Source organism: Pseudoxanthomonas sp. (assembly GCF_051953815.1).
Lineage (GTDB): Bacteria > Pseudomonadota > Gammaproteobacteria > Xanthomonadales > Xanthomonadaceae > Pseudoxanthomonas_A.
Window position 1 is genome coordinate 57,672 of the sequence record NZ_JBQCIJ010000034.1, and the last position, 55,376, is coordinate 113,047.

Here is a 55,376-nt window from a genome sequence, read left to right on the forward strand (position 1 = left end):
AGGTGGCCACCGCCATCAGCGACGAGGCGCGCGCCAAGCACCACCAGTTCGTGCGCGAAGGCGCGCACGGCCGCTACCAGGGGCTGACCTTCTGGTCGCCGAACATCAACATCTTCCGCGATCCGCGCTGGGGCCGCGGCCAGGAAACCTACGGCGAGGATCCCTACCTGACCGCGCGCATGGGCGTGGCGTTCGTGCGCGGCCTGCAAGGCGACGATCCCGTCCATCGCAAGCTCGACGCCACCGCCAAGCACTTCGCGGTGCACAGCGGTCCGGAAGCCGACCGCCACCATTTCGACGCGCGCCCGGACCGGCGCGATCTGTACGACACCTACCTGCCGGCCTTCGAAGCGCTGGTGAAGGAGGGCCACGTCGACGCGGTGATGGGCGCATACAACCGCGTGTATGGCGAATCGGCCAGCGCCAGCCGGTTCCTGCTGCGGGACGTGCTGCGGCGCGACTGGGGTTTCACCGGCTACGTGGTGTCCGACTGCTGGGCCATCGTCGATATCTGGAAAAACCACAGGATCGTCGGCACCCGCGAGGAAGCGGCGGCGTTGGCGGTCAGGAACGGCACCGAACTGGAATGCGGCGAGGAATACGCCACGCTGCCGGCCGCGGTGCGCCAGGGCCTGATCAGCGAGGCGGACATCGACGACGCGGTGACCCGCCTGTTCGCGGCGCGGATGCGGCTGGGCATGTTCGATCCGCCTTCGCGCGTGCGCTGGGCGCGCATCCCGTACAGCGTCAACCAGGCGCCTGCCCACGATGCGCTGGCGCTGAAGGCCGCGCGCGAGTCGCTGGTGCTGCTGAAGAACGACGGCATCCTGCCGCTGCCGCGCACGCTCAAGCGCATCGCGGTGATCGGTCCGACCGCCGACGACACCATGGCGCTGCTGGGCAACTACTTCGGCACGCCGGCCGCGCCGGTGACCCTGTTGCAGGGCATCCGCAAGGCCGCGCCGGGCATCGAGGTGAGCTATGCGCGCGGCGTCGATCTGGTCGAGGGACGCGACGATCCGGCGGCCACGCCGCTGATCGAAGCCACCTATCTGCGGCCGTCGCCGGATTCGGCCGAACGCGGCCTGCACGGCGAATATTTCCGCAGTCGCGATCTGTCCGGCGCCCCGGCGCTGGTGCGCACCGACGCGCAGATCGGATTCCGCTGGGATCGCGGCTCGCCCACCGACAACCTGCTCGCGCGCGGCGAGGCCGCGCCGGGGCAGGGGATTCCCAACGACGGCTTCAGCATCCGCTGGAGCGGCCAGCTGTTGCCGCCGGTATCGGGCAGGTACCGCATCGAGGCGGCGGCCGACGATGGCTTCCGCCTGTACCTGGACGGCAAGCGGGTGCTGGATCACTGGACCGCCACCGATCGCCTGCGCAGCGACGGCGTGGATCTGGATCTGGAAGCCGGCCGCGCCTACGACCTGCGGCTGGAATACTACGATGGCGAACGCGACGCGGCGGTCCGGCTGGCCTGGCGCAAGCCGGGTGCCAAGCCGCCGTTCGAGGAGGCGCTGGACGCGGCGCGGAACGCGGACGTGGTGATTTTCGCCGGCGGGCTGACCGGCGACGTCGAAGGGGAGGAGATGACCGTCAACTATCCGGGTTTCGCCGGCGGCGATCGCACCGACCTGCGCCTGCCCGCGCCTCAGCGCGAACTGCTGGAAGCGCTGCACGCCACCGGCAAGCCGGTCGTGCTGGTGCTCACCGGGGGATCGGCGCTGGCGGTGGACTGGGCCGACGCGCATCTGCCGGCCATCCTGATGAGCTGGTATCCCGGGCAGCGTGGCGGCTCGGCCGTGGCCGAAGCCTTGTTCGGCGACGTGAGTCCGGCCGGTCGCCTGCCGGTCACCTTCTACCGCGCGGACGAGGTCCTGCCGGCGTTCGACGACTACGCGATGGAAGGCAGGACCTACCGCTATTTCCGCGGCACGCCCCTGTATCCGTTCGGGCACGGGCTTTCGTACACGCGCTTCGACTATGCGCGCCTTCGCGTGGACAGGCGCGCCGTGACCGCGGACGCCCGGCTGCGGGTCAAGGTGCGGGTGAAGAACACCGGCGAGCGCGCCGGCGACGAGGTCGTGCAATTGTATGTGCGCCCGGCCGACGCCCGTCCTGGCGATGCGGTGCAGGATCTGCGCGGCTTCCAGCGCGTGCACCTGCGGCCGGGCGAGCGGCGAACGCTGGAGTTCGAACTGGTGCCGCGCAGCGCCCTGCGCCGCTATGACGAAACCCGCCAGGCCTACACCGTCCCGCCGGGCCGCTACGAGGTGAGGGTGGGCGGTTCCAGCGCCGATGCGCGCGCCATCGCGCAGTTCGAAGTGAAGGCCGCCGATGACTGATTCCATCATGGGACCGGCATCGCCGGAAGCGCATGGCACCGATGCCAGGGGGAAAGCACGCATGTCCAGCAACGAGCAACCGCTGTCGATCCGGGAGAAGCTGGGCTACAGCCTGGGCGATCTGGCGGCCAACCTGATCTTCCAGACGCTCATCACCTACCTGGCGTTCTTCTACACGGATGTCTACCGGCTGCCGGCCGCGACCGCGGCCACCATCATCTTCGTGGTGGGGCTGCTGGGCGCCTTCGTGTTCACGCCGTTGATCGGCATCGCGGCCGACCGCACCCGCACCCGCTGGGGCAAGTTCAGGCCGTGGATCCTGTGGACGGCAGTGCCGTTCGGCGTGTTGTCGCTGCTGGCCTTCAGCACGCCGGAGCTGGGCGAGCGGGGCAAGGTCGTCTACGCGCTGGGCACCTATTCCCTGCTGGTGCTGGTGTACGCGGCCAACAACCTGCCGTACTCGGCGCTCAGCGGCGTGCTCACCGGCAGCATGGCCCAGCGCAACAGCCTGTCCTCGTACCGGTTCGTGGCGGTGATGATCGCCCAGTTCATCATCCAGGTGCTGCTGCTGCCGCTGGTGCTGATCCTGGGCGACGGCGACCGCGTCCGCGGCTTCGAGAGCGTGATGACGGTGTTCGCCGTCGTCGGCACGGTGTTCTTCCTGATCACCTTCCTCACCACGCGCGAGCGCATCGTCCCCACCCGCGAGCAATCGGCGGGCGTGCTGCAGGACCTGGCCGATCTGGCGCGCAACCGGCCGTGGCAGGTGATGCTGGCGCTGACGATCCTGGTGTTCACCAACCTGGCGCTGAAGGGCGGCACCTACATCTACTATTTCCAGTACTACATGAGCGAGGCCGCGCTTGCCGGCTTCCTGCGCGACTCCGGCTTCAACGGCCTGATCGCCGGCTTGAACGCCACCTTGACCGGCGCCGGCCTGGCCGGCTTCCAATGGCCCCAGGATCCGGCCACCTCGACCTTCAGCCTGTTCAACGGCGGCGGCATCGTCTGCATGATCCTGGGCATCGGGGTGTCGCGGCGCCTGGCCGACCGGTTCGGCAAGCGCGATGTCTTCGGCGTCGCGCTGCTGGTCTCGACGGTGTTCCTGCTGGCCTTCTATCTGTTTCCACCCACCGCGGTGGGATGGGTGTTCCTCGCCTTCATGCTGCACGGCTTCTGCTACGGCATCACGATTCCGTTGCTGTGGGCGATGATCGCGGACGTGGCCGACTATTCCGAATGGAAGAACCATCGCCGCGCCACCGCCATCATCTTCTCCGCCATGCTGTGCGGCCTGAAGATCGGCCTCAGCACCGGCGGCGCGCTGGTCGCCGGCATCCTGGCCCACTATGGCTACCAGGCCGGGGCGCAGGCGCAGCCCGCCGCCGTCGTGGACGGCATCCGCCTGACGGTCAGCGTCTACTGCTCGATTCCCTTCCTGATCGCGGTGGCGCTGCTTTTCATCTACGAAATCGACAAGCGGATGGAGGCGCGCATCGAGCGCGAACTCGGCCAGCGCCGCCATTCCGCCGCCCCCCCGCAAGCCGGGATTTCCGCGCCATGAACGACACCCCGACCCACGCAGAACCGACAATCCCGGCCACCGAACTGGAACGCCTGACCGCCCGCGCGATTTCCGCGCCGCTGATCACCGGCTTCTATACCGCCGACCCGTCCGCGCACGTGTTCGACGGGCGCCTGTACCTCTATCCGTCCCACGACATCGATGGCGACGCGGCCTTCGACGACGACGGCGGGCATTTCGTCATGGAGGACTACCACGTGCTGCGGATGGATTCGCCCGAGGGTCCGGCGATCGACTGCGGCGTCGCCCTGCATGTGCGCGACGTGCCCTGGGCGGACCGGCAGATGTGGGCGCCGGACGCCGCCTGCCGGGAAGGGCGCTACTACCTGTACTTCCCGGCCAAGCAGGCCGATGGCCTGTTCCGCATCGGCGTGGCGGTCTCCGACCACCCCGAAGGTCCGTTCATCGCCGAACCCGAGCCCATCGCGGGCGCCTATTCGATCGACCCGGCGGTGTTCAACGACGACGACGGCGAGCACTACCTCTACTTCGGCGGCATCTGGGGCGGGCAACTGCAGAAGTACCGCGACAACCGCCACGATCCGGCCAACGAGGAACCCGTCGGCGATGCACCCGCGCTCGGCCCGCGCGTGGCCCGGCTCGACGCCGGCATGACGACGCTGGCCGAACCCGCGCGCGAAATCGTCCTGCTGGACGAACACGGCCAGCCCCTGCGCGCGGACGATCACGCGCGGCGGTTTTTCGAAGGCGCCTGGATGCACAAGTACGGCGGCCGGTATTACTTCTCCTACTCCACTGGCAACACCCACCTGCTCTGCTATGCGGTGGGCGACAGTCCCTATGGACCCTTCATCTACCAGGGCGTGATCCTGACTCCGGTGGTCGGCTGGACCACCCACCACTCCATCTGCGCCTTCGCCGACAAGTGGTACCTGTTCTATCACGACGCGCTGCTGTCCGGCGGCGTCACCCATCTGCGCACCGTCAAGTGCACCGAGCTGCACCACGATGCGCATGGCCGCATCCGCACGATTCATCCCTATGGCGAGTGAGATCGAGCGCTCGCCCCGCGACGACGCCTCCGCCCCGATGCCGCCGGGCGGGACGATCCGTTTGCGCCGGGGCGCGATTGAAGTCGAACTGGCGCCCGCCGCCGGCGGCCGCATCGCGCAGATCCGGGTCGATGGCGTGGACTGGCTGATCGGCCCCGACGAGGGCTGGCCGCAAACCATCGGCTGGGGCTGCTACCCGATGGTGCCCTGGGCCGGCCGCGTGCGCCGAGGACACTTTCGGTTCGGCGGGCGCGGCTACCAGCTTCCCGCCAACTTCAGCGGGCACGCGATCCACGGCGTCGGCTTCTCCCGTCCCTGGCGAATCGACGCCAGTGGCGACCACGCCGCGGTCCTGTCGCTGCCGCTCCCACGGGACGACTACTGGCCCTTCGGCGGCCTGGCGCGGCAGGCGATGACCCTGCATGACCACGGCCTGCGGCTGGATCTGTCCGTGCAGGCCGGCGAGCAAGCGATGCCGGCCGTCCTCGGCTGGCACCCCTGGTTCCGCAAACCCGACCGCTTCATCTTCCATCCCGACAGGATGTATCCGCGCGACCAGGACGGCATCGCCACCCTGCCCACGATCCCACCCCGGCCAGGTCCGTGGGACGACGGCTTCATCGCCGAAGGCGCCGTGCTGGAACGCGGAGCGCAGCGGCTCCGGATCACCTCCGACTGCAACCATTGGGTCATCTACGACGCCGCGGCGCACGCCACCTGCGTGGAACCGCAGACCGGTCCGCCGGATGGATTCAATCTCGAACCCCGGACCGTCGAGGCCGGCCAGACGCTGGCGATGTGGACCGAGTTCCGGTGGTTATGAAGCGGTGCCGGTAATCAACGGACGGGGTGCTGGCGTTGTTTGTCTTCGGAAAGTCCGAATCAATCCATCTTCGGAACAGTAGAGGATCCGGACGATGGTCATTCGTCATGCAGGTATTCCGGCAGGGGCATGAGCTCCACAAGTCCTTCCCCATCCGGATCGGAAACCCGTCTGAAACAATGCGGACGCGGGCCACGGCGTTCGCGAACGGAATCGACCTCCGCCCCGGGGCTTCACGGGATGTTCGGAACGAACGCGTCTGGCCGGCGACTGTGTCCGGAACCGGAAAAACCATATCCAGTTCGTCATCCTCGAACTGCGCGCGGATGGCGGTCCGGCTCCCGGCTGTCGATTCGTGCGCCATGAAATCGACGGGTGATCCGCCGCACCACGCCGAAATGCCGTTGGCGCGGCGGGTTCTTCGCAAGGGATGCGGCGGCCCTGTCGCGCCGCCCCGGAACCGCAGTGACTCCGGCTACTTCTGGAAGGGGCCTGCCTTGACGGGCTCGCCCTTCCGGCCGCAGGTCGGCGGATTCGTCATGCCGAAGGACAACAGGTTTCCGCCATTGATCACGCAGGTGAACGCCGTGCCGTCCTTCGCCTTCAGGTTGGCGTAGGTATTGGTGCCTTCGGTCGTGCGACTGACCAGTGTCAGTTCGGAAGGGTCATAGCCCAGCACTCCCGCCGATTGAGCGATGACTCTTTCGTCGGTGAGGGTGTTGGTCTTGGCGGCGATCGTCGAGCAGCCCGCCGCCGTCAAGGCGACCGATGCAGCGATGGCCAAACGCAATGAGGTATTCAAGCTTGTGCTCCTTGTTCGGGAATCAGGGAAGTGAAGCAACGGAAACCATCGACGCCCGGGCACGCCGATGTTCAATTGAAGCGGCAATCCTTCAGCGCGAGCCGATCCGGCGCTCCGGGCAGATAGTCGTGGACGGTTCCGGTCATCGTGGCCCAATCCTTCTCATTGAGCTTCATCGCCCGCGCCGCATGCTCCGGCGCGACATCGCAGGTGACCACCGGCCAGACGATCGAATTGCGCTGATCACGGGTTTGTCCCAGCAACCAGCCGCCATCGCCCTGGTATACGGAGAACCAGATCTGCAAGCCGGCGCCGGTCTCGATCGGGGCGCTTACCTGACCATCGACCGTGTAGCGGCGCCCGCGGTAGCGCGCGGCCAGGATCTCCGGAGGCGTCCTTCGCCGGGCCTTGCCAAGTTCTTCGCCCAGCGCGACCGCGGTGATCGCCACCACCTGCCCGCGGTCGGACGCCTTGCGCGCCTGCGCCGCGAGCGCTTCGCCGGCGGCGCCCGGCTTGATGCGTGCAACCATTCCACACATACCGCTGCGGATGTCTTCCGCACGTGCCGTCGCGCCACGGTTCAACCGGGTATTGACCGCCACCTCGGTGGCGGTTCCGACACTTCGCGCAGACCAGTGGATCAGGAACGGTCGCACCCCCTTGGACTGCTCGATGGACAAGGTGCCCGCGCCAAGGTCCTCGTTCAAGACCCTGAATCCATCGGCGGCGGCGATGGCCTGAAGTTGCCCCAGCGCGCTCGCGGGGGTGGTGTCCGCCAATCGCGCCGAGGTCGCGTATTCGGCGCCGTTGCGCGGGTCGCCTTCGGTCCGGAAGTTGACGTCGCATTCTCCGGCGACCGCGAGCACCGGTGCCGAAATGAGCACGAGGATCGCGCCGGACGAACGGAAAACCGCATTCATGGGGAGCTCCATCAGGGACACCCAACTCTTGATCATGCCGGTCGCATGGTCACGCGGCCTGCGGCGAAGCGTGTGTGGCATGCGCCAGGCCGGTTGGCCGGAAAGCGCGGATTTGAACAGGGCGGATCCGCTAGGGTTGTACATTGCGCGACCAGACGACCGCGGCGATCTTCCAGCCCGCCTCCGTCTTGACCAGGAGCCAGTACTCCCGGCCTTCATTGCGGACCTCGCCGTCGCGAAGGAACCGGAAATCGAACGCGACGGATGCGGCGGTTCCATCCGTGTCGATGTGCAGGTTGTCGAAGGTCTCTTCGATATCGGCGGCCGAGCGCGCGATGCCCGCGATGAAGGTCGCCGGTGTTCTCCGGGGCTCGATGGCGGCCTTTTGTGCGCCGGGCGCATTGGCCTGGGAACGCCTGTGCTGCTCGTCGGAAAGCGCCTGTTGCCAGGTCACGCGGTCGTGAAGGAAAAGGCCCAGGAACCGTGATTCATCCTTCTCGATGATGGATGTCCTGAAGGACTCGACGACCGCCAGGATTTCCTGTTTTCCCGTATTGGCATCGCCGGCACGCGCGCTGGATGAAAGCAGCAGGACGGCGAGCGCAAGTAGATATCGATACATGAACGGTAACTCCTGTCCGAAAGAAGCCATGCCCGGCGTCACGGGATCGTCAGATCAAGCGCCTTGCCTGGGCTGAGCTGGACGGACCATTGGTTGGGATGGGTCGCGCGCAGGTCGTAGAGCCCAAATGGAGTGATCAATGCCGCACGCGAGAGGCCCCCGTCGGAGGAGAGCGATACCACCTTGAGGGCCTGTTCCGGCCACACATACGCGTCGTGGAAGTGGTCGCGCAGGGCGCCGGACGCCTCGATCGTTCCGACGCAGCGCCCCTGTTCCAGATGGAAGATTGCGCTTCCTTCCACCTTGGTGCGCTCCCACGTGCCTGCATAACGCCGCCCGACCGGGCAAGCCGCGGGAACGAGCCCCGAAGGCGCGGGCCGGAAAGGGGCGGCGAGGAGTTCGGCGGTGCTGTCCATCGTGGCGATCCAGCTTGCATTGGAAAGCACGGCGGACGCGACGCCATGGTCGGGCCACAGCATGAGCATGCTGCGGGCGCCGGTGGTCGTGCCGGCGTGATGGGCGATCCGCGCGCCATCGCGATCGGAGCCGACACGCCATCCGAAAGCGACATCGTAATTGGCGGCGTGTACCGGCGCTCCATTGGCGAAGCGGGTCGGTTGCAGCATCCAGGACCAGGTGTCGCGACGGATGGCCTGATGCGCGAGGATGCGTCCTGCGAAGGAAACCAACGCCTCGGGCGTGGCCGCCAGGCCTCCGCCCAGCAACGTGTAGCTCATATCGCTTCGCGCGACGCGCGAAGCGACGCCATGTTCTATGTCGTACAGCGCGGACGCCCGGCCGGCCGGATCGTCGGAGTCCGCGGCAATGGCGAGTCCCCCGGTCAGCGTGTCCGCGAGGTAGTCGATCGTATGCCGTCCCGACTTGGCCTCTATGACGGCGCCCAGCAGCGTGTATCCCCAGGACGAATAGCGGTATGCGGTGCCCGGCTTCGCCACGAGCGGACGGTGCGAGAAGATACCGGACGCCTCGCGCGAGTTGGGATAATGAACGTGCCCGAGGGTGTCCAGTTCGTGCTCGGAATAATGCGGCGTGCCGGAGATGTGCGCCGCCAGCTGCCGCGTCGTCATGCTCGACCATGGCGCCCGCAGCCACGGGAGCGTTTCCCCGATGGGCGCATCGATGTCGAGTTGGCCGTCCTGCGCCAATCGTCCCGCGGCGGTCGCGCCGATGAGCTTGGAAACGCTCGCCAGCCGGAAACGGGTATCGCGCTCGACCGGCTCGCGGGATTCGAGATCGCGCCAGCCCGTGCAGCCGACCCACGCGACCTGTCCGTCGTGCCACACTGACGCTCCCATCCCGGGAACGCCATTGATTGTTGCCAGCGTATCGAGGATTTTTTGGGCAGTGGTCGATGCGGCATCCTGACTTTCCCTGCCGCACGTGTCCGCGGCGGCCGCCTGCGCGCTCACGCCGCAGAGCAGCAGGGCAGCGACGGACAAGGCCGATCGGAACGCGTGGAAGTTGAATGTTCGACTGATCAAGGCGTGAGCTCCTGTCCTGGGGAGATCACCCTATCGTCCGTACCTGACGCAGTCCCGCTCCACGCTACGAGGCGTGCATCGCACGCGTCAGGCCGGTGGCGCAGACAGGTGTGGTCCGGATATCAGCCCAGGACATCCGCCTCGCGCAGTCTCGCCAGCAGATTTCCGATGTAGGTCCTGCTGGCCCTGATGGGGGTGCCATCGAGCAAGCGGATGACCGCGTCCCTGTTGGTCAGCGGTTGGAGTTCCGCTACCCGGTCGATGCGGACGATCGATGACCGATGCACGCGAACGAAAAGTTGCTCGTCCAGTTTCGCGGCCAGGGTCTGCAGCGATTCACGCACCATGTAACTCCTGGCGCCGACATGCAGCGTCGCGTAGTCGCCATCGGCGCTGATCCATTCAACCTCACGCGCTTGCACGTAGACCATCCTGTGGCCGATTCGCACCGAGAATTTCTCCGCCTTCGGTTTCCCGCGGGGCGCGATTGCGGGCGCTCCCTGCGTGCGCAGGCTTCGGAGATGGATCATCTCGCGCGCCCGCTCCAGGGATTCCAGGAACCGCTGGTCATCGACCGGCTTGAGCAGATAGTCGATTGCATTCAGATTGAATGCCTGCACGGCGAAGCTTTCATGCGCGGTGAGCAGGATCGACAAAGGGCGCTTTTCGAGGGGAATGGCGGCGAGTACGCTCAGACCGCTCATGCCCGGCATCTGGATGTCCATGAACACCAGATCCGGCGGCGATGTCCGCAGCGCCGTGAGCGCGGAAGGCCCATCACCATGCTCGCCCATGATTATCACGTCCGGATGGTGAGCCAGGCGCGCAATCACCCCTTTCCTGGCCATGGGCTCGTCATCGACGACGCGGACCCGGATCATGGTGGCGAGTCCGCCATGTCCCGCAAGGGGAGGATCACCTCCACGCCGAACCTGCCGTCCTCCCGGTATCCGGCGTGCAAGGCCGCGCCCTGGGGATAGAGTCGCGCCAGCCTCGCGCGAACATTCTCCAATCCGATCGATGTTCTTGCCGCGCCGGCCTCCGTTCCGGCCGGGCGCACGTCGGGTACGTCGTTGATCACGCCGACGACCAGTTTCCCGTCCCGGTGGTGGATCTGGATATCTACCCATCCGGGAGAGAGCCGGGCAGCGATGCCGTGGCGCAGTCCGTTTTCAACCAGCGGCTGAAGAAGCAGATAGGGCATCCTTTTCCCGAGCACATGGGGCCCGATGCTCCAGCGCAGCCGGAGGCGCTCAGCCAACCGGATCCGTTCGATTTCCAGATAGCCTTCGGTGACGGCGACTTCCTCGGCCACGGCCACTTCATGCCCGTTTCCGGGTTCGAGCATCGTGCGGAGGAAATCTCCGAGCCTTGAAACCATCCGCTGTGCGTCCTGGGCACGGCCCTCGGCGGAAAGCGCGGAAATGGCATTCAGGACATTGAACAGGAAATGCGGCTGAAGCTGATAGCGAAGCGCCCTGAGTTCCGCATCGCGCGCGAGCAGGTGCGTGGCCAGATGGTTCTCGCGTTCCCATCGCAGTTCCGCGTAGTGGGCCACCACCGCATGGATGGCACAGTGGGCGACCAGCACCAGCCATGCGCCCTCCAGCCCACGAAACATCACGCCGCCTTGATGCGTGAACTGGTCCATCGCCTTGGACAACGCTCCCTGCATCGCGTAGCTCAGGATGCGGGTGGCGAGCGCCATCGCATAGGTCGTCGCCAGCAGCGTCACGGCCAACGGCAAGCCCGGTCCCCATCGTTGCCAGAGCCAGCGCTGCAGCCATGTCAGCGGCACCACCCAGAAAGCGAAGGCGAGCAGGTAGAGCGTCCGCGACAGACTCGCGTTGCCATGACCCAGAATGGGCAGCGCCATGACCAGCAGACATGCCCCCACCGGGAGGCCGGCCAGTACGGGCAGCCAGAACGGCGGGAGGGAGCGGTTCGCGGGAGACGCGGGCATGGGTTCGAGCAGCTGGCGGGTTTGGCGCCTGGGCGACGCGAGCTCGACCATCTCAACACCCGGGCGAGCAGCCGTCATCGGGAAAGCGGTGAGGCGGTGTGCCGGTGCGCCGTACCGGTGACGAGCACCGCTCCGCATCGACGGCGGCCGACACGGACAGCGGCGTCACCGCCGGGCCTGCCGCGATGGCCTGGTCGATGGCCGCGGTGCGTTCGACCGGGCCCGTGGCGGACACGGGGTTCGGAGGCGTCCGCGGCGGTAATGGGCCTCATGACAGGCGGCGCGGGGAACCGCCATCGATGGGAGGTCCAAGCCCGGAGGGAGGCCGCGGGATCCGGTCCCCACATGCCCGACCTGGGCGTTTGGCGGCACTATGGCGGCCACGGGCCGACCGGTTGACGAAGCTGCGCCAACCGTTCTCCGCCACGTCGATTTCCAGCCTTCCGCTTCGTCGTCATACCCACACTCACCCAAAGGAACTCCCATGAAGTACCTCGGCCTGGCCTATTTCACCCCCGAAAAGTTCGCCGCGATGACGCCGGGCGAGGTTGAAGCGCTGGTGAGCCAGTGCCCGGCGCTGGACGAGAAGATGCGCGCCACCGGCAAGATGCTGGTGTCCGCGTCCCTGGGCGATGCCGATGGTTGGCGGACGCTGCGCCCGCGCAACGGCAGGACGCATGTCACCGACGGGCCCTACGCCGAGTCGAAGGAGGTGGTGGGCGGATTGTTCATCATCGAGGCGGACAGCCTTGATGAGGCGTTGCGCATCGCGTCGATGCACCCGGCCGCCCAGTTGGGAGAAGAAGGTGGATGGGCCGTCGAACTCATCCCCTTGGATTTCTATCTGGCGCCCTGAGGATTGAGCGGACGCGCGGGCGGGACGACGCATTTGACGCGATGGTGGCCGGCCGCCAGCGAATCGCATGCCGGGCCAGGACGGCCGCGGCGCGGATGCAGCAGGGCAACGGGCAAGTTCGCGGGTGCAGGATCGCGCCCCGCCCGGCCGCATGGGGGATCGGGGTGACTGGATCGTCTGGATCGTTGTCACCCCAACCCTGAGGTGTTCCATGCGCCGTCTGCTGGTGTTCCTGTTCGCATCCGTCCTGGCCACATCCGCCATGGCCGGCAAGGCCCCGCCCTATACCTATGTCCGTATCGGCAGCGCCAACGATGTATCGCCTTCCACCACCCCTGGCACCGTCCTGATGGGCGGTGGGGCCGATGTCGACGCCGCCTTCCAGTGGCTCTGCAACCGGGGCGGCAACGGGGATTTCCTGATCATCCGCGCCACCGGCGCCGACGCCTACAACCCGTACGTGCAGGGCCTGTGCCCGAACACGAATTCGGTCGCCACGCTGATCATTCCGGATGCAGCGGCGGCGAACCACGCGGACGTCGCGGCGATCATCGCCAAGGCGGAGGTGGTGTGGATCGCCGGTGGCGATCAGTCCAACTACATCAATTTCTGGAAAGGCACGCCCGTGCAGTCCACGCTCAACGCGCGCATCGCGCAGGGCGTCCCGGTGGGCGGCACCAGTGCCGGACTCAACGTGCTGACCCAGTTCGTCTACAGCGCCAACGCCAGCCAGGGCGCGACCAGCAGCCAGGCGCTGGCGGATCCGTTCAACCGCTATCTGACCTTCGATCGCGACTTCGCCGCCGTGCCGTCGCTGCAGGGCGTCATCGGCGATCCCCATTTCGCCGCGCGCGATCGCATGGGCCGCAACCTCGCTTTCCTGTGCCGCGTGGCGGCCAATGGCTGGAGTTCGGCGCCGCGCGGCATCGCCGTCGACGAAGCGACCGCCCTGCTGGTGGCCAACGGCGGCTACGCGAGCGTGGTCGGCGCGGGCAAGGTCTACTTCCTGCAAGCGCCGGGGCTGCCGCAGGTCTGCTCGGCCAAGCAACCGCTGACCTATCGCAACATCGGCGTCGCACGCATCGCCGCCGGCGACGGATTCGATCTCGTCAACTGGGCACCGGTGGGCGGAACGACCTACACGGTCACGGCCGAAGCCGGTGTGCTGAGCTCCACCCAGCCCGGCGGATCGGCTTACTGAAAACCGATCCGGAACAGGGGTCAGGGCAGCTTTCCTGGATGGGCAACCCATCCGGAAAAATGCTTTGACCCCCTGTTTTCCGTGGCCAGCGGCCTGAATCCGGACCCAGTTCGTCCGGCAGGGTGACCTCTGGCCCGCGACACAGGCGCCAGGCGTCCGTTCAATCATGTCCGTCCGCCATGAGGCCAGGACCATGAAGATCGCCCTGTACCTGATCGCCACGCCGCTGCTGATGGTGGCCACGACAACGAACGCGAACGGTGATGAAGCTGGAGAGGTCCGCGCGGCGGACGCCAGGTTCTGGCAGGCATACAACGCCTGCGACATGAAGGCGATGGGAAACCTGCTCACCGCCGATGTCGAGTTCTACCACGACAAGACGGGACTGACCGCTTCGCGCGAGGCGTTGATCGAGTCGTTGCGCAAAGGCCCTTGCGCCGATCCACGGATGCGGCTGCGGCGCGAGGCGGTCGATGAAAGCCTGGAATTCCATCCGCTCAAGGGCGGCTACGCCATCCTGTCCGGAAAGCACCGTTTCCATGTCCGGGAAGGGGACAAGCCCGAGCACCTTGATGGGCAGGCCGAATTCACCACGGTCTGGAAGTTCGACGACGGACAATGGCGCATGCATCGCGTGCTCAGCTACGACCATGGCCCGGTTCCCTACACGCCGCCGCCCGTCGCATTGACGCTTGCGCCATCGACACTGGCGACGTATGCCGGTCGCTATCGTTCCTCCCGTATCGGCGACATTCTCGTCGCCGTCGAAGGCGACCACCTGAAGCTCACGGCCGGCAGCTTCGTCGCAACGCTCCATCCGGAAACGCAGACCCGTTTCTTCGCCCTGGAGCGCGACCTGCGTTTCGAATTCGAGCGTGGGGAAAACGGTGGCGTGCAGGCATTGGCCGTGTACGAGAACGGCGCCGTCAGCGAACGCGCCGCGCGCGTCGGATCGGATTAACGCGGTTTTATTTGACAGCCAGCGGGGCTTCGGACACGGATCGGGTCCCCGTCTTGCACTTTCCGGCGAGGCGCGAGCGCGGATGGCCTGTCGAGTTCATGCCCCGGACTTCCCTTCGGCCCCATGGGAATGGAACCCGCGCGCTGAAGGTCCGGGCGTCCGGCCCTGCCGGGTCGTCACGCGGCGGCTGACGTCAACGGAAGCGCGATCTGGACCTGGGTTCCGCCCGTGGGCGGGCATTCGATGCTGATCCCGCCGCCCGCGTCCACCACGATGTCGCGTACCACGGACAGGCCCAGCCCGGTGCCTTCGCCTTTGGGCTTGGTGGTGAAGAAAGGCGTGAATACGCTGGCACGTATCGATTCCGGTATCCCGGGGCCGTCGTCGCTCAGGGTCAGCGCGAGCGAACGGGTGATGTCGTCCCGCGCGGCGGCCAGCCGGAACGGCCCTCCGTCCGGGAGCGCATCCCGGGCATTGCCGGCGATGTCGAGCAGGGTCAGCTCGAATGGACTGTCCGAGTGCCGCACGCGCCGGCGATGACCGGCAGGCAAACCCGTATCGCTATCGTCATGGCCCAGCGCCCATCCGAAACGAAATCCATCGCATCGCGCCTGACTTCCTCCGGAACCTTGACGCGCGGAAGAAGAACACGCCGAATCTTCAGTCCAGCTTCTTCCACACCGAAATCGGAATCGCGCCGTCCGGCCGTGGAGGGACGCGATAGGTCAGGACGCCGTTGTCCAGGGTGTATTCGCGCTGCTGGGTGGTGCCTTCCCAGTTGGGGAACGAGGCGCCTTCGATGCGGAAGGTGAGGGTGTGGTGCTCGGCGTCGACCGTGATGGTGCCGTAGTGGGTGCTGGAGCCCAGCGCGGCCGACGCGTATTCGTCGGCGCTGCCGCGCGCCTTGTCGGCGGAAGCGAAGCGCAGCCGTTCGGACTTGAAAATCTGCAGGGAATAGCGTCCCTGCGCATCGACAATCAAGCGGCCCAGGGGCGACTTGCCATAGTCCCGGACCTGTTCGCCGCCCGGCAGGCGCCTGTCCGCCGCCACCAGTTCCCAGGTGCCGCGCAGGGGCGATTCCGGTGAGGCTGCCCGGGCGTCGCGCGCGGCCAGGCCGGCGAGGATGGCGAAGGTCGTGCCGAGGATTGGATTCATGGCAGGCAGGGGAGTCAGGAATTGAGGCTCACCCTAGCCAGTCGCTGGCATTTGATAAATGCATCCATGATGATATCTGCCATTCTCAAAACGAATCATCGAAGATGAAGCCCCTGGACATCGGCGCGGTGCAGGCCTTCGTGGTTGCCGCGGAACTGCAGAGCTTCACCCGCGCCGCCGACGCGCTGGAAACCACCCAGTCCGCCATCAGCATTCGCCTGGGAAAACTGGAAAAGCAGCTGGGCAGGCGACTCATGGAGCGTTCGCCGCGCCAGGTCCGGCTTTCCGCCGAAGGGCTCGCCTTCCTCGAGGTGGCGCGCGAACTGCTGTCGGTTCACGACCGTGCCGTCGCGGCGCTGGATATCGAAGTACGCCGGCTGGCGGTCGGCATCACCCACGAGCTGATCGGCAGCGAGCTGCCGTCCCTCCTGCGACGCATCAGCGCCCACGATCCGGGCCTGCGGGTGGAAATGCGCGTGGGCGGCACCCGCGATCTGATGTCCCTGTACGACGAGAGTGAACTCGATGCGGTCTGGGTACTGCGGCCGGACGATCGCCGCAAGCGCGGCAAGGCCGTCTACTCGGAGACGTTCTGCTGGGTGTCGGCCCCCGGATGGCAGCCGGTCCCCGGTCAACCCCTGCCGCTGGCCACGCAGGGCAAGGCGTGCCGCATCCGCAATGCGGCGACCCGCGCCCTGGATGAGGTCGGCATCGCGTGGGAAGAGGTATTCATCGGACGAGGCGCCGCCACCGTTGGCGCGGCGGCGGCGGCGGGCATGGCGATCGCCGTGCTGGCCAGCCGCACGGCGCCAGCCGGCACGGTGGAGGTTGGCGACGTGCTCTCCCTGCCGCCGATTCCGCCGCAGGATGTGATGCTGTACAGCGGCCTCACCGATCGGCGATCGCGGGAGGCGTTGCGCCTGATGTCGCTGGCGTTCCAGTCGGCGCGCTGACCGCGGGATGTGTGGACGGGCATCGCTTCGACCACGCGTCGTCGCGGCCGGCGAACGACATACGACAAGGGAGGGTGTCTGATGGAGACGGGGCTGTTCCCGATACCGATGTCGCTGGCAGCGCGTTCTCGACCGCCACCAACCCATCCCCGTCGATTGCATTGACGACGCCCTGCGGCGAATGCCCGCTGTTCGCGAATGTCGATCCGACAGCCAGTCCTGCATTGAACGAAGGGGCTTTTCGCAGTGGGCTTCCTGATCGACGCAGTTGCCATCGGTTTCAGCTTCGCACTCCTGCTGACGAATGCCCTGCGTGCCGCCCGGATGCGTACCTGATCGCGGAAGAACGTCGGTCATGCCCTGTGTGAATGGCTCCGGCAATGGTCCCGATGAAGTCACCTTGGGTTGGCTGAAGCAGTGCAAGAACGCGCACGTCGTCGTTGTGCCGTGCAGCATAAGATCTTGTGCGCGGAGTCTTGCATGAACAGGTTCGGCTGCTTTATGGTGCAATCGATTGCATCAGGGCGAATCTTCGAGGTTTCGTGCCGGTTGGGAGGCCGGGGAATGGATGGAGGTCTATTCGATCGGACCGGTGCGCCGCGTGGGCGGCCGGTGTGCTTCCCGTGGCGGCGATGCCTCGAAAGATTCGTCTGAGCAAACTTTCTTTGGTGGTGCGAGGACGCCGGGATGAGCCCGCTGGACCCGAAGTTCACAAGACGAAGCGCCCTGCGCGCGGCGGTGATGGGTGGCCTCGGGCTGGCGACGGCCGGTGTGATGCCCGCCGGTTTCGCCGCCGAGAAGAAACCGCTCGCGCTCAAGGGCGGCCTGAAGCAGTCGGTCGCCCGCTGGACATTCCCGAACCTGTCGGTCGCGCAGCTCTGCCAGACGGTGAAGGACATCGGCTTCTCCGCCATCGATCTGGTCGGGCCGGACGACTGGCCGACGTTGAAGGCGCATGGCGTGTTCAGCTCGATGTGCAATGGCGCGGAGATCAATCTGGTGAAGGGTTTCGCCGGAGCCGAGTTCCACGACGAGCTGGTGGCGCGCTACACCCGCCACATCGACCTGGTGGCCGATGCCGGCTACCGCAACCTCATCTGCTTCTCCGGCAATCGCAACGGCATGGATCCCGAGCAGGGGCTGGCCAATGCCGAAGCGGGGCTGAAGCGCATCCTCGGCCACGCCGAGAAGCGCGGCGTGATGCTGGTGATGGAACTGCTGAATTCCAAGGTGGATCACCACGATTACCTGTGCGATCACTCCGAATGGGGCGTCGCGCTGTGCAAGCGGCTGGGTTCGGGGAACTTCAGCCTGCTGTACGACATCTACCACATGCAGATCATGGAAGGCGACGTCATCGCCACCATCCGCAAGCACCACGAATTCTTCACCCATTACCACACGGCGGGCGTGCCCGGCCGGCACGAAATCGGCGACGACCAGGAACTCAATTACCCCGCCATCTGTCGTGCGATCCGCGACACCGGTTTCGACGGTTACCTGGCGCAGGAGTTCATGCCTGCCGCGCCGGATCCCGTCCGCTCCTTGCGCGAGGCGGTCCGCCTCTGCGACGTCTGAAACAGATATCCACCTCGGGAAAAGAACACCCATGGCAGACAATCACTACGACGCCATCGTCGTTGGCTCAGGAATCAGTGGCGGTTGGGCTGCCAAGGAACTGACCGAGAAGGGCCTGAAGGTCCTGATGCTGGAGCGCGGTCGCAACATCGAGCACGTCAAGGACTACGTCAATGCGATGAAGGAGTCCTGGGACTACCCGCATCGCGGCCGGCCGACCCAGGCGATGAAGGCGGATCATCCGGTGCTGATGCGCGACTACCCGCTCTCCGAGGAAACAATGGGGATGTGGGCGGACGAGAAGGATTGCCCGTATACGGAAACCAAGCGCTTCGACTGGTTCCGCGGCTATCACGTCGGCGGCCGTTCGCTGCTGTGGGGCCGGCAGAGCTATCGCCTGTCGGAGATGGACTTCGAGGCCAACCTCAAGGAAGGCATCGCCGTCGACTGGCCGGTCCGCTACGCCGACATCGCGCCCTGGTATGACTACGTCGAGAAGTTCGCCGGCATCGCCGGCACCCGCGAGGGGCTGGACGTGCTGCCCGACGGCGAGTTCCTGCCGCCGATCCCGCTGAACATCGTCGAGAAGGACGTGGCGGCGCGGATCAAGCAGGCCTTCGGCGGCACCCGCCACATGATCCACTCGCGCACCGCCAACATCACCCAGCCCAAGCCCGAGCAGGGCCGGGTCAACTGCCAGTACCGCAACAAGTGCATCCTGGGCTGCCCCTACGGCGCCTACTTCTCGACCCAGTCGGCGACGCTGCCGGCGGCGATGAAGACCGGCAACCTCACGCTGCGCCCGTTCTCGATCGTCAAGGAAGTGCTCTACGACAAGGATCGCAAGCGCGCGCGCGGCGTGGAGATCATCGATGCCGAGACCGGCCAGACCTACGTGTACACGGCCAAGGTCATCTTCCTCAACGCCTCCTCGTTCAACTCCACCTGGGTGCTGATGAACTCGGCGACCGACGTGTGGGAAGGCGGGCTGGGTTCCTCGTCCGGCGAGCTGGGCCACAACGTCATGGACCATCATTTCCGCGTCGGCGCGTCCGGGCGGGTCGACGGCTACGAGGACAAGTACTACTTCGGCCGCCGTCCCTGCGGCTTCTACATTCCGCGCTTCCGCAATGTCGGCAACGACAAGCGCGACTACCTGCGCGGTTTCGGCTACCAGGGGGGCGCCAGCCGCTCGGGCTGGTCGCGCGAGATCGCCGAACTCAACGTCGGCGCCGAGCTGAAGGACGCGCTGACCGTGCCGGGTGACTGGTCCATCGGCATGACCGCCTTCGGCGAGATGCTGCCTTACCACGAGAACCGGATCAGCCTGGATCCGGACCGCAAGGACAAGTGGGGGCTGCCGGTGCTGGCGATGGACGTGTCCATGCGCGAGAACGAGTTGGCGATGCGCCACGACATGGGCGCGGACGCGGCCGAGATGCTGGAGGCCGCGGGCGTCAAGGACGTCAGGACGCACGACAGCGACTACGCGCCCGGCATGGGCATCCACGAAATGGGCACGGCGCGCATGGGCCGGGATCCGAAGAGCTCGGTGCTGAACAAGCACAACCAGGTCTGGGATGCGCCCAACGTCTATGTCACCGATGGCGCCTGCATGACTTCCAGCGCCTGCGTGAATCCGTCGCTGACCTACATGGCGATGACGGCGCGCGCGGCCGATCACGCGGTGCGCGAACTCAAGGCGGGGAACCTGTGATGGAACGTCGTGAACTCCTGAAGATGATCGCCGCCGCCACCGGCGCGGCCATGATTGGCGTGCCGGGCCTGGTGTTCGCGCAGGCGCCGGGCGCGAAGAGCGCTTTCTCCGCCGCCGACATCGCCCTGCTGGACGAGATCGCGGACACCATCCTGCCGCGGACCAAGACGCCCGGCGCGAAGGATGCGGGCGCGGGCCCGTTCATGGCGCTGTACGTGACCGATTGCTACACGCCGGAGCAGCAGGCGATTTTCCGCGCGGGGCTGGCCGACATCGACAAGCGCGCCGGCGGCCGCTTCATCGCGCTCGCGCCGCAGGCCCGCACGGAACTGCTGCGCAGCCTGGATGCCGAAGCCCGCAAGCAGATCAGCGCGACGGCGGCGGCGGCCGGCGGAACCCATCAGGGACCGGTCAAGCCGCATTACTTCACGATGCTCAAGCAACTGTCGATCTTCAGCTTCTTCACCTCGCAGGTGGGCGCGAACGAGGTGCTGCAGTACGTCGCCGTGCCGGGCCGCTATGACGGCGACATGCCCTACGTGCCGGGTACGCCCGCGTGGGCGACCGACTGAGCGACTTCACCGATTTGCCTGAGCCGCGTACGCGGGGGACATGATGAGCAAACCAATCTTGATGGCTGCCTGCCTGCTGGCCGCGGGCCCCGCGTTCGCGCAGGCGCAGCCCGACCCGTCGCGCGATCCCGCGAAGACCGAGGTCTGGAAGCCGGTTCCGGCCAGCGTGGCGACGCCCGAGCACGCCGCTCCGTCCGATGCGGTGGTGCTGTTCGGCGGCAAGGATCTTTCGGCCTGGGAAGGCGAGCAGGGCGGCCCCGCGCCGTGGACCGTCGCCGATGGGGCGGTCACCGTGGTGCCGGGCAGCAAGGGCATCCGCACCAGGCAGCGTTTCTGCGATATCCAGTTGCACGTCGAATGGCGTACGCCGACCGAGACGAAGGGCTTCGACGGCCAGCATCGCGGCAACAGCGGCATCTTCCTGCAGGAGGTCTACGAGCTGCAGGTGCTGGACAGCTGGAACAACCCGACCTACGCCAACGGCCAGGCGGCCTCGATCTACAAGCAGTCGATTCCGCTGGTGAACGCTTCGCGCGCGCCGGGCCAGTGGCAGGTCTACGACATCATCTGGAAGGCGCCGCGCTTCTCGGAAGGCGGCGGCCTGCTGTCGCCGGCGCGCATCACCGTGCTGCACAACGGCGTGCTGGTGCAGAACGACACCGTGCTGTCCGGCAAGACCGAATACATCGGCGCGCCCTCGTATCCGCCGCATGGCTGCGCGCCGATCTACCTGCAGGATCACGATTCCAGGGTCAGCTACCGCAACATCTGGGTGCGCGAGCTGTAACGAATCCGGCGTGGAGCGATCTCCGCGCCGTCACGGCTCATTGCTTGAGGAACGCCGTGATGTCTTCGATGTCCTTTTCGGACAGATGCGCGAAGGGCGGCATCATGCCGCCGCCCTTCCTGATTCGTTCCTTGATCTGCTTCGGATCGAGCCGCTTGTTCACGTCGGTCAGGGCGGGAAACGTGCCGGGGATGCCGGCGCGGTTGGCGCCATGGCAGGCCGAGCAGTTGCTGGCATAGAGCCTGGAACCCGCCGTGGCGTCCTGCGCGGAAGTCGGCGTGGCGGCCAGCGCCACGCCGAGGAAGGCCATCGCGGCCATCGGGATCGATTTCAGCATGGGCGCTTCCGGACTCAGTGAGCCGCGCCGGCGGCCAGATGCTTGCGCAGGTAATCCGCACCGATCCTGACGACGGCGGCCGGGTCGCGCGGCTCATCGTGTTCGATGACGTACCACTGCACGCCGGCCTTGCGGGCGGCGGGGAGGATCACCTTCCAGTCCAGCACGCCCTGGCCCAGAGCGGCGAAGCCGCCTTCGTCCCTGGCCTGGCCCTTGGGCGCGTTGTCCTTGGCGTGCACCGCGAACACCCGCCCGCTGAACTTGGCCAGCATGGCGGCCGGGTCGTAGCCGGCGCGCGCCACCCAGGCCAGATCCAGTTCGGACTTGAGCGTGGGGCCGGCGCCTTCGAACAGCAGCTCCAGGCCGGTCTTGCCGCCGAAATCGACCAGCTCGAAGTCGTGGTTGTGATAGGCCAGGGTCATGCCCTTGGCCTGGACCTGCCGGGAGATTTCACCTAGTTCCCGGCCCAGCGCGGTCCAGCCGGCGGCATCGGTCGGGCGTTCCTTCTCGCCCAGGTACGGCACGACCAGATGGGTGTTGCCGAGCGTCTGGTTGAACGCGACCACGCCGTCGAGATCCTTGCGCAGGTCGGCCAATTGCACGTGGGCGGAAACGGCCTTGATCGCGTACTTGTCCAGCAGCTGCTTGAGCTCCGGTGCGGTGACGTTCTGGGTGCCGACCGTTTCCACCGCGTGGACGCCCGCGTCATGGACGATCTTCAGTTGTTCGTCGAGCGTGGCGACGTTGCGCAGCGTGTACATCTGCACCGCGATGGGCGGGTCGTGGCGGGCGGCGTCCTTGGCGAAGCCGGGCGCGGCGGCCAGGAGCAGCAGCGCGGCGGCCGCGATCTTGCGTGGGGTGATGCTGGTCATGGTGTCCTCCCGGGATGCTGATGACTGCGGACTGGGCAATGGAACAGAAAGGGAATCGACTTCGCTCAACCGATGGAGGTCCAGGCGCGCGTCCTGGCCGAAGCAATGACGCGATCGACGATCAGCGCCGAGCGCTGGCCGTCCTCGAAGGTGGGCAGGCCTTCCGGCCGCTCGCCCTTGATGGCGCGATAGGTGTCGGCGACGAAGGCTTCGAAGCAGTTGCCGTAGCCCTGCGCATGGCCGGCCGGAAACACCGACAGCCGGCGCTGCTCGGCGCTGCCGGCGCCCGGACCGCGGGTGAAGATCTCCTCGCGCTGATCGGGCAGGCCGATCCATAGGCGCTCGCAGTCTTCCTGGTCGAACGCGACCGCGGCCTTGGCGCCGTCGATCTCGAACCACAGGCGGTTGCGACGTCCGGCCGAGACCTGGCTGACGGTCAGCGAGGCGAGGGTGCCGTTGCCGGTCTTGAACATCGCGGCGGCGACGTCCTCGCTCGACACCGCCTGGGTCGGGCCCCCCGCCGCCGGGGTGGCGAAGCTCTGCCCGGTGGCGGCGGCGCGCTCGGCGATCACCGTCTCGAAAGCGGCGCTGACATCGACGAAACGTTCGCCGCTGACCCACTCCACCAGATCGCACCAGTGCGAACCGATGTCGGCGAACACGCGGGAAGCGCCGCCCAGCGCCGGATCCACGCGCCAGTTGTTGCTGGCCGGATCCAGCAGCCAGTCCTGCAGATAGCTGCCATGGATCAGGCGCAGCGGGCCCAGCTCACCCTGGGCGATGCGCGCGCGCGCCTCGCGCACGACCGGGTGATAGCGGTAGACGAACGGCACCGTGGCGATCAGGCCCGTGGAGGCGGCCAGGGCCGCCAGGGCGCGGGCATCGTCCAGCGTGGTGGCCAGCGGCTTTTCGCAGATCACGTGCTTGCCGGCTTCCAGCGCGGCCTGGGCCATCGCCCGGTGCAGATGGTTGGGCGTGCACACGTGGACGACCTGCACCTGCGGATCGGCCAGGGCTTCCTCGATATCGCGATAGGCGCGCGGGAGGTTCCACGCCTGCGCGATGTCCTTCGCGCGCTCCGGCGAGGAGCCGACCACGCCGCGCACGGCGGCGCCGGCCAGCAGCGCCGCGCGACGATGCACGGCGCCGATCATGCCGGTGCCCACGATGACGATGCCAAGCTTGCTCATCGGTCTGGATTCTCAGTGTGTGGAAGGCGCGGCGGTGGTCGCCGGCTTTTCGCGGAACAGGAACAGGAAGGCGATCAGCACGATCAGCGCGACGCCCGCCGGGAACAGCCAGATCTGGCGCCAGTCCGGACCCGCCGCGGTGGTGTAGTGCTCCACGACCGCACCGGACAGGAAGGTGCCGATCAACATGCCGACGCCGTAGGTCGCCAGGGTGATGAAGCCCTGCGCGCTGCTGCGGGTCTCGGGGCCGGCGTGGGCGTCGGTGTAGATCTGGCCGGTGACGAAGAAGAAGTCGTAGCAGATGCCGTGCAGCACGATGCCGATCACCAGCAGCGGGAAGCCGCTGCCGGCGTCGCCGTAGGCGAACATGCCGTAGCGCAGCACCCAGGCCGCCATGCCGACCGCCAGCATGGTCTTGACCCCCAGCCGCACGAACAGGAACGGCATGGCCAGCATCAGCAGCACTTCCGACACCTGGCCCAGCGACTGCAGGCCGGCGGCGCCGCGCACGCCCAGATCGTTGAGATAGGGATTGGTGAAGTTGTAGTAGAACGACAGCGGGACGCAGATCGCGATCGAGGCCAGGAAGAAAACCAGGTACGAACGCGACTTCAGCAGGCGCAGCGCGTCCAGTCCCAGGATCTGCCCGAGCCCGGCGTTGCGCTGCTGCGCCAGCGGCGGCGTATGCGGCAGGGTGAGCGCGTACAGGCCAAGCGCCAGCGAGGCCGCCGCGGCCATGCGGAAGGTCAGCTCAAGCCGGTGCGCCTGTTCCCAGCCCAGCCAGCCGATCAGCACGCCGGCGACGATCCAGCCGATGGTGCCGGAGACCCGGACCAGCGGAAACTGCTTCTCCGGCGACTGCATGTGCCGCATCGCGATGCTGTTGACCAGCGCCAGCGTGGGCATGAACAGCAGCATGTAGATCATCACGCAGGTCGCGAAGGTGTTGAAGCTGGTGGCCGTGGAGGCGACCCACATCAGCACCGCGCCGGCCAGATGCAGTGCCGCCAGGATGCGCTGCGCGGCGAAATAGCGGTCGGCGATCAGCCCGACCAGGAACGGCGCGACGATCGCGCCGATGGACTGGCTCAGGAACGCCGTCGCCACCTGGCTCGCGCTGGCCTGCAACGGACCCTGCACCAGGTAGGTGCCCAGGGTCACGAACCACGCGCCCCAGATGAAGAACTGAAGGAACATCATCGCGCTCAGGCGCGACATGGTGAACGTCATGACTTCCCCTCCCAGGTCGGTATTGGTTCAAATCCCCAGCATGCCGCGCAGCGCTTCCGGATCGGCGCCGCTGTCGGCAAAGTCGTCGAACGCGCGCTCGGTGACGCGGATGATGTGATCGCGGATGAAGGGCGCGCCTTCGCGTGCGCCGTCTTCCGGATGCTTCAGGCAGCACTCCCACTCCAGCACGGCCCAGCCGGGGAAGTCGTACTGGGCGAACTTGGAGAAGATCGCCTTGAAGTCGATCTGGCCGTCGCCCAGCGAGCGGAACCGCCCGGGCCGATCGATCCAGTTCTCGTAGCCGCCATAGACGCCGCTGCGCGCGCTGGGGCGGTACTCGGCGTCCTTGACGTGGAAGACGCCGATGCGGTCGTGGTAGCGATCGATGAAGCCGAGATAGTCCATCTGCTGCAGCAGCAGGTGGCTGGGGTCGTAGAGGATCTTGGCGCGTGGATGCTGATCGACAGCGTCGAGGAAGCGCTCGAAGGTCGCGCCGTCGTGCAGATCCTCGCCCGGATGGATTTCGTAGCACAGGTCCACGCCGCAGGCGTCGAAGGTGTCCAGGATGGGGCGCCAGCGGCGGCCGAGTTCGGCGAAGGCTTCCTCCACCAGGCCGGCCGGGCGCTGCGGCCACGGATAGAAATACGGCCACGCCAGCGCGCCGGAGAAGGTGGCGTGCGCGGTGAGTCCCAGGCGCTGGCTGGCCTTGGCCGCCAGCTTGACCTGCTCGACCGCCCAGGCCTGCCGGGCCGCCGGATTGCCGCGCAGTTCCGGCGGAGCGAAACCGTCGAACAGGGCGTCGTAGGCCGGATGCACGGCGACCAGCTGTCCCTGCAGATGAGTGGACAGCTCGGTGATCCGGATGCCGTGCCCGGCCAGCATGCCGGCGATGTCGTCGCAGTAGGCCTGGCTCTGCGCGGCCTGGGCGAGATCGAAGATATGGGGCGCGCTGGTCGGCACTTGTACGCCAGAATAGCCCAGCCCGGCCGCCCATTCGGCCAGCGTGTCCAGTCGATTGAACGGAGGTTTGTCACCGATGAACTGCGCCAGGAACAGCGCGGGACCCTTGAGTGTTTTCACGGCAATCCGCCTCGATGCAATCGATTGCATTATCCTAGCATGGGCCAACCGGAACACGCGTTGTGCACCGCATCGGGGAATCCGGGACTGAACCATGGCGACCATCTACGACATCGCGAAGCACGTCGGCGTCTCGGCGGGCACCGTGTCCCGCGCGCTGTCCCGGCCGGAGAAGGTCCTGCCGGCCACCCGCAAGCGCATCGAACAGGCCGCCGCCGCGCTGGGCTACGTCCCCAATACGGTGGCCCGGACCCTCAAGACCCAGCGCAGCAGCAAGATCCTGGTGACCGTTCCGGACATCGCCAATCCGTTCTTCGCGCAGATTCTGCAGGGCGCGGAAGAGGCGGCGCAGGCCGCCGACTACGCGGTGCTGCTGGGCGACACCCAGCACCAGCCGGATCGGGAGGAGCGCTACGCGCAGATGCTTCCGCGCAACGAGGCGGACGGGCTGATCGTGCTGGGGCACCGGCTGCCGCCGACCGCGCAGGAGATCGTCAGGCAACTGGGCGCCAACGCGCCGGTGGTCAACGGCAGCGAATTCGATCCGGCGCTGGGCATTCCCAGCGTCCACATCGACAACGCCGCCGCCTCGCGCGCCGCGATGGAACATCTCTACGGGCTGGGGCACCAACGGATCGCGGTGGTGGGCGGCCCGCCCGACAATCCGCTGCACCGGCAGCGACTGGAAGGCGCCAGGCATGCGGCCAGGGCGCGCGGCCGGCTGCGCCAGCTGACGGTGGTCCCGGGCGATTTCTCGGTGGAATCCGGCTACGCCGCGGCAAAACAACTGCTGGGTTCGTCACCGGCGCCGACCGCCGCGTTCTGTTTCAGCGATCAGATGGCGCTGGGCATGCTCGCCGCGTGCCGCGACCTGGGCATCCGCGTGCCGGAGGATTTCTCGATCGTCGGTTTCGACGATCTGGCTTCGTCGCGCTACCTCAATCCACCGCTGACCACCATCAGCCAACCCATGCGCGAAATCGGCGTGCGCGCGGTCAAGCTCCTGCTCGCGATCATCGAAGGCGTGGACGTGCCGCATCAGCAGACCCTGGATTTCAGCCTGATGCTGCGCGGATCGACGGCCGCGCCCGCGTCGGGGACAGGCTGACGCCGGGCGCGACGCGGGTGGCCGTGCACACGGCGGGAGATGGATTCCGTGCGAAACCAGCCCGCCCGGCGTGGCTTCACGTCAGCCGCACGTCCAGTCCCGGCAGGGGAACGCGTCCGCGTCCCGGGCGTGAGACAGGCGAAACCGCCGAAGCGGCGCGCGGAAAGCCATCCGCTAAGGCAATCGCTTCGCCATGCACACGGCGCTGGCGGGGCAGAGCGTGCGGAACTCGGCCGATGCCTGGACCGCCGCCGGCGCGTCGTCGCGGCGGATCCGCTGGTAGTCGTTGCGGAGGAAGAAGGCTTCCGCCGTCTGGGTGAGCAGGACCAGTTCCGTGATCCCCAGCTCGTGCGCCCGGGCTTCCAGCGCGGCCACCAGCCGGCCGCCCAGGCCGCCGCGGCGATGCGCGGGCGCGACCGCCAGCGAACGCAGCAGCGCGACGCCGTCGAAGCGTTGCAGACCGATGACGCCGGCGAGCTCCGTGTCGTCGTCTTCCAGCAGGAAATGCACGGTTGCGTCAGCCAGATCATCGACGGGCAGCGCCGATTGCCGCAGCAGCGCGGTGATGCGGGGAAGATCGTCGTCGGTGGCGGGACGGAGCGGCATCAGGGGACCTCGTGGGGGGAAGACGCGGTCGCCGGGGCGATGCCCCGCACGACCGCCAGTGCGAGCAGCGCGCCGCCCAGTTGCGCCAGCACGAAGGCGGGCACATCGTCGGGACGGATGCCGGAGAAGGTCCGGGTCAACGCGCGCGCGAGAGTGACGGCGGGGTTGGCGAAAGAGGTGCTGGCGGTGAACCAGTAAGCGGCGAAGATCCAGGCCGCGACCAGCGCGGGCAGGGCGCGCGCGCGATGGCGCGCGCCCAGCAGGATGGTCAGCAGCAGGCCGAACGTGGCCACGCCCTCGCTCAGCCATTGCGCGCCACCGGCGCGCGCGCGGACACCGGGCTGGATCCACGCCAGATCGAACATGGCGTGCGCCAGCAGCACGCCCGCCACCGCGGCCACGCACTGGACCGCGATGTAGGCGAGCGCGGTGCGCGTGCCGATGTCGCCGCGCAGGCGCATCACCAGCGTGACCACCGGATTGAAATGCGCGCCCGACACCGGGCCCAGTACCGTGATCAGCACATACAGCGCGCCGGCGGTCGCCGCGGCATTGGCGAGCAGCGCCAGCGCGACGTTGCCGCCGGCCAGTGATTCGCCCATCACGCCGGAGCCGACCACCGTCGCCAGCAGCAACGCGGTGCCCACGCCCTCCGCGAGCAGGGCGCGTCGCATCACAGCGTATCCAGCAGGTGTTTCACCCGGCGCTGGATTTCGTCGCGCACGGCGCGGTAGCCGTCGTCGTCCAGGTCGCGCGGATCCGGCAGCGCCCAGTCCTCGCGGCGAGGAGAAGGAATCCACGGACATTCGTCGCCGCAGCCCATGGTGATGACCGCGTCGAACGCGCCATCGACATCGTCCAGTGATTTGGAGACATGCGTGGAGAGGTCATGGCCAAGCTCACCCATGAACCGGACCGCCTTGGGATTGATGCGGCCCGAGGGGCGGGATCCGGCGCTGAGCGCCTGCACGCGGTCGCCGCCATGCAGGCGTGCGAAGGCTTCGGCCATCTGGCTGCGGTTGGAGTTCTCGACGCATACGAACAGCACGCGTTTGACCGGCGCCATGGTCGTGATCCTCAGCAGCAGCCGGAGGCCGGCACGCAGCACGCCGCGCCCTTCTCCACCTTGGGCTTCATCGCACGCGGATCCGGCGTGCAGCTGGCGCCGTCGGTGGCGCAGGCCGCGTCGCCGCCGTGGTAGGTGGTGGCCTCGCCCAGGGTGTGGAAGGTTTCCCAGCGCGTGCCCTGCGGATCCTCGGTCCAGAGCTTGTCCGAGCGCGCGTAGCAGCAGATCGCGGCGTCCTCCGGTATCACCGCGCCGCCGGCGGCATCGAGGCGGCGGCCAAGCGTGCGCAGACCTTCGTCGTCGTCGGCCTGCAGGCCGAGATGATCCACGCCCGCCGCGCGGCCGGTGTTGGAGATGGCGAAATTGACGCGCGGATCCTCGAGCATCCACTTGGCGTAGTCGGCCTTGACCACGGTGGGCGCGCTGGCGAACAGCTGCGTGTAGAAGCGGATGCTGGCGTCCAGGTCGGTGACGTTGAGGTGTACGTGAAAGCGGTTCATGGCGTGGCCTTCTTTCGGGGAGCGCAGTCGGTGGCGGGGGTGCAGGTGGCGACGCCACCGCAGCAGTTTTCGGTGAGGTAGGCGATCAGGCCGTTCATCTGCAGGTAGTTGGCGCGTACGCGGATCACGCGCCCCTCGCGGGTGTCATGCACGAGCGCGGCCGCCCGGAGTACGTTGAGGTGGGCGGTCAGCGTGGCCGGCGGCAGATCGAGCGCCTCGCGCAGTTCGCCCACGGCCAGCCCTTCCGGACCCGCCTGCACGAGGGTGCGGAAGGCGGCCAGGCGCGATTCGTGGCCGAGCGCGGACAGCGATTTGAGGGCGGTTTTCGTTTTCATATTTCCAGAATATATGAAATATTGAGCCGGTCAACCACCCCCACTTTTTGGGTCGGGCCCAGGTTGATCATGCCGTCGAAGCTGCGCGACCACGCATGCGTGACGCGCGAGCCCCCGGGCAGCGGACGGTCGTCGCTGTTCGAGGCATCGGCGCGGGTGGCTGGCCAGCCGGGCGCGGGGCCGGGTTCGTGGGAGCGTGCCAGCGGCCCGCGCGTTCGTGGTGGCGATGGCGAGGATCGGGACCACCATCCATGCAGACAGCGACATCGAACCGGGCTCCGCAACAAAAAGGGGAGCGAGGTCGTGCGCGGACACGCGCCTACCCGTCGATATCCGCGATGAAAGCATCCACCTGGCGCGTGTAGGCGCCCGGCAGGCCGAGCTCGCGGTTGATGGCCATGTGGGAGAGATCCTGTTCCATCACCTCGACGCGCGTGCCCAGGCCCTCGGCCTTGCGCGCGAATCGCCACGAGGGCGGGCACGCGTTCCGGCGGCGGGACGAGCACACGACCAGCATCGGCAACGCGCCCCGGACCAGCGCGTGCTGCGGCGATACCGCCCTCCAGTACGCCGGTGAGTCGCCGAACGCATCGTCGAACAGCGAAAGGTGCGGCCTGGTCTGCATGATCCCGACGACGTCGAGCGCGCCGCTGTCCAGGGACACGACGCCGCGCGGCGGGCGCGCCCCGTGGGCCGCCAGCAGGGCTGGATTCGATCCCAGCAGGACCACCAGGTGCGCGCCCGCCGAATGGCCCATCAGGATGAAGCGATCCGGGTTGGCGCCCCAGGCGGGCGCCAGCCGCTGTGCCCGCGCGATCGCGCGCGCCACGTCGTCGGCCTGCATCCGCGGATCGGCTTCCGGAAGCAGGCGATAGCCGGTCGACACGATCACGTAGCCTTTCGGAATCCAGTGCGACGCCTTGTTGGCGATCAGGCCGGGGTGATCCTTCCAGCCATTCCGCCACCCGCCGCCGTGGACGATGAACAGCACCGGGGCGTTCTCTGGATGCGGCGGAAGGTAGACGTCGAATCGCTGCCGGCCATCGTTTCCATACGCGATATCGGCAAGCACGCGCGTGCCCGGCGGAAGATTCGTCTCGGCGGCGTCGCCCGGCATCGGAAGCAGCGCGAGGAAGGCCGCGAACAGGAGCGGACGCAAAGTGGGAAGCGGCATGGTCATTCCTGGTTCGATTTCAGTCGCAGGGTGGCCCGCAGCCCGCGGGGGGCGTGCGGCATGAGTTGCAGGTCACCGGCATGCTGGACGGCGATCCGCTCGACGATGGCCAGTCCAAGGCCGCTGCCGCCACGGGCGGCGTCATGGACGAAGGGCTTGCGGGCCTCGCGCGAGCGCCCGTCCGGCAGGCCCGGTCCGTGATCGATCACCTCGACACACCACGCGTCGCCTTCGCGCCGCACCCGCAGGCGGTAAGGCGCGGCGCCGTGGCGGAGCGCGTTGGTGATCAGATTCTCCAGCGCGCGCAGCAGCGCCATCGGCCGGCCACGCAGCCAGGCCTGGTCGGGAAGCGCGAGTTCCCAGTCCCCGCCGGTGGCCGCCACCGCCTGGCGGCAGATCGCCACCAGGTCGAGGACGCACGTGGTCTCGTCCCGGCCATCGCGGGCGTAGGCGATGAACTGCCTGAGGATGCCGTCCATCTCCTCGATATCGCGATGCACGCCCGCGCGGAGATCGGGATCGGTGTCCGGGAGCAGCTCCACTGCGTACTGCAGCCGCATCATCGGCGTGCGCAGATCGTGCGATATGCCGGCCAGCATGAGGTTGCGCTCTTCCATCATCGTACGAAGCCCGTCACCGGCCTCGGCGAGCGCCTGCGCCAGTTCGGACACCTCGCGCGAGGCCGCGGGCAGCGGCTGGCGGGGACCTTCGCCACGAACGATGGCGGGTGCGCGCAGGGCCAGATCGCGCAAGGGCACCACCAGCCGGCGGGCGAAACAACCGGCGGCCGCCAGGACGGCCAGCGCGCAGCCCAGCAGGATCAGGATCGGCAGCCAGCGGACTTCGTCCTCCGCCCGTTCCCGCGCGAACGAAATCCACACCGGTGACGGAGTCCGCAGCCGGAGCCAGAGCACGGGCCGCCCACCGGGGCCGTCGGCCACCCGCATCTCGCGCGGCGACGCATCGTCCGCGCCGGGCAGCGACGCCAGTTCGCGCAGGTAGGGGGCCAGGCGCGGACGGGAATCCGCGGGCGGCGCGTCGCGCAGGCGCAGGCCGGCGTCCTCCAGCCGCGCCATCGTGGCTTCGAGCGGTTCCTTGCGGGCCAGCGTTTCGACGGTCCGCGCGAAGCCGTCCATCACCCGATAGGACTGCTCCGCCGCCGGCCGGATCCAGAGCTCGCGCACCAGCAGGAAGGTCAGCACGAACGCGCCCAGCAGGCACAGCGAGATGACCGCCACCAACTGGCCGAAGACCGTCGACGGGACCCTTGCGCGCGTCCTCATGCGTCCTCCGCCGGCGGGACGAAGACATAGCCGGCGCCCCATACCGTCTGGATCACGCGTGGCCGGCGCGGATCGTCCTCGACCAGTTTCCGCAGCCGGACGATGGTGATGTCGATGCTCCGCCCCAGCGCATCCATGCCACGGCCGCGGGCGAGGCTCATCAGGCGATCCCGGCTCAGGGTCACGTGCGGGTGGCGCGCCAGCACCGACAGCACCGCGTACTCGCCACCGGTCATGCGCAGCGAACGTCCGCGCCGATGCAGGGTCCGCGCCGCCAGGTCCAGGACGAAGTCGCCGAAGCGCACGCAGCCGTCCGCGGGCGCGCCCGCGACACGGGCGGATCGGCGCAGAACGCTGCGGATCCTGGCGACCAGTTCGCGTGGATTGACCGGTTTTGGAAGGTAGTCGTCCGCGCCCATCTCCAGCCCGACGATGCGATCCACATCGTCGCCCCTGGCGGTGAGCATGATCAGCGGGGTGGTGTCGCCCTGCGCGCGCAGCCGGCGACACAGGGACAGCCCGTCCTCGCCGGGCAGCATGAGGTCGAGGACGATCAGATCGTAGTGATCGCGGCTGAGCGCGGCGTCCATGTCCCGGCCGTCGGCGACGCCCTTCGCATGCAGCTCCGATTCGCGCAGATGGCGGCACAGCAGATCGCGAAGGCGGATGTCGTCATCGACGATCAGGATGCGGGGCGGCGTGGATTCGTTCATGGCGTTCACTATGTGGCCCGTGCCGGCCGCCGGAAGCGTCGCGCCGGCGCCGATTTGTAAGCGGATGTTTCTGGAACGCGCGCGGGAAACGGCGGTTTACATCCCCGCGCGTCGGGCATGTCGGGGCGGGGCTAGCGTGGACGGGCCGGAATTCCCGGCTTGTCCCCACCTGAAAGGAGCCGCCATGAGCACAGTCCCCGTTTGGGCCAGGATCTTCGTCTTCACGATGGCACTGGCCGGTTGCCAGTGGGCGATGGGACGGGAGCGATCGCGCCACGTGGAGCGAAGTCCCCACGCCGGCGCCGTCGAGTCTGCCCGTTCCAATGCCCGCTTCCAGTCGCAGCGCGCCCGGCACTGGCAGGCCGACGCCCACGGAAACGCATCGATGCATCGACAGGGCTCGATGCGGGGATATCGGGGCGGATCCGGCAGCTACCAGGCGTCCCGGCAACGCGACGAGGCCGGCAACGCCAGTCGCCAGCGCAGTGTCTCGCTGCATGGTCCCGGCGGCGCCGGCGTCGATCGTTCGGGTACCGCCAGCCGCGGTGCGGACGGCAGCGTCTCCGCCGGCCGCGCCACCACCGTCACCACGCGGGACGGCGATCACTACGCCGGCTCGCTGGTGCTCGCCGACGGCCGGATCAGCTACTCCGGAAGCTGCAGTGACGCGAACGGGAATCCGGCGCCGTGCCGGACCCGCTGACGACCTTGCCCGCTGGACTCTCCAATTTCTTTTTTTCCAACAGGATTGCGAACATGAAAATCATCCCCTTCACCGTACTGCTCACCGCTTTGCTGCTGTCCTCGGGCGCGGATGCCCAACAGGGACGCGGCGCGCGCAAACAGGCGCTGCACGAGCGCCTGCAGGCTGCGGACGCGGATCAGGACGGCTACATCAGCCGCGCCGAGGCGGACGCTTCCCTGCCAAGGCTGGCGGAGCATTTCGATCGCATCGATGCGGACGGCGACGAGCGGATTTCACGCGATGAGCTGCGCGCGGCGGCGAGCGAACTGGCCGGCAGGCGTCGCGGCCGCTAGCGACGTGACGGGCCGCGGGAGGGACGGTCGTCTTCCCCGCGACGGCGGAAGACGCGCGCAAGGAAAGCCGCCGGTGTCAGTGGCTGGCGCGCCGGCTCCGATACGGACGCAAGCCATCGCGCCACGCCAGCAGATCCGGAAACTCCCGCGCGAGCGCATCGTCCCGCCAGCAGTGGCGATGCGCCTCGCCGGGGAACGCCGTATCCGGCTCGGGGACCACCGCGTCCAGCAGTGCGCACAGGCTGATGTCGGCATAGCCGAAGCGACCCAGCAGGAAGCCGGTTCCGGAGTCCCGCAGGCCACGGCGCAGCGCGAGCAGCGCGTCACGGTGATTGCCCGCGCCGTACAGATGCGCGTACTTGCGGTCCAGCGCCTTCACCGCGCGGCGGGTGATGGGTCGCAGCAGGGGCATCAGCGGCGACGGCAGCCGGGGAAGGGATTCGTCGAGCGCGGCATCGTTCGCGGCGATTGCCCGGACCACCCGGGTCCGGGCCGCGGCCAGGCCCGTTTCGCTGATGTCGTCCCAGAACCGGATGCGATCGAAATCGCCCAGCCGATCATCACCCGCCACCCGCGCGGCGTGCCGGGCGATCCCGAACGAGCCGCGCACCACGCCCGCATCGGTGAACAGCACCGGCACCGACACGGTGCCGCGCCACTGCCGGAGCTTCATCCTGAGCGAGGGTTCGCCGAGAAACGGAATGTATTCCCGATAGCGATACGCCACCCCGCAATAGTCCAGCGCCCATCGCGCCTTGCGCGTCCACGGCGAGAAGGCTTCGCCTATCAGCAGCGTCATCCGTCGTCTCCGCCGGACGCCGCTTCAGTCGCCCAGCGCCGCATCCAGGGCGCGGGTGAATTCCGCCGGTTGATCGAGCATCAGATAGTGGCGCGCCTGCTTGATCTCCACCAGCCGCGCCCGGCTGCCCGCGTACTGCGCGCGGTAGCGCGCGGCCATGTGGCCCGCGGGAGCGCCGAGCGGCGACTGATCCGCGAAGATGACGGTCAGCGGCGGACGCAGGTCCGCGATGTCCGTCCTCAGATCCGTGGTCGACAGGCTTTCGTACAGGGATGCATAGGTGTCGCGATCACTGCGTGCCCCCGCTTGCGCGATCCGGATGGCGGTGTCCGGATCGCCGACGGCCGACGACGCCTGGCCACGCATCCGCTGCGCGAACGCGCTGGCGTCCTCGGCGCGCATGTCGCGTGCTTCGGCGGCGATGGCGGCGCGCAGTTCCGCATCCACGCCAGCGCTGCCCCGGTTGGCGGACATGAAGGGAAGCGCATCCACGATCACCACGCGTTCGACAAGTTCAGGCCGTCGCATCGCGACCAGCAACGCCGTCACGCCACCCGCCGAATGTCCGACCAGGGCGACGGGCCGGGTGGTGTTGCGCTGGAGGTACGCCGACAGCGCATCGGCCACGTCATCGATGGAACCCGGCGTGTCGTGGCCCGTCGCTGGAAGTTCGAGCCCGGCGATGTGGATCCGGTGCACGCGGTAGGTGCCGGACAGCCGCGTGGCGGTGTCCTCCCAGGAGACGGTGCCGCCGGACAGGCCGGGAACCAGCACCAGCTCGCGCGGACCATCGCCGGACATGTCGGCGGCGACCGGATGCGCGCGGGTGGAGATCGGATTTTCGGCGCCGCCTGGCAGTGACAGGAACGACAGCAGCAGGGCGAACGGAAGGAGACGGCGAAGGCGATGCATCGGGACTCTCCGGTGGTCGTGGCGATTGGACGTGGTGCGGTCGGACGTTCGGTGCGGCCGGGTCAGGTGCGCCCCGCTTGGGCGGCGTCGCGGATGCGATCCTCGAACGACTGTTCCTGCAAGGCCTTCAGTGCACTGCGCAGCACCTCTTCCAGCGAGAGCCCGATGTCCCGGTTGAGGCTGGCGGCGGCCTTCGCGGTGTTCGCCCAATGCTGTTCGAGCAGCGGCAAGCGCGCCTTCGCATAGGGCGTGAGGTGCGCGATGCGTTCGCGGCTGTCCTCGCCGGGCTGGAGCTTGACCCACCTGGCGCGCACCAGTGCGCTGATGGTCTGGCTGACCGCCGAATGGCTGACGCCCATGCCGTCGGCGATGTCCTTGATCCGCGCGGGACCGTGTTGCGAGAGCGCGCGGATGATCGGCGTGAAGCGCGGTTTGTAGTCGAGTCCGGAAGCGCTGTACGCCTCGGCCACCGCCGAGTCGAGCTGATCGATGAGGGTGCGCAGCAGCGTGCCCAGGGTCGCGTGCGGAGTTGTCATGCCGAAAAATATATGTTAGCACTTATACATTGTCAAGAACGACGCGGGAGAGTGCGGTCATGAGTCAGGCGTTGTGGCTGGCGGCCCTGCTGGTGGGCGGTTGTCCCCAGCAGGAAGCCGTGCTGGAACAGATGGCGAAGGCCATCGAGAAGGACTACGTGGTCGCGCAGGAAGCGCGGCAGATTGCCGGGAGCGTGCGCGACTGGGCGGATCGTGGACGCTATGCCGACGCCTGTGGGGACTGGCTCGCGTTCTCCACCCGGCTCAACCGGGATCTGGACGCCTACGACGGGCATTTCCACCTGGAGCGGGTGGTCGAGGAAAAGGCGGGCGGCGACGAGGACTGGCTGATGGCGTGGCGCGCCGCCGGCGTTCCCGCCAACATGGGCGTGCGCGAAGTGAAGGTGCTCGAAGGGAACATCGGCTACCTGCGGCTCGCGTCCTTCTATCCCTGGGACATGGCCGGGCCCAAGCTGCTGGCGGCGCTGGAGCTGCTCAAGGACACGCAGGGATTGGTGCTGGATCTGCGCCAGAACGGCGGCGGCGACGCGGAAACCGCGGGCCACCTGGTCAGGGCGTTCGTGGATGACACGGTGTCCTCGGTGCAGGACGTCCAGTCGCGCTCCGGCCGCCGGCCGGAACCGCTGCCCAAGCGCGGGCTCCCCGAATACCGCGGGGGCGTGGTGGTGCTGCTGGACCGACGCTCCGCCTCCGCATCGGAATACGTCGGCTATTCCCTGCAGGCCGCCAACCGGGCGGTGGTGATCGGAACGCGCAGCGCGGGCGCGGCGACCTTGATGAGCGACCCCAAGCCATTGCCGCACGCGTTCCAGATATTCATTCCCGACGCGCAGCCGATCAACGCCAGGACCGGTGGCAACTGGAATCGCGAGGGCGTGACCCCGGACGTGAACGGCGGTGATGATCCGATCCATGTCGCCCGGCGCGTGCTGGGCGGCGATCTCGAACCCGGCGAATCCACGCGCTGACACGCGGCGGGACGGACATCATGATCATCGTGCTCAACGGTCCCCTGGGCATCGGCAAGTCGACCCTGGCCGAAGCCCTCTCGGAGCGGATCGACCGCTGCGCCATGCTGGACGGGGATGCGCTCGCCGCGGTCAATCCGCCGCCCCTCGAGGCGCGGGAACATCTCCATGCGGCGATGGCGTTGCTGGTGGCCCATCACCGGCGATTCGGCTATTGCAACTTCGTCATCAACCACCTGTGGGAGACCGAAGCGGATCTTGACGATCTCCGCCGCCGCCTTGCCGCGCCGGAGGAACGCTGGGCCTGCTACCGGCTGACCCTGGACCGGGCATCGAACCTGGCCCGGATCGCCCGCCGGGCCGAGGCGCGCGCGATCGACGAGCGGACCGCCGAGATGTCGACTTTCGACCGTGAATACGCGCTGCTGAATCGCGCCGCGGGCAATGCGTTGGGCGAACCCTTCGACGTCTCGGGTCCGCCCGGTTCACTGGTCGAGGTCCTGCTGGAGAAACTCGGATAGGGCCGCATGCCGGCGCGCGCGCTTCCTCGCGGACCGTCCCGGCGAAAGCGGCCCCTCAGGAACGGCGGGCGGGCGCCGGATTCATTTCCGCCAGTCGATCACGCTCATCGGCGCCGGCATGAGCGCGTGCGCGGACGCCGGCTTGTCCGTTGGCGTCCAGCCCGTGGCGCCGACCTGGGACACATCGCCATATCCACCCAGCAGGCGATAGTGCGCGAACGTATAGGCAAGCCCTTCGCTCGCCAGTTCGTCGGGACCGTCGGTCAGCGCGAAATGGAGTTGCGGATCCGAGGCGCTGCCGCTGAAGCCGACGTCGGCGATCCTGTCTCCGGCCCGCACCCGCGCGCCGGGTGCGACGCGCGCGCTGCCCGGGCGCAGATGGCCGTAGTGCGCGTATTGCCCGCCATCGAGCGCGATGACCACGCGATTGCCTTCCACGCCATCCACGCGATCGGTCAGGCGGGCGCGTTCGGGAAATCCATCCTCGACGCGGACGACCACGCCGCCGGCCACCGCGAGGACGGGCTGTCCGTGGCTGTAGGCGCCGGCCGCGAGATTCCCGCCGGCCGGCGCCTTGCGCCCGTCGGCATCGAGCTTCACGAAATCGATCGCATGGCGTCCCGGCGTGCGCAGTTTTCCCGACAGGGCGTAGCCGACCCGGCGATGGCCGCGTTGCCAGCGCGGATCGTGGATGGCGACCCACGGGCCGCCTTCCAGCGGCGGCGCGAGCACCGGTGTTTTCCCCGCGACGACGCCGACCTCACCGCCCTCCACCGCATGCACGCCACCGCCCGCGGTGCCGTCGAGGTAGCCGACGCGATGGCGCAGTGTGCGCGGCGGCGCGCCGGGCATCGTCAGTTCGATGAACACCACGCCCCGGCGGCCCGAGGGAATGGCCGGGAAGGACTCGGCGTTCCATTGCAGGCCGGAGCGATCCAGCCGCTGTTCCAGCGCGGGGCCTTCGAAGGAGGCGAGCACGCGCCCCCGCGCGCCATCCAGCACTTCGACGCGGACGGGTTGCAGATCGTGCCGGGCGAAATTGCCCAGGTGCAGTTCGTAGACCAGCCGGGTGCCCTCCGCCACGGCCAGGATCATCGGTGGCGCCGGCACGTGGAGATCGAAGGAGGTTCCCGAAGGTGATTGCGCGCGGGCCGCGATGGCGGCGAACGACAGGATCACGGCGAGGGCGATTTTCCGCAATGGCATCGGCAAGTTTCCGGGCGGCCGGAAATCCGGCGCGGCGCAATCCGGGGAACACGCATCCATCGCGGGCGCGGCCATCACTCCGTCGCGGTGGAACAGGCCACCGCTCCGGTCATCTGCTCGCCCACGCAGCCGCGATCGTTGCGTGCCGGGATGCGGGCCACGGCGCCGCGCAGATCGGCGGGCGTGCCCGAGCGGCCATGCACGCCGACGATGGTGCGCACGTCGAGTCCGTTGGAATCGATCAGCGTCGCGAGTTCGCGCCCGGTGCTGAAGGCGACCGGCACCGCGCCGCGTTCCGGGATATAGAACAGATCGCCCTGGAACAGGGTGCCGGACGCGGGATCGAAGCCGACCAGCATGGTCGCGGCGTGATCGCTGGCGAGCGGCAGCACCCGGATCCGGCGGTCGCCGAGTTCGAGAGTCTCGGCATGCGTCACTTCGCGCACGCGCGCCGGCAACCGATCACCCAGTTGCCGGCGCAACGCGGCCACGCCGCCCGCGCCGACCAGCACCTCCGCATCGGCATGGGCGGGCAGGCCGGCGACATGATCGCCATGCACGTGCGAGATGACGACGTGGGTGATGGCGCGTCCGGGCGCGGCCTTCTCGATGACCGCGCGCACGGCCTTGGCCTCGTCGACGTCGATGGGCGCGTCGAACAGCACGATGCCCTTTTCGCCCACGACGAATCCGGTGTGGTAGCCCGAGGGCGCGCCGTCGATGCGGTAGGCGCCGTCGCCCAGCGGGGTCGCGCGCAGGGAAGGCGGCGGGTCGGCGGGACGATAGCCGTCGGGCAGCGACAGCAGCGCGGTGTCGGCGGCCTGCGCGGGGCGCGCGCGGACCCGCGTCCAGCGCTCGCGTTCGCGGCCATCGCGGGAATGGATGATGGTGGCGGGAAGGCGAAGCGCGGCGTCCGTGTTCCAGCCCTCGTAGCGGTACACATCGCCGTCCCGTTTCGCCGAGGCGAGATCCCCGGCGGCGTCGAAGGCCAGCGTCACTTCGCGTCCCGCGCCGTCCTTGAAGGACGCCGCGCCGCCGGCCGCGGGCCGGCCCGGATTCCGCGCGATGGCGTCGCAGGCCAGCAGTCCCGGCGCGAGCATGCGCAGATCCGCCAGATCCCGCGCGACGGTGGCGGCGTCGTCCTGCTGCAGTACGTCGCCATCGCGCCAGCCGAGCTCGTCGACCGTGCGCTCGCCGTTCCGGTCGCCCAGCGTGCGGTAGCGGAACTCGATGTCGCCGGGATACAGGTTGGAGGTACGCAGCAGGAAACGTCCGTCGGGCAGCAGCAGCATCGACTGGCGCGCATCGACGGCGGCGAGTGGTTCGTCGGGCGCATGCGCCTGTTCAGGCCGGTAGCTGGTGCCGGCCAGATCGATGGCCACGCCCTGGCGCAGTGGCGCGCACAGGCCATCCAGCCGCTCCGCCGGTGCAGGCGTGGACGCGGCCAGCACCGCGATCAGAAAGGCGTTCACCATCGATCACTCTCCTGCGCCGGCCGATGACGGGCCGACGGCGTTTGCGGACACGGTGGGAGGGGCGTAGCGGTGGGGCCGTGGGCGGCCCTGGGGGCAGACGCTAACGGTGGCCATGCGCGCTTGCAATGGCGCGGGCAGGCGTCGGGAACGCGCGGTTCAGTTGCCGGCAGGCATGCGGTGCCGCCGTGGCGGTGAGTGGGGACGCGCCGTCGCGTCCGGGCCGGCAGCCCATGCGGGGAGGAGAAAAAAACCGATGGCGGGCCGAGGTCCACTCCACGAGAGAGTGTGGCGCGGGCTTCAGCCCGCCATCGCGGTGGCGACCGGTGTCGAGGTCGCCGGCACGCCACCGATTGGGGAAACGGAAGCGGGGATCAGCGCAGGTGGACGGGGCAGGGCTGGCGCTCCTCCAGCGGCGGCAGCAGGCCGCGTTCGAACACCTCCTCCACCGTCGGCGTGCGCGGGAGCTTGCGGGCCTCGGCGGTGAGCTTGAGCGCGGCCAGCACGCGCGGACGTTCGACGTCGCCGACGCCGCGGTTGATCATGTCGACGCCGCCCATGTCCTCGACCATGGTGTCGCGCAGGCGGCCACGTTCGACCACCGGGTTCTGCCTGGGATCGCGCTTGACCAGCGCCTGGATGGCCGCGTCCGGATCGCACAGGGTGTCGATCACGCCCTGGTTGATGGCCCTGACCAGGCCACGCGCGAGTTCCGGTTCCTCGTGCAGCAGCTTCGGCGAAACCATCACCGCGCTGCCGTAGAAGTCCGGCAGCATCTCGCTGTAGCGCAGGAAGCGCAGGCGCGCGCCCACGTCCTGGCCGGCGGTGCGCACCGCGGCCGAACTGGTGGACAGGTAACCGAACAGCGCGTCGGACTTGCCGCTGTCCAGCAGCGCGAGCAGTTCCTTCCAGTTGCCTTCGTTGGTGCCGATGTGGGCCGAGGCGGCATCCACGCCGGCGACCTGGGCATACTGGGCGAAGGTGTTGAGCGCCACGTCGGTGGCATGGCCGGTGATGGTGCGTCCCTTGAGCTGTTCGGCCGAACGTATCGGCGACTGCGCGGGCAGGATGATCACCGAAGGCGAGCGGTCCATCATCATGTACACGCCGACCGGCGATTTGCCCGGCACGGTCGCGGCCTGTTCGTACACCGCCTGGATGTCGCCGTAGCCGACATCGAAACCTTCGCCGACCATGCGGCCGGCGGCGGTGAACGCGCCGCGCCCGGGGGTGAACTCGACCTCGATGCCCTCGCGTCGGAAGTAGCCGCGCTCATCGGCCAGCAGGAACCACGCATTGGCGCCGGAGAAACCGGAGTTGAGCAGGAAGCGGATCCTGCGCAGCGGCCTGGGCGCGTCGGCGGCGGCGTCGGTCGCGGGCGTTTCCGGCGGCGCGGGGTGCTGGCCGCAGGCGGCCAGCAGGGCCGCCAGCGAAGCCGCGATCAGGAGGGCGCGCCGGTTCATGCCACGGCTCCCGCCGCCACCTGGGCGTGTCGGGCGAGCGGCCTGGCGCGTTCGGCCAGCGGCGGCAGGCATTCACGGGTGAACACGCTGCCCGGCGCCGGCACGCGCGGCAGGCGGCAGGCCTTGGAGAGCAGTTCGATGGAACGGGCCAGGCGCGCGTCGTCGATGTCGCCGATGCCGATGCGGCGGGCTTCCGGATGCGCCATCTCGACCTGCAGGGTGCCCATCATGCGCGGACCGTCGACGTGCCGGGCGAACTTGGGCGCCAGCGCCTGCACCGCGCGCAGCGCGGCATCGGGATCGGCCAGGGTCTCGACGATGCCGCGGTTGACCGCCGCGACCAGGGCGCGCGCCGCCTCCGGATTCGCCTGCAGGAACGCCGGCGTCAGCATCAGCGCATTGCCGTACAGCTCGGGCACGACGTCGCGGTATTCCAGGAAGCGCAGGCCGGCGCGGCCATCGATGCCCTTGCCGGCGAGCGCGGCGATGATGGTGTGGACGAAACCGAACACGCCGTCGCTGTGGCCGTCGAGCACGTCCTCGGCCAGGGTCGCCATGCTGGTGGTCGAGCGCAGGATCGACACCCGCGATTCGTCCATGCCCGCCTGCATCGCATAGGCCGGGAACGCTTCGATGGCCGCGTCGATGGGATGACCGCCGATCACTTTGCCTTCCAGATCCTTCGGCGTGCGGATCGGACCGTCCTTGCGCACGCCGATGGTCAGCGGCGTGGTGTTGAAGGCCACGTGCACCGCCACCGGGCACTGATCCGGACGCAACGCGGCCAGCTTGATCAGCGCGCACAGGTCACCGTAACCGCCGTCGAACCCTTCCTGCGGAATCCGCGGCACCACCGAGGCCGCGCCGTCGCCGCCGACGAACTCCACTTCCAGGCCGGCATCGGCGAAATAGCCGCGCTGCTGCGCCAGGCAGAAGAATGCGTGCGGGCCGGACAGCGGCGAATTGAGCAGCAGGCGGATCCGGGTCCGCTTGCCGCCGCCGTGGGAGGGCTGGCCGTCCACCGTTGCCGCGGTGGACGGCCGCGCTGAAAGCGCGGGCAGGAAGCTGGCGGTCGAGGCCAGCAGCGCTGCCTTGCCCAAGGAGGTGAAGATGCCGCGTCGTGTGTGATCCACCCTGTACTCCGTCTTGTCTCTTGTCTGTGTCGATGTCGCGGGATCGCGAAAAGAAACCGCGGGCGGGCCCGTGTCGCCCGCCCGCGGCCGGGCTCAGAACTTCTGCTGGTACTGCAGATAGATGAAGCGACCGAAATCGAAACCGCCGTAGTAGGCGAAGTCGCTGTTGGGACGGGAATACAGCACCGGGCCTTCCTTGCCGAACACGTTGTTCGCGCCCAGCATCACCGTCGCCGTTTCCGCCAGGGTGACCCGGAACTGGACGTCGTTGAAGCTGGTGGAACCGACCGTGCGCAACGGCTGCCGGCCGGTGTAGGGCGAGACGAAGTTGGGCTGGTCGCACTCCGGGCCGCCGGTCAGGTCGAACGCGCAGGGCTCCTTGATCTTGGAGAAGTAGCGCACCCGCCAGGTCAGCGCGTAGATGCCCTTGGACCAGTTGAGGTTGAGGTTGGAGCGCACCCGGAAGTTGGCGCCGAAGCTGGTGGTGTGGTTGATGGGCGTCTCCGCCCGATCATTGGCCTTGATGTCGCGGTAGTCGATGTAGCTGGTGGTGGACTCGATCCGGATGTCGCCCAGCGGCAGGCTCGGCAGCCGGTAGTTGATGCCCAGATCGTAGCCGGCGGTCTTCAGCCAGCCCGCGTTGGTGAAGGCGTAGTTGAGCGAGGTGATCTCGCCGGTGGTCGCGTCGCGGGTGAACGCAGAACAGGCCGAGGCGACGCCGCGCACGTAGCAGTCGTTGAGGATCTCGGTCGGGGTGTTCTGGACGATCGCGTTCTGGATGTCGATCTTCCACCAGTCCAGGGTGACGCCGAGGCCGTCGATCCAGTCCGGGCTGTAGACGAAGCCGACCGTGGTGGTGGTGGAGGTTTCCGGTTGGGTGTCGGGATTGGAGCCGGAAATGAAGGGCAGGTTGGACTGGATGTTGGGACCGGAGGTGGGTACGCCGCCGGAGGCGATCTGGCGATAGCCGACCGGCACGTCCGCCCGGCAGGCGGCGGTGGTGCGGGCGACGCCGTAGCGGCTGTCGCAGGGATCGGTGTAGACCGGGAAGAAATCCTGCTCGCCGCCGAACAGATCGTTGATGGTCGGCGCGCGGAAGCCCTCGCCCCAGTTGGCGCGCACCAGCAGCTGATCGCTGGGCCGCCATTCCAGGCCGATCTTGGAATTGGTGGTGCTGCCGAACACGTCGTAGTCGGAATAGCGGCTGGCCAGATCCAGGGTCAGGCTCTTGGCGAACGGCAGATCGGACAGCAGCGGGATGTTCAGTTCGGCGTAGACCTCGTTGGCCTTGTAGTCGCCACGGGTCGGCAGCTTGCGGGTGTTGGTGGTTTCGCCGCGCTGCTTCTGCAGGCTGGGCGTGAAGGTGCCGCTTTCGCTGCGCGATTCCAGGCCGACCGCGAACGACAGCTCGCCGCCGGGCAGATCGAACAGGCCGCCGGTCAGGTTGGCGGTGAAGCTGCGCGTCTCGGTTTCGCCGCGATCCAGGTTGTCCGGGACCAGGAATGCGCGCAGGGTCGGATCATCCAGGGTGCCGCCGTAGCCGCTGCCGTAGGCGGCCAGCGGATTCCACGGCACGCACTGGCCGGCGCCGCTGCCATAGGCGATCGGCGCGGCGGCCGAACCGCATTCCACCCGGCCGGTCGCGGCATTGAAGTAGGACGGACCGGAGGCCAGCTGGACGTTGCGCAGGTTGAGATCGCCGGTGCCGGTCTTGTCGGTGCGCAGGCGGCTGTACAGATAGCCGGCATCCCAGAACAGGGTGCGATCGCCCCAGTCGAAGTTGCCCTCCAGCTGCGCGCTGGCGCGCGTGGTGGTGACCTTGTTGTTGCCCGAGCGCGGCACTTCCCAGGTGCGGCGCTGGTAGTGCGCGGCGCGCGGATTGGCCACGCCGCTCTGGTTGCCGACCGGGTTGTAGTAGCTGTCGATCGACAGCGGCGCGTTCAGGCTGCCCCAGGTCGAGGAGCGGTAGGGGTAGCCGGGAATGTTGCGGAAGGTGTCGCGGATGCTGTACAGCGCGTTGCCGCGCAGCAGCAGGCGTTCGTTGATGTCGAAGCCGCCGTCGAAGAACACCGACTTGCGCTCCATGCCGGTCTTCAGCGTCTGCTGCTCGGTGACGTTGCTGTAGTCGGGCACGCCGGTGCGGTGGAAGTTGGCGATGTTGCGCGGATCCTGGCCCTTGTTGACGGTCAGCTGGCCGAGGACGGGATCCAGCAGGGTGCCGTTATGGTTGATCGCCGAGAGGCCGGCGGTGGGATGGCGCACGGTGTTGGGAAACGCGCTGTAGGGGCGGTCCGAGGCCCACACCGGATTCTCGTCGGTGTACTGCAGGGTGCCGCTGAGCCAGCCGCGCTCGCCCTTCACGCCCCAGGAGGCGTCGAACGAGGTCTGGCGGCCGTCGCCTTCCGAGTATTCGCCCAGGTACAGGTTGAACAGGCCGCCGTCGAAACCGCGGCGGGTGATGATGTTGACCACGCCGGCGATCGCGTCCGAGCCGTAGATGGCCGAAGCGCCGTCCTTCAGGATCTCGATGCGCTCGACGCTGGCCGAGGGAATCAGCGAGACGTCGGCGTAGCCGCCGGTGGTGGTGCCCAGGCGCTGGCCGTTGACCAGGATCAGCGTGCGCTGCGCGCCGATGTTGCGCAGGTCGATGTAGGTGCCGCCGGCTTCCTCGCTGTCGGACTGCACGCGGCTGCGGCTGGCGGCGGGCGCGCCGGAGGTGGGGGAGGACTGCAGCAGGTCGCCGACCGAACGCATGCCGGACTGTTCGATGTCCTGGCGGGTGAGGGTCTGGATCGGCTGCGCGGTTTCGCTGTCGACGGTGCGCATGATGCGCGAGCCGGTCACCTGCACGGCGTCCAGGGTGCGCGCGCCGCCGGTTTCCGGCGTCGCTTCCATGCCGACCGGGTCCGGCGCGGGCGGCGGCGGCGCGGATTGTCCGTCGCCGGTGTCGTCATCCCCTTTTGAATCGCGGCTCAGGGTGATCACCGCGCCGTCGTCGCGGGTGATTTTCAGGCCGGTGCCCACCAGCAGCGCCTTCAGCGCGGCGCGCGCGTCCTGCCTGCCCTTCAGCGGCGCGGTCTTCACGCCTTCCAGGCCATCGGCCGGCGCGACGATCTGCACGTTCGCCTGGCGCGCGTACTCGGGCAGCGAATCGGCCGCGGCCTTGGCCGGGATGTCGAAATCCACTTCCTGCGCTGCCGCGCCGAAGATGGACAGGGAGACGCCGGCGACCAGCGCGAGGGAAACGGCCTTGCAGAGAACGCTTTTCCGATGATTCATTTTTCACCTGATGAGCGGCCTGGCATCCCGTGGGGTGGACGATCGGCGCGAGAGTGGGAGTGCTGCACGGGAAGGGTGTGTCGGCCCATGCGCCGCTTCCGGACGAAGACGGCGCGTGGGTCTGTAGCTAGGATGCGGCGGCGGGTGGGTTCCGCCATTGCCTCGGCGATTATTTTTTTCCGCCGCTTCTGCGAATCAGGATTTCGCTTTCGGACTGCGACACTTCCAGTCCCATGCTCTGCGCGGCGGCGCGCGAGAAGCCGATCGGATCGGTGGCGGAGAACAGGCCGATCACGCGCAGCCGCGCGACCTGCGGATCATCGATGCGGATGCGGATCGGGCTGTAGCGGGCGAACTCGCGCGACACTTCTTCCATCGACTGGCCGTTGAAGGCGATCATGCCGTCGCGCCAGGCGAGCGCGCGGTTGACCTCGGCGCTGTCCACCCGGCTCACCAGCGGCCGCGAACGATCCGGCATCCAGGCCTTGTCGTTGGCCAGCAGCTGCATCGTGCGCGCGTTGCCCTCGCTGACTTTCACGATGCCTTCCCGCACCAGCACGCTGACCGCGCGCGGCGAACGCCGGACCTGGAAACTGGTGCCGACCGCGACCACCTTCGCGTCGCCGGCCTTGACCGTGAACGGGCGCCGCTTGTCCTTGGCCACGTCGAACATGGCTTCGCCGCGCAGCAGCTCGATGTTGCGGCCCCGCGCGTCGAAACTCACCCGCACGCGGGTGTCGGTGTTCATGGTGATGACCGAGCCGTCCTCCAGCGGCACGCGCAGCACTTCGCCCAGGCGGGTGCTGTGGGTGCCGGCGGTGCGATCCAGGTAGGTCCAGGTGCCGAGGGTCAGCGCCACCGCCGCCAGCGCGGCGGCCACGCGCAATGACCAATGGCCGGATCGCCATGGGCGACGCCGCGGGACGTGGCGTTCGGCGGCCTGTTCGCCGCGATACAGCCGTTCGCAGCGCAGCATGATGGCGCGCATGCGCGCGTAGGCGCCCAGGTGGCGGGTGTCGGCGGACAGCCACGCGTCCCGCTCGGCGGTTTCCTCCGGCGTGAGCGCGCCGCGATCCTCGCGCGCCACCCACTCGGCGGCCTTGGCGTCAATTCCATTCTTCACGGGGGTTCTCCTTTTTCTCGGGGCGGCGCCGGCCGGCAAGCTCGCCTCCGTTCCATGCCAGCGCCTGGCTCAGATGCCTGAGCGCCTTGACGATGTGTTTCTCGACGGTGTTCTCGCTCACGCCCAGGCGCTGGGCGATCTCGCGCTGGGCCAGGCCATGCACCCGGCGCATCAGGAAGGCCTGCTTGCACTTGGCCGGCAGCTGCGCGATGCAGCGATCCAGATGGCGCAGTTCCTGCACGCCGGACGCATGCGATTCGGGCGAGGGCGCGTCGAGCGCGATTTCCAGCCGCTCGATCTCGCCGATGCTTTCGATCGGCACCACCTTGGCGCGGCGCAGGCCCTGCAGGACGACGGACTTGGCGATGGTGAACAGATAGCTGCGCACGTTCTGGATATGGCTGACCTGTTCCAGCGACATCAGCTGCGCATAGCTTTCCTGGATGACGTCGTCCACGTCGGCGAGATCGCCGACATGGCGGACCAGCCACGCGCGCAGCACCGGCTCGTGCGGAAGCACGTGCTGTGACAGCCACATCGCCCGCGCTTCCGAGAATGGTGTCCTCATGGCTCGCCCCCTTCGCCCCGGATCGGATCACGATCCACGGCTGCCGCCCCTGCAGGCTGTCTGCACATCGCCCCTCCAGCATGTCCCTCCTGGAGGAGGATGCACAGCGGGGAGGCTTCCGCCATCCCGAAGAATGAACAGGGAGAAAGGGACCTCAGGGCGCGGGCGGCGCGCCGGCCAGTTCGGCGGCGAAGTCCTCGACCAGGCGCTTGCGGCTGCTGCGCGGGTACTCCAGCGGCGAGAACGGCATGGCCGCCCGGGCGTAACGGGCGATCAGCCCGGGCAGGTCGCCCGGGTCGCCGGCCGCTGCGCGGTCCCCGGCCAGCGCCTGCCGGCGCGCGCCCAGGGTTTCCTGCAGGATTTCCTTGGTCGCGATGGCGTGCTCGGAAGTGGGATCGGACACGCACAGGCCGAAGATGCCCTGGCCGAAGGCGTCCCAGGCGTCGGCGGTGCGCGCGTCCAGGCCGGCGGGCAGCGGCAGGCCCTGGTCGTCGAAGCTGTCGGGCAGGCGCGCGAGACCGCGATCCAGATCGGCCAGGGCGGCGGCGAAGTTCCGCCGGAACCGCTGTTCCAGCGCGGCCCGCGCGGTATCGGCGTCGGCCCGCGCGAGGGCTTCGCGCGCCCGCGCGACCCAGGCCACGGTGCCGGGATGGAAGTAGCGTCCCGGTGTCGCGCCGGCTTCCGGGAAATCGCCGAACGCGGCCGATTGCAGGGTGCCGTCGGCGCCGACCACATAGGACGGCGCCGGCACCAGCCGATCGTCCAGCAGCGTGTCCAGCCGGGCGATGTCCAGGCCGCACGCGCCGGCCAGCTGTTCGGCGGTCCAGTAGTGGCGCCGGAGGTAGGCGTCGGTCTCGTTCATGGCGGCGGAAGCGGGGCGGGGAGGGATCGGATCAGAGCATGATCCGGCCGCCGGCGACATCCAGCGTCACTCCCGTGATCCAGGACGACGCATCGCTGAGCAGGAACAGCGCCGCCGCCGCGATGTCCTCCGGCGTGCCCAGCCGGCCCAGCGGAAATCCCGGCAGCATCCGCGCCAGCTGTTCCGGCGACAGGTTCGCGCGGGTGCGTTCGGTCAGCACCGCCGAGGGCGAGATGCAGTTGACCCGCACGCCGCGCGGTCCGGCTTCCTGGGCCAGGTGCCGGGTCAGCATGATCACGCCGGCCTTGGCCGCGCCGTAACCGGCCGGCGCGCCGGCGGCGACCCGTCCGCCCGCCGAGGCCATGGTCAGGATCGCGCCGCGGCCACGCGCCAGCAGATCCGGCAGGAAGGTCTTGAGGGTGAAGAAGGTCGAGGTCAGGTTGTTGTCCAGGCTGGACCGCCAGTCCTGTTCGCTGATGTCCTGCAACGGCATCGGCCGGCCGGTGCCGCCGCCGGCGAAGGCCAGCACCAGATCCACCGCGCCCCAGTGTTCGCCGATGTGCCGGCGCATGCGTTCGACCTGGGCCAGATCGGCGCAGTCGGCCGGCGCGGCGATCGCCTCGCCTCCGGCCGCGCGCACCGCCGCCACGCTGGCCGCGAGCGCGTCGGGATCGCGCCCGTTGATCGCCACCCGCGCGCCGCTGCGCGCCAGCGCCAGGCAGGTCGCCGCGCCGATGCCGCGCGAACCGCCGGTCACCACCGCGGTGCGGCCGGCCAGATCCTCGAAGCGCGGCGTCGCATGCGCGCGGGATGTCGCGCCGATGTCAGCGTTCGTCATGGGTTCTTATCTCCAGGTTGTGGCCATCCGGATCGTGGAAGTACAGCGCCTCGGCCCAGCCGCCGGCGCCGAACTGCGGGCGGATCCGGCCATCGCGCGAAAAGGGATCGCCACCCGAGGGAATGCCCGCCGCGATCAGCCGCTGGTGGACCTGCGCGAACCGCGCGCGATCCAGATGGAAGGCGAGGTGCGCCTCGTCGCGCGGCTCGGCTTCCAGCAGATCGATCACGCAGCCGGCATCGATGCGCAGCACGTCGAAGGGGCCGTGTCGTCCTTCGTGCGCAAGGCCCAATACCTCGCCATAGAAACGCACGGAGATCGGGGCGCTGCGGACGCGCAGGATGAGATGATCGAGTCGTACCATGGGCGGCGTACCGTGAAGCGGAGCGGTGTCGTGGACACGGCGCGCTTCCGCGAGGGGATGTGGAACCCGGAGTCTAGGCGCGCGGTCGGCGTGGACACAGCCACGCGCGGGTATGGCCCCCCTGCACGAATGCATAGGTGAATCTGGACATGTCGATCGACTGGGATGATCTGAAAACGGTGCTGGCGATCGTGCGCGGCGGCAGCCTGAGCGCGGCGGCGCGGGCGATGGGCACCACCCAGCCGACCGTGGGCCGCCGGCTGGAGGCGCTGGAACGGCGGCTGGACGCGAAGCTGTTCGAACGCGACTCCGGCGGCATGCGGCCGACGCCGCTCGCGCACTCGCTGCTCGACGGGCTGGAGCGGATGGAGGCCGGCGCGCAGGCGGTCCAGCGCCAGGTCGCCGCGCGCGACACCGGCCTGAGCGGCGAGATTCTGGTGACCAGCCTGGACTGGCTGGGCGACGAGGTCATCGCGCCGATGCTGGCGCGCTTCGCCAGCCGTCATCCGGGCGTGCTGATCGAACTGGTCAACGACACGCGCGTGTTCAACCTGGCGCGGCGCGAGGCGGATCTGGCGTTCCGGTTCGGCGCCTTCGCCCAGGAGAACCTGGTCGATCGCCCGGTCGGCGACGTGGCCTATGCGCTGTACGCGTCCACCGACTATCTGCGGCGGCAGGGGATGCCGGATCCGGCCGATGGCTTCGACGGTCATCAACTGGTGTTGCTGGATCGCGCGGCCGGCGATGTCCCGCATGAAAGCGATCTGCGCGGGCTGGCCCATCGCGCCCGCACGGTCCTGCACGGCAATGGCCTGCGCACGCATCTGGCGGTGGCGCGGGAAGGCATCGCGATGGCGATGCTGCCGCGCCTGCTGGGGGATCGCGAGGCCGGCCTGCGCCGGCTCCCGCTGCCGCGGACGACCAGCGTGCGCGCGGTGCGCGTGGGCTATCACGCCGACATGCGCGACACTCCGCGCCTGCGCGCGCTGATCGAGTTCATCGTACGCGAGTTCGCGCTGATCGCCGCGCGGCTCGACCCGGCGGAATGATCATGTCGGGTCGAGCACGCCGGGAACCTCCGCGCGGGTTCCCGGCCGGGAAGGACGTCAGGGCGAGGCGGGTGCCGCGTTCCAGCGCGGCGTGGCGCGATCCTGCAGATGGCGGATGAAGAAGTCGTAATGCCGGCGCTGCACGTAGTCGAACGGTTCGGCCCAGCGGCCGACCGCGTGCCCGGCGCCGGGCATCATCAGCAGTTCGAAATCCTTGTCGGCGCGGATCAGCGCGTCGGCCACCTGCAGGGTGGATGCGGGATCCACGTTGGCGTCCTGCTCGCCCACGATCAGCAGCAGATCGCCGCGCAGCTTGCCCGCGTGCTCCACGCCGGACGCGGCCGAGTAGCTGGCGTTGACCGGCCAGCCCAGCCACTGCTCGTTCCACCACAGCTTGTCCATGCGGTTGTCGTAGCAGCCGTTGCTGGCCACCCCGGCCTTGTAGAACTCCGGATGGAACAGCAGCGCGTGCAGGGTGTTCTGGCCGCCCGCCGACATGCCGTGGATGCCGACCCGGGAAATGTCGTAGGACGGATCCCGCGCGGCCATCGCGCGATGCCAGGCGATGCGATCCGGGAAGCCGGCGTCCTGCAGGTTCTGCCAGGCCACGTCGTGGAAGGCCTTGGAGCGGCCGGTGGTGCCCATGCCGTCGATGCGGACCACGATGAAGCCCAGATCCGCCAGGGCCTGCATCCGCACCAGGCTGTCGCTGCCCGAATCCATGTCGAACGGCCAGAAGCGCTTGGGCACGAAGGCGCCATGCGGGCCGGCGTAGATAGACTCGATGACCGGATAGTGCTTCGCCGGATCGTGATCGCGCGGGCGCACCGCGATGCCCCAGATGTCGGTGGCGCCGTCGCGGCCCTTGGCGGAGAAGATCTGCGGCGGCTTCCAGCCGGCGGCCTGGAGCGCGCGGATGTCGGCGCGTTCGATCACCGAGACCAGGCTGCCGTCGGCGCGGCGCAGCTCGGATACCGGGGGCAGGTCCACCCGCGAATAGGTGTCCAGGTAGTAGGCCATGTCGCTGGAGAAGGCGACGTCGTGCCAGGCGTCGGCCTGGGTGAGGCGGGTGAGGTTGCCGCCGTCGAAATCGACCCGGAAGTAGTGCTGCAGGTAGGGATCCTTGCCCGCGTCCACGCCGCCGGCGGTGAACCAGATCTGGCGCTTGTCGTCATCGACCTTCACCACGTCGCGCACCACCCACTCACCGCGCGTGATCTGTCGCTTGACCTGGCCGCTGACGTCGTCGAACAGGTACAGGTGGCGCCAGCCGTCGCGTTCTGAGATCCACAGCACCTCGCGTCCGTCCTTGCCGACGTCGTGGCGATAGAGGCTCCAGGCGTTGACGAAGGTCGGGCTGTCCTCGCTGACCGCCGCCCGCGCCTGGCCGCTGGCGGCGTCGACGCTGATCACCCGGACCTGCTTGAAGCCGCGCTGGATGTATTCGAACGCGAAGCTCGCGCCGTCCTTGCGCCACTGGATTTCCCACAACTGCAGCGGGTTGGGGAACAACGCGTCGTCGATGACCTTGACCGTGCGCGACCCGATGTCGATCAGCACTGGCCGTTCGATGTCGACCTCATCGCCGGGCTTGGGATACAGCTGGGTGTGGACCCGCGGCTGGATCTGGTCGCGCGGGGTGGATTCGACCCGGGTGACCCGGCGATCGGTGCCCGGCTTGACCCGGTACACCGCCAGTCGCCGCGAATCCGGCGACCACGCGATCGACTCGGGATCGTAGAAGGCGTCGGCGCGGCCGTCGCGGGTGAGCGGTTCGGCCTGCGTCGCGCCGGCCGCGCGGATGACCAGATCGTGGCCCTCGGCGAAGACCTCCCATTGGCCGTCCGGCGAGCGGCGCGGCGCATTGTCGGCGGGTTGGGTCATGTCCCGCACCACGCCCCAGCCACGCGGTCGCGAGGGCGTGCCGTCGTCGCGCGCGCAGGTGTAGTCCTTCAGATCGCAGCGCCACGGACGCGGTTCGGCCAGGCCGATCCGCATCTTGATGGCGCGGCCTTCGTCGGCGAATTCGAAATCGCGGAACGGCAACCGCAGCGGCTCGTAACGCTCGCCGGTGGCCTTGCCCAGCGCCGCCGCAAGGCGCGCCTGGTCGAAGGCCGGGCGCTTGCGCTGATCCTTCGGGTCGACGATCACGTAGCTGAAACCGCCCGGCACCGTCTTGCGATAGTGGAAACGGCCGTCGTGGGTGGCCTTGGCCGCGAACGGCAGATCGCGGGTCAGGTACATCCATTCCTGTCCCAGGTGCAGCGAGCGCCGGTATTCGGCGTCGGCGGGGCCGGTGTCGCCCGCCGTGGCGGAGGCGCAGGGAACAAGCAGGGCCAGCAGGGCCAGCGCCCCGCGCAGGCGGCGGACGCGTGGGCGAACGTTGTCTTTCATTCGATCGTCTCTGGAACCAGAAAAAGAAGGGGCCGGCCGTCCGCCGGCCCCCGGGGGAACACCGATCACTGGAACCGGTAGGTCACCTGCGCGCCGATTTCCCGCCCGATCGGACTGTAGGTCCAGTAGAAGTACGGGTAGTCGGCATAGCTGTCGTCGCGCGGGTGGATCTTGTCGAACACGTTGTTGGCGAACACGGTCACCGTCATCTTGTCGGTGATCTTCTTGGACAGGTTGGCGTTCCACAGCAGGTAGGGCGCGATGCGGCGGTTGAGGTCATAGCTGGGGATGGAACCGATGCGCGATCCGTAGACGTTCGCGTTCCAGTCGCCGCGATCCCAGTTCACCGACAGGTTGGCGCGGCTGCGCGCGTTCCAGTTGTACGAGCGGTTGTCGCGGTCGTACAGCACGCCGTCTTCGGCGTACTGGGTGAACTCGTAGCTGAGCGTGTGCGACCAGCCGAGCAGGAAGTTGAAGCGGCCCAGCCGATCGGTGTCCCAGCGATAGCGGACGGTGGCGTCGATGCCGGTGGTCTTCTCGGTGGCGGTGTTGATCGGGCCGACCGTCAGCAGGGTGACCGCGGTGCCGTCCGGATCGGTCGGCGAGGGCCGGCGCTGGACGAAATCCAGCGCGGTCTGGCACAGCAGCGAGTTGGTGTCGACCGGATTGCCGCTGCGATCCACGCCCAGCCGGCAGTCCGCCTCGCGCTTGAGCACGTAGCCGTTGGACAGATCGTTGACGCCCTGGTCGAGCTGGATGCTGTAGTAGTCGGCCTGCACCGACAGCCCGTCGAGGATGTCCCAGACGAAACCGGCGGTCCACGATTTGGAGGTCTCCTCCTCCAGCAGGCGGTTACCGCGCCGCCCGCCCTCGGTGTAGTAGTAGTAATCGGTGTTGCTGTTGTCGCGGCAGTCCGGCGCCAGCACGTCGTTGTTGTTCTCGGCGCGGCAGCGGTACTCGTCGAAGATCTGGATGTAGTAGCCGGAGGGTTCGGCGAACACGTAGTGCATGTCCGGCGCGCGGAAGCTGGTGGCGTAGCTGCCGCGCAGCAGCAGACTGTCGGTCGGGCGCCATTCCAGGCCGGCGTTCCAGGTCACCGCGCCGTCCACCTCGGTGATGTCGTCGTACTTGTCGTAGCGCGCCGCCAGCTGCGCCTTCAGGCTGCTGAGGATCGGCACGCTGAACTCGACGCCGAGCGCGTAGCGGTCGCGCGCGCCGCGACCGCCGGTGTCGTTCCAGTTGTAGGCTTCCTCGGCGGGATCGGCGTTGGGCAGGGTGCGCGGATCCGCCACCAGCCTGTACTTCTGCGAACCCCATTCCAGCACCGAGGCCATGCCCAGCGGACCGGCCGGAAGCTCGAACAGATCGCCGCTCAGGGTGGCCTGGAACTGGCTGGCCTCGGAATGCCCGCGCGGGCGGATGGTCGCCGACATCGCCGCGAACTGCGCCGGCGTCAGCGGCGTGGTGAAACGCTCGTAATCCAGCCGGTAGGCCGGGTAGTAGTCGTACACCGGATCGTTGCCCAGGCGCGGGCCGAGGAAATAGTCGGCGACCTTGCTGGCGATCAGGCGCGGGGTGCGGGTGTCGGTTTCGTACTCGGCGTGGCTGTAGGACAGCTCGTAGTCGAAGCGGTTGTCGAACACGCTGCCGCGGATGCCGGTGGTGACGCTCCAGGACTCCTCGTCGTTGTCGGTCATCAACCCGCCGCGACCGGTTTCCTCCGGCTGGAACACGCGCAGCGCGTCCATCAGCGCGCCCCGGCCGACGTCGTAGTAGTAGTAGCCGGTGTCCTCGTTGTAGGGCGACCACCATTGGGTGCCGGTGGAGTAGCGCGCCTTGGACTTCCACCACATCGCGTCCATGAACAGCTGGGTGCTGTCGTTGATGTCGAACGCGCCGGAGCCATACAGCGACAGGTTGTCGTCGGAACTGCGGATGGTCGAGTCGGCCAGGCGGTCGTACTGGGCGCAGCGGCTGC

54 protein-coding genes (2 of these 54 cut by a window edge) are annotated in these 55,376 nt (G+C 68.3%); 18 read left to right on the plus strand and 36 right to left on the minus strand.

What is annotated here, in order from left to right; translation table 11 throughout:
- The 4 genes from ACTHN1_RS08985 to ACTHN1_RS09000 all read left to right on the plus strand — a co-directional run.
- Window positions 1-2,348, plus strand: the 3' portion of a protein-coding gene (locus ACTHN1_RS08985; protein ID WP_440470609.1) for a glycoside hydrolase family 3 C-terminal domain-containing protein. It extends 355 nt beyond the left edge of the window; the window shows 2,348 of its 2,703 coding nt (coding positions 356-2,703); its start codon lies off the left edge, out of view; its stop codon occupies window positions 2,346-2,348.
- A gap of 61 nt (window positions 2,349-2,409) precedes the next feature.
- The gene (locus ACTHN1_RS08990) at window positions 2,410-3,912 is read left to right on the plus strand and encodes an MFS transporter (protein ID WP_440470610.1); all 1,503 of its coding nucleotides are present in this window, start codon (window positions 2,410-2,412) and stop codon (window positions 3,910-3,912) included.
- Window positions 3,909-4,946: a glycoside hydrolase family 43 protein gene (locus ACTHN1_RS08995; protein WP_440470611.1), complete on the plus strand. Its 1,038-nt coding sequence runs from the start codon at window positions 3,909-3,911 to the stop codon at window positions 4,944-4,946. The genes ACTHN1_RS08990 and ACTHN1_RS08995 overlap by 4 nt, the downstream gene beginning before the upstream one ends.
- Entirely contained in the window at window positions 4,936-5,769 is an 834-nt protein-coding gene (locus tag ACTHN1_RS09000) for an aldose epimerase family protein (RefSeq protein WP_440470612.1), read from the plus strand. Before ACTHN1_RS08995 ends, ACTHN1_RS09000 begins: the two co-directional genes overlap by 11 nt.
- A gap of 475 nt (window positions 5,770-6,244) precedes the next feature.
- On the opposite strand, the gene ACTHN1_RS09005 is transcribed toward ACTHN1_RS09000, so the two are convergent.
- The 6 genes from ACTHN1_RS09005 to ACTHN1_RS09030 form a co-directional block, all read right to left on the minus strand.
- Complete coding sequence (locus ACTHN1_RS09005) at window positions 6,245-6,571, minus strand: hypothetical protein (RefSeq protein WP_440470613.1); 327 nt, start codon at window positions 6,569-6,571, stop codon at window positions 6,245-6,247.
- Window positions 6,572-6,642: 71 nt separating this feature from the next.
- Window positions 6,643-7,491, minus strand: a complete 849-nt coding sequence (locus ACTHN1_RS09010; protein ID WP_440470614.1) for a hypothetical protein — start codon at window positions 7,489-7,491, stop codon at window positions 6,643-6,645.
- A gap of 130 nt (window positions 7,492-7,621) precedes the next feature.
- Window positions 7,622-8,143 carry a nuclear transport factor 2 family protein gene (locus ACTHN1_RS09015; protein ID WP_440470615.1) on the minus strand — a complete coding sequence of 174 codons (522 nt, stop codon included), beginning with the start codon at window positions 8,141-8,143 and terminating at the stop codon, window positions 7,622-7,624.
- 8 nt (window positions 8,144-8,151) lie between these two features.
- The gene (locus tag ACTHN1_RS09020) at window positions 8,152-9,615 is read right to left on the minus strand and encodes a serine hydrolase domain-containing protein (RefSeq protein WP_440470616.1); all 1,464 of its coding nucleotides are present in this window, start codon (window positions 9,613-9,615) and stop codon (window positions 8,152-8,154) included.
- A 122-nt stretch (window positions 9,616-9,737) separates the two neighbouring features.
- Window positions 9,738-10,496: a LytR/AlgR family response regulator transcription factor gene (locus ACTHN1_RS09025; RefSeq protein WP_440470617.1), complete on the minus strand. Its 759-nt coding sequence runs from the start codon at window positions 10,494-10,496 to the stop codon at window positions 9,738-9,740.
- The gene (locus tag ACTHN1_RS09030; protein ID WP_440470618.1) at window positions 10,493-11,629 is read right to left on the minus strand and encodes a sensor histidine kinase; all 1,137 of its coding nucleotides are present in this window, start codon (window positions 11,627-11,629) and stop codon (window positions 10,493-10,495) included. Before ACTHN1_RS09030 ends, ACTHN1_RS09025 begins: the two co-directional genes overlap by 4 nt.
- A gap of 433 nt (window positions 11,630-12,062) precedes the next feature.
- Here ACTHN1_RS09030 and ACTHN1_RS09035 point away from each other — a divergent pair, with 433 nt between their 5' ends.
- The 3 genes from ACTHN1_RS09035 (at window position 12,063) to ACTHN1_RS09045 (ending at window position 14,596) form a co-directional block, all read left to right on the plus strand.
- Window positions 12,063-12,434: a YciI family protein gene (locus ACTHN1_RS09035; protein ID WP_440470619.1), complete on the plus strand. Its 372-nt coding sequence runs from the start codon at window positions 12,063-12,065 to the stop codon at window positions 12,432-12,434.
- Window positions 12,435-12,645: 211 nt separating this feature from the next.
- Window positions 12,646-13,635 carry a cyanophycinase gene (locus tag ACTHN1_RS09040; RefSeq protein ID WP_440470620.1) on the plus strand — a complete coding sequence of 330 codons (990 nt, stop codon included), beginning with the start codon at window positions 12,646-12,648 and terminating at the stop codon, window positions 13,633-13,635.
- A gap of 193 nt (window positions 13,636-13,828) precedes the next feature.
- Window positions 13,829-14,596 carry a DUF4440 domain-containing protein gene (locus tag ACTHN1_RS09045; protein WP_440470621.1) on the plus strand — a complete coding sequence of 256 codons (768 nt, stop codon included), beginning with the start codon at window positions 13,829-13,831 and terminating at the stop codon, window positions 14,594-14,596.
- A gap of 176 nt (window positions 14,597-14,772) precedes the next feature.
- Here ACTHN1_RS09045 and ACTHN1_RS09050 read toward each other — a convergent pair whose 3' ends face one another.
- Together ACTHN1_RS09050 and ACTHN1_RS09055 are read right to left on the minus strand one after the other, a co-directional pair.
- Window positions 14,773-15,147: a sensor histidine kinase gene (locus ACTHN1_RS09050; protein ID WP_440470622.1), complete on the minus strand. Its 375-nt coding sequence runs from the start codon at window positions 15,145-15,147 to the stop codon at window positions 14,773-14,775.
- Between the two features lie 109 nt (window positions 15,148-15,256).
- Window positions 15,257-15,751 carry a lipocalin-like domain-containing protein gene (locus tag ACTHN1_RS09055; RefSeq protein WP_440470623.1) on the minus strand — a complete coding sequence of 165 codons (495 nt, stop codon included), beginning with the start codon at window positions 15,749-15,751 and terminating at the stop codon, window positions 15,257-15,259.
- A gap of 104 nt (window positions 15,752-15,855) precedes the next feature.
- Here ACTHN1_RS09055 and ACTHN1_RS09060 point away from each other — a divergent pair, with 104 nt between their 5' ends.
- The 5 genes from ACTHN1_RS09060 (at window position 15,856) to ACTHN1_RS09080 (ending at window position 21,358) form a co-directional block, all read left to right on the plus strand.
- Entirely contained in the window at window positions 15,856-16,704 is an 849-nt protein-coding gene (locus ACTHN1_RS09060; RefSeq protein WP_440470624.1) for a LysR family transcriptional regulator, read from the plus strand.
- A 741-nt stretch (window positions 16,705-17,445) separates the two neighbouring features.
- Window positions 17,446-18,282 (plus strand): hydroxypyruvate isomerase family protein, encoded by an 837-nt coding sequence (locus ACTHN1_RS09065; RefSeq protein ID WP_440470662.1) that lies wholly within the window; start codon window positions 17,446-17,448, stop codon window positions 18,280-18,282.
- Window positions 18,283-18,313: 31 nt separating this feature from the next.
- Window positions 18,314-19,999, plus strand: a complete 1,686-nt coding sequence (locus ACTHN1_RS09070; protein WP_295379114.1) for a GMC oxidoreductase — start codon at window positions 18,314-18,316, stop codon at window positions 19,997-19,999.
- Window positions 19,999-20,571 (plus strand): gluconate 2-dehydrogenase subunit 3 family protein, encoded by a 573-nt coding sequence (locus tag ACTHN1_RS09075; protein WP_440470625.1) that lies wholly within the window; start codon window positions 19,999-20,001, stop codon window positions 20,569-20,571. Before ACTHN1_RS09070 ends, ACTHN1_RS09075 begins: the two co-directional genes overlap by 1 nt.
- A 43-nt stretch (window positions 20,572-20,614) precedes the next feature.
- Window positions 20,615-21,358: a 3-keto-disaccharide hydrolase gene (locus ACTHN1_RS09080; RefSeq protein ID WP_440470626.1), complete on the plus strand. Its 744-nt coding sequence runs from the start codon at window positions 20,615-20,617 to the stop codon at window positions 21,356-21,358.
- A 37-nt stretch (window positions 21,359-21,395) separates the two neighbouring features.
- Here ACTHN1_RS09080 and ACTHN1_RS09085 read toward each other — a convergent pair whose 3' ends face one another.
- The 5 genes from ACTHN1_RS09085 to ACTHN1_RS09105 form a co-directional block, all read right to left on the minus strand.
- A complete protein-coding gene (locus tag ACTHN1_RS09085; protein WP_440470627.1) occupies window positions 21,396-21,677 on the minus strand; it encodes a c-type cytochrome in 282 nt (93 codons plus the stop codon).
- Between the two features lie 32 nt (window positions 21,678-21,709).
- Window positions 21,710-22,567, minus strand: a complete 858-nt coding sequence (locus tag ACTHN1_RS09090; RefSeq protein ID WP_440470628.1) for a sugar phosphate isomerase/epimerase family protein — start codon at window positions 22,565-22,567, stop codon at window positions 21,710-21,712.
- A gap of 65 nt (window positions 22,568-22,632) precedes the next feature.
- Entirely contained in the window at window positions 22,633-23,757 is a 1,125-nt protein-coding gene (locus ACTHN1_RS09095) for a Gfo/Idh/MocA family protein (RefSeq protein ID WP_440470629.1), read from the minus strand.
- Between the two features lie 12 nt (window positions 23,758-23,769).
- Window positions 23,770-24,987: a nucleoside permease gene (locus ACTHN1_RS09100; protein ID WP_440470630.1), complete on the minus strand. Its 1,218-nt coding sequence runs from the start codon at window positions 24,985-24,987 to the stop codon at window positions 23,770-23,772.
- A 27-nt stretch (window positions 24,988-25,014) separates the two neighbouring features.
- Window positions 25,015-26,067 (minus strand): sugar phosphate isomerase/epimerase family protein, encoded by a 1,053-nt coding sequence (locus ACTHN1_RS09105; RefSeq protein WP_440470631.1) that lies wholly within the window; start codon window positions 26,065-26,067, stop codon window positions 25,015-25,017.
- A gap of 94 nt (window positions 26,068-26,161) precedes the next feature.
- Between ACTHN1_RS09105 and ACTHN1_RS09110 the strand changes: the two genes are divergently transcribed.
- On the plus strand, window positions 26,162-27,175 hold the full coding sequence (locus ACTHN1_RS09110) for a LacI family DNA-binding transcriptional regulator (RefSeq protein WP_440470632.1): 1,014 nt from the start codon (window positions 26,162-26,164) through the stop codon (window positions 27,173-27,175).
- Between the two features lie 174 nt (window positions 27,176-27,349).
- Here ACTHN1_RS09110 and arsN2 read toward each other — a convergent pair whose 3' ends face one another.
- From arsN2 to ompR, 8 genes are all read right to left on the minus strand, one after another.
- On the minus strand, window positions 27,350-27,781 hold the full coding sequence (gene arsN2, locus ACTHN1_RS09115; protein ID WP_440470633.1) for an arsenic resistance N-acetyltransferase ArsN2: 432 nt from the start codon (window positions 27,779-27,781) through the stop codon (window positions 27,350-27,352).
- Window positions 27,781-28,455, minus strand: a complete 675-nt coding sequence (locus ACTHN1_RS09120) for an aquaporin (protein WP_440470634.1) — start codon at window positions 28,453-28,455, stop codon at window positions 27,781-27,783. The genes arsN2 and ACTHN1_RS09120 overlap by 1 nt, the downstream gene beginning before the upstream one ends.
- On the minus strand, window positions 28,455-28,847 hold the full coding sequence (locus ACTHN1_RS09125) for an arsenate reductase ArsC (protein ID WP_440470635.1): 393 nt from the start codon (window positions 28,845-28,847) through the stop codon (window positions 28,455-28,457). Before ACTHN1_RS09125 ends, ACTHN1_RS09120 begins: the two co-directional genes overlap by 1 nt.
- 11 nt (window positions 28,848-28,858) lie before the next feature.
- Complete coding sequence (locus ACTHN1_RS09130) at window positions 28,859-29,347, minus strand: ArsI/CadI family heavy metal resistance metalloenzyme (protein ID WP_440470636.1); 489 nt, start codon at window positions 29,345-29,347, stop codon at window positions 28,859-28,861.
- Complete coding sequence (locus ACTHN1_RS09135; protein WP_440470637.1) at window positions 29,344-29,682, minus strand: ArsR/SmtB family transcription factor; 339 nt, start codon at window positions 29,680-29,682, stop codon at window positions 29,344-29,346. Before ACTHN1_RS09135 ends, ACTHN1_RS09130 begins: the two co-directional genes overlap by 4 nt.
- A 319-nt stretch (window positions 29,683-30,001) precedes the next feature.
- Window positions 30,002-30,862: an alpha/beta hydrolase gene (locus ACTHN1_RS09140; RefSeq protein WP_440470638.1), complete on the minus strand. Its 861-nt coding sequence runs from the start codon at window positions 30,860-30,862 to the stop codon at window positions 30,002-30,004.
- Complete coding sequence (locus ACTHN1_RS09145) at window positions 30,859-32,139, minus strand: ATP-binding protein (RefSeq protein ID WP_440470639.1); 1,281 nt, start codon at window positions 32,137-32,139, stop codon at window positions 30,859-30,861. Before ACTHN1_RS09145 ends, ACTHN1_RS09140 begins: the two co-directional genes overlap by 4 nt.
- On the minus strand, window positions 32,136-32,852 hold the full coding sequence (gene ompR, locus ACTHN1_RS09150; protein WP_440470640.1) for an osmolarity response regulator transcription factor OmpR: 717 nt from the start codon (window positions 32,850-32,852) through the stop codon (window positions 32,136-32,138). Before ompR ends, ACTHN1_RS09145 begins: the two co-directional genes overlap by 4 nt.
- A 184-nt stretch (window positions 32,853-33,036) precedes the next feature.
- Between ompR and ACTHN1_RS09155 the strand changes: the two genes are divergently transcribed.
- Together ACTHN1_RS09155 and ACTHN1_RS09160 are read left to right on the plus strand one after the other, a co-directional pair.
- Window positions 33,037-33,555: a hypothetical protein gene (locus ACTHN1_RS09155; RefSeq protein WP_440470641.1), complete on the plus strand. Its 519-nt coding sequence runs from the start codon at window positions 33,037-33,039 to the stop codon at window positions 33,553-33,555.
- A gap of 53 nt (window positions 33,556-33,608) precedes the next feature.
- A complete protein-coding gene (locus ACTHN1_RS09160; RefSeq protein ID WP_440470642.1) occupies window positions 33,609-33,890 on the plus strand; it encodes a hypothetical protein in 282 nt (93 codons plus the stop codon).
- Window positions 33,891-33,966: 76 nt separating this feature from the next.
- On the opposite strand, the gene ACTHN1_RS09165 is transcribed toward ACTHN1_RS09160, so the two are convergent.
- The 3 genes from ACTHN1_RS09165 to ACTHN1_RS09175 form a co-directional block, all read right to left on the minus strand.
- On the minus strand, window positions 33,967-34,689 hold the full coding sequence (locus ACTHN1_RS09165) for a glutathione S-transferase N-terminal domain-containing protein (protein ID WP_440470643.1): 723 nt from the start codon (window positions 34,687-34,689) through the stop codon (window positions 33,967-33,969).
- A 24-nt stretch (window positions 34,690-34,713) separates the two neighbouring features.
- A complete protein-coding gene (locus tag ACTHN1_RS09170; protein WP_440470644.1) occupies window positions 34,714-35,601 on the minus strand; it encodes an alpha/beta fold hydrolase in 888 nt (295 codons plus the stop codon).
- Between the two features lie 62 nt (window positions 35,602-35,663).
- A complete protein-coding gene (locus ACTHN1_RS09175; RefSeq protein ID WP_440470645.1) occupies window positions 35,664-36,137 on the minus strand; it encodes a MarR family winged helix-turn-helix transcriptional regulator in 474 nt (157 codons plus the stop codon).
- 59 nt (window positions 36,138-36,196) lie between these two features.
- Between ACTHN1_RS09175 and ACTHN1_RS09180 the strand changes: the two genes are divergently transcribed.
- Both ACTHN1_RS09180 and ACTHN1_RS09185 read left to right on the plus strand, forming a co-directional pair.
- Window positions 36,197-37,126, plus strand: a complete 930-nt coding sequence (locus tag ACTHN1_RS09180) for a S41 family peptidase (protein WP_440470646.1) — start codon at window positions 36,197-36,199, stop codon at window positions 37,124-37,126.
- A gap of 20 nt (window positions 37,127-37,146) precedes the next feature.
- Complete coding sequence (locus tag ACTHN1_RS09185) at window positions 37,147-37,647, plus strand: Gar/GrdA family gentamicin resistance ATP-binding protein (RefSeq protein WP_440470647.1); 501 nt, start codon at window positions 37,147-37,149, stop codon at window positions 37,645-37,647.
- 81 nt (window positions 37,648-37,728) lie between these two features.
- On the opposite strand, the gene ACTHN1_RS09190 is transcribed toward ACTHN1_RS09185, so the two are convergent.
- From ACTHN1_RS09190 to ACTHN1_RS09235, 10 genes are all read right to left on the minus strand, one after another.
- Complete coding sequence (locus ACTHN1_RS09190; RefSeq protein ID WP_440470648.1) at window positions 37,729-38,853, minus strand: M23 family metallopeptidase; 1,125 nt, start codon at window positions 38,851-38,853, stop codon at window positions 37,729-37,731.
- A 74-nt stretch (window positions 38,854-38,927) separates the two neighbouring features.
- A complete protein-coding gene (locus ACTHN1_RS09195) occupies window positions 38,928-40,325 on the minus strand; it encodes an MBL fold metallo-hydrolase (protein ID WP_440470649.1) in 1,398 nt (465 codons plus the stop codon).
- 374 nt (window positions 40,326-40,699) lie between these two features.
- A complete protein-coding gene (locus tag ACTHN1_RS09200) occupies window positions 40,700-41,788 on the minus strand; it encodes an ABC transporter substrate-binding protein (protein ID WP_440470650.1) in 1,089 nt (362 codons plus the stop codon).
- Window positions 41,785-42,921 (minus strand): ABC transporter substrate-binding protein, encoded by a 1,137-nt coding sequence (locus ACTHN1_RS09205; protein ID WP_440470651.1) that lies wholly within the window; start codon window positions 42,919-42,921, stop codon window positions 41,785-41,787. Before ACTHN1_RS09205 ends, ACTHN1_RS09200 begins: the two co-directional genes overlap by 4 nt.
- 93 nt (window positions 42,922-43,014) lie before the next feature.
- Entirely contained in the window at window positions 43,015-46,200 is a 3,186-nt protein-coding gene (locus ACTHN1_RS09210; protein ID WP_440470652.1) for a TonB-dependent receptor domain-containing protein, read from the minus strand.
- Between the two features lie 169 nt (window positions 46,201-46,369).
- On the minus strand, window positions 46,370-47,323 hold the full coding sequence (locus ACTHN1_RS09215) for a FecR family protein (RefSeq protein WP_440470653.1): 954 nt from the start codon (window positions 47,321-47,323) through the stop codon (window positions 46,370-46,372).
- Entirely contained in the window at window positions 47,307-47,891 is a 585-nt protein-coding gene (locus tag ACTHN1_RS09220; RefSeq protein WP_440470654.1) for an RNA polymerase sigma factor, read from the minus strand. The genes ACTHN1_RS09215 and ACTHN1_RS09220 overlap by 17 nt, the downstream gene beginning before the upstream one ends.
- Window positions 47,892-48,045: 154 nt before the next feature.
- On the minus strand, window positions 48,046-48,753 hold the full coding sequence (locus tag ACTHN1_RS09225) for a DUF6058 family natural product biosynthesis protein (RefSeq protein WP_440470655.1): 708 nt from the start codon (window positions 48,751-48,753) through the stop codon (window positions 48,046-48,048).
- Between the two features lie 31 nt (window positions 48,754-48,784).
- On the minus strand, window positions 48,785-49,591 hold the full coding sequence (locus tag ACTHN1_RS09230; protein WP_440470656.1) for an SDR family NAD(P)-dependent oxidoreductase: 807 nt from the start codon (window positions 49,589-49,591) through the stop codon (window positions 48,785-48,787).
- Window positions 49,578-49,955 carry a VOC family protein gene (locus ACTHN1_RS09235; RefSeq protein ID WP_440470657.1) on the minus strand — a complete coding sequence of 126 codons (378 nt, stop codon included), beginning with the start codon at window positions 49,953-49,955 and terminating at the stop codon, window positions 49,578-49,580. Before ACTHN1_RS09235 ends, ACTHN1_RS09230 begins: the two co-directional genes overlap by 14 nt.
- A 137-nt stretch (window positions 49,956-50,092) precedes the next feature.
- Between ACTHN1_RS09235 and ACTHN1_RS09240 the strand changes: the two genes are divergently transcribed.
- A complete protein-coding gene (locus ACTHN1_RS09240) occupies window positions 50,093-51,004 on the plus strand; it encodes a LysR family transcriptional regulator (RefSeq protein ID WP_440470658.1) in 912 nt (303 codons plus the stop codon).
- 57 nt (window positions 51,005-51,061) lie between these two features.
- Here ACTHN1_RS09240 and ACTHN1_RS09245 read toward each other — a convergent pair whose 3' ends face one another.
- Both ACTHN1_RS09245 and ACTHN1_RS09250 read right to left on the minus strand, forming a co-directional pair.
- Entirely contained in the window at window positions 51,062-53,398 is a 2,337-nt protein-coding gene (locus tag ACTHN1_RS09245; RefSeq protein WP_440470659.1) for a DPP IV N-terminal domain-containing protein, read from the minus strand.
- Window positions 53,399-53,463: 65 nt separating this feature from the next.
- A protein-coding gene (locus ACTHN1_RS09250; RefSeq protein WP_440470660.1) for a TonB-dependent receptor plug domain-containing protein crosses the window boundary here: on the minus strand, window positions 53,464-55,376 show its 3' portion. It continues 913 nt past the right edge of the window; the window shows 1,913 of its 2,826 coding nt (coding positions 914-2,826); the start codon falls outside the window, past its right edge; it ends in the stop codon at window positions 53,464-53,466.

Bases quoted from the DNA above. Each gene is read 5' to 3' on its own strand.
- ACTHN1_RS08990 (WP_440470610.1), top strand. From the start codon at position 2,410: ATGTCCAGCAACGAGCAACCGCTGTCGATCCGGGAGAAGCTGGGCTAC.
- ACTHN1_RS08995 (WP_440470611.1), top strand. From the start codon at position 3,909: ATGAACGACACCCCGACCCACGCAGAACCGACAATCCCGGCCACCGAA.
- ACTHN1_RS09000 (WP_440470612.1), top strand. From the start codon at position 4,936: ATGGCGAGTGAGATCGAGCGCTCGCCCCGCGACGACGCCTCCGCCCCG.
- ACTHN1_RS09010 (WP_440470614.1), bottom strand. From the start codon at position 7,491: ATGAATGCGGTTTTCCGTTCGTCCGGCGCGATCCTCGTGCTCATTTCG.
- ACTHN1_RS09015 (WP_440470615.1), bottom strand. From the start codon at position 8,143: ATGGCTTCTTTCGGACAGGAGTTACCGTTCATGTATCGATATCTACTT.
- ACTHN1_RS09025 (WP_440470617.1), bottom strand. From the start codon at position 10,496: ATGATCCGGGTCCGCGTCGTCGATGACGAGCCCATGGCCAGGAAAGGG.
- ACTHN1_RS09030 (WP_440470618.1), bottom strand. From the start codon at position 11,629: ATGGTCGAGCTCGCGTCGCCCAGGCGCCAAACCCGCCAGCTGCTCGAA.
- ACTHN1_RS09035 (WP_440470619.1), top strand. From the start codon at position 12,063: ATGAAGTACCTCGGCCTGGCCTATTTCACCCCCGAAAAGTTCGCCGCG.
- ACTHN1_RS09040 (WP_440470620.1), top strand. From the start codon at position 12,646: ATGCGCCGTCTGCTGGTGTTCCTGTTCGCATCCGTCCTGGCCACATCC.
- ACTHN1_RS09045 (WP_440470621.1), top strand. From the start codon at position 13,829: ATGAAGATCGCCCTGTACCTGATCGCCACGCCGCTGCTGATGGTGGCC.
- ACTHN1_RS09055 (WP_440470623.1), bottom strand. From the start codon at position 15,751: ATGAATCCAATCCTCGGCACGACCTTCGCCATCCTCGCCGGCCTGGCC.
- ACTHN1_RS09060 (WP_440470624.1), top strand. From the start codon at position 15,856: ATGAAGCCCCTGGACATCGGCGCGGTGCAGGCCTTCGTGGTTGCCGCG.
- ACTHN1_RS09065 (WP_440470662.1), top strand. From the start codon at position 17,446: ATGGGTGGCCTCGGGCTGGCGACGGCCGGTGTGATGCCCGCCGGTTTC.
- ACTHN1_RS09070 (WP_295379114.1), top strand. From the start codon at position 18,314: ATGGCAGACAATCACTACGACGCCATCGTCGTTGGCTCAGGAATCAGT.
- ACTHN1_RS09075 (WP_440470625.1), top strand. From the start codon at position 19,999: ATGGAACGTCGTGAACTCCTGAAGATGATCGCCGCCGCCACCGGCGCG.
- ACTHN1_RS09080 (WP_440470626.1), top strand. From the start codon at position 20,615: ATGAGCAAACCAATCTTGATGGCTGCCTGCCTGCTGGCCGCGGGCCCC.
- ACTHN1_RS09085 (WP_440470627.1), bottom strand. From the start codon at position 21,677: ATGGCCGCGATGGCCTTCCTCGGCGTGGCGCTGGCCGCCACGCCGACT.
- ACTHN1_RS09090 (WP_440470628.1), bottom strand. From the start codon at position 22,567: ATGACCAGCATCACCCCACGCAAGATCGCGGCCGCCGCGCTGCTGCTC.
- ACTHN1_RS09095 (WP_440470629.1), bottom strand. From the start codon at position 23,757: ATGAGCAAGCTTGGCATCGTCATCGTGGGCACCGGCATGATCGGCGCC.
- ACTHN1_RS09100 (WP_440470630.1), bottom strand. From the start codon at position 24,987: ATGACGTTCACCATGTCGCGCCTGAGCGCGATGATGTTCCTTCAGTTC.
- ACTHN1_RS09110 (WP_440470632.1), top strand. From the start codon at position 26,162: ATGGCGACCATCTACGACATCGCGAAGCACGTCGGCGTCTCGGCGGGC.
- arsN2 (WP_440470633.1), bottom strand. From the start codon at position 27,781: ATGCCGCTCCGTCCCGCCACCGACGACGATCTTCCCCGCATCACCGCG.
- ACTHN1_RS09120 (WP_440470634.1), bottom strand. From the start codon at position 28,455: ATGCGACGCGCCCTGCTCGCGGAGGGCGTGGGCACCGCGTTGCTGCTG.
- ACTHN1_RS09125 (WP_440470635.1), bottom strand. From the start codon at position 28,847: ATGGCGCCGGTCAAACGCGTGCTGTTCGTATGCGTCGAGAACTCCAAC.
- ACTHN1_RS09130 (WP_440470636.1), bottom strand. From the start codon at position 29,347: ATGAACCGCTTTCACGTACACCTCAACGTCACCGACCTGGACGCCAGC.
- ACTHN1_RS09135 (WP_440470637.1), bottom strand. From the start codon at position 29,682: ATGAAAACGAAAACCGCCCTCAAATCGCTGTCCGCGCTCGGCCACGAA.
- ACTHN1_RS09140 (WP_440470638.1), bottom strand. From the start codon at position 30,862: ATGACCATGCCGCTTCCCACTTTGCGTCCGCTCCTGTTCGCGGCCTTC.
- ACTHN1_RS09145 (WP_440470639.1), bottom strand. From the start codon at position 32,139: ATGAGGACGCGCGCAAGGGTCCCGTCGACGGTCTTCGGCCAGTTGGTG.
- ompR (WP_440470640.1), bottom strand. From the start codon at position 32,852: ATGAACGAATCCACGCCGCCCCGCATCCTGATCGTCGATGACGACATC.
- ACTHN1_RS09155 (WP_440470641.1), top strand. From the start codon at position 33,037: ATGAGCACAGTCCCCGTTTGGGCCAGGATCTTCGTCTTCACGATGGCA.
- ACTHN1_RS09160 (WP_440470642.1), top strand. From the start codon at position 33,609: ATGAAAATCATCCCCTTCACCGTACTGCTCACCGCTTTGCTGCTGTCC.
- ACTHN1_RS09165 (WP_440470643.1), bottom strand. From the start codon at position 34,689: ATGACGCTGCTGATAGGCGAAGCCTTCTCGCCGTGGACGCGCAAGGCG.
- ACTHN1_RS09170 (WP_440470644.1), bottom strand. From the start codon at position 35,601: ATGCATCGCCTTCGCCGTCTCCTTCCGTTCGCCCTGCTGCTGTCGTTC.
- ACTHN1_RS09175 (WP_440470645.1), bottom strand. From the start codon at position 36,137: ATGACAACTCCGCACGCGACCCTGGGCACGCTGCTGCGCACCCTCATC.
- ACTHN1_RS09180 (WP_440470646.1), top strand. From the start codon at position 36,197: ATGAGTCAGGCGTTGTGGCTGGCGGCCCTGCTGGTGGGCGGTTGTCCC.
- ACTHN1_RS09185 (WP_440470647.1), top strand. From the start codon at position 37,147: ATGATCATCGTGCTCAACGGTCCCCTGGGCATCGGCAAGTCGACCCTG.
- ACTHN1_RS09190 (WP_440470648.1), bottom strand. From the start codon at position 38,853: ATGCCATTGCGGAAAATCGCCCTCGCCGTGATCCTGTCGTTCGCCGCC.
- ACTHN1_RS09200 (WP_440470650.1), bottom strand. From the start codon at position 41,788: ATGAACCGGCGCGCCCTCCTGATCGCGGCTTCGCTGGCGGCCCTGCTG.
- ACTHN1_RS09210 (WP_440470652.1), bottom strand. From the start codon at position 46,200: ATGAATCATCGGAAAAGCGTTCTCTGCAAGGCCGTTTCCCTCGCGCTG.
- ACTHN1_RS09220 (WP_440470654.1), bottom strand. From the start codon at position 47,891: ATGAGGACACCATTCTCGGAAGCGCGGGCGATGTGGCTGTCACAGCAC.
- ACTHN1_RS09225 (WP_440470655.1), bottom strand. From the start codon at position 48,753: ATGAACGAGACCGACGCCTACCTCCGGCGCCACTACTGGACCGCCGAA.
- ACTHN1_RS09230 (WP_440470656.1), bottom strand. From the start codon at position 49,591: ATGACGAACGCTGACATCGGCGCGACATCCCGCGCGCATGCGACGCCG.
- ACTHN1_RS09235 (WP_440470657.1), bottom strand. From the start codon at position 49,955: ATGGTACGACTCGATCATCTCATCCTGCGCGTCCGCAGCGCCCCGATC.
- ACTHN1_RS09245 (WP_440470659.1), bottom strand. From the start codon at position 53,398: ATGAAAGACAACGTTCGCCCACGCGTCCGCCGCCTGCGCGGGGCGCTG.